This is a genomic window from Paenibacillus marchantiophytorum, from assembly GCF_014640555.1.
GTDB lineage: Bacteria > Bacillota > Bacilli > Paenibacillales > NBRC-103111 > Paenibacillus_E > Paenibacillus_E marchantiophytorum.
Genome location: NZ_BMHE01000014.1, coordinates 1 through 57,671, shown reverse-complemented (window position 1 = coordinate 57,671; position 57,671 = coordinate 1). Strand labels below are relative to the sequence as shown.

Here is a 57,671-nt window from a genome sequence, read left to right as displayed (position 1 = left end):
GAGCATTATGCCTGTTGAATAAATTTTGAAAGTATTTCTCGAAAAGTTATGTGAGCATCAGGTGAAATCCCTTGCATAGTTTGACTCCAAGATTCCAGTGATAATAAGGTGTACGAGGAATTAGAAAAGAAGATTGGCAAGTTTGAAATAACGTGTTGAAATTTAGCTCAGGTAAATTTTCCTTATCCCACTATTATAGCTTCAGTTGGTGGGGGATTAAAACCAATGTGCAACATTTTCCGCAGCCCTTTCGTCAGTGTGTTCGGTGATGATATGTAATCACAAAAACCAAAATTAGGCGGAAAAACCTATGAGGAAAAAAATAAATTATTGCATCGATTTTACTTAGCCTGTCAGCTTCAATGCTATCTATCCCTGTTTTTAGTGCGCTAGTTCTAATCCAGTCCATATAATGCTGGTTCCATCAACAGAGCCTGCCCGTATTCTCCCGGTAAACCCTTTCGATGAAGAAAAACAATATCTGCCTAAAACAATTAGTTCATCTGAATTGGCAAAAATGGAGGTTCTCTTTAATCAGGCTCGGAAGCTACAAGATGAACTTGATAGTGTGGACATACAATATAACGACCTTCTTAACTCGGCCAAGGGGACACTAGACATTGCAATCTACAGCCGCAAGCACAACAAACGATGAAGTTCTTGTTGTGATCCGGGAGGAAGGAGCAGCTAAAACCTTCTTAGATCAATTCGAAAAGATGTGGAACGATACTAAAAATTTCAAGCTGATTGAGAAGAAAATTGCGAAATAAATGACAGAAGCCTCTACCAGTATAAGCCATGAAGTCATTGCTATAGAAGTATGATCGACGAGTGGGAAATTTGAAAAAATTATAGGAACCTCCACACTTAATTAATTCATACAGTGGGCTTTTTAATTAGCATCTTAAGTTGCATAAGCACTTTTAAAGGGCATTCTACTCGGATCGCCTTTTAGGGGGAGAATAGTTAATCGTCAGTTATTTACATAAAAAGTAAAAAAAAGTAAATTCAATGATATTACAACACTATTAATATCATAATCTGCTGCCCTCGAAGGGTGGCAAAGTTTTGCTGACAGGAGGCGAAAGGGTGCAAATCTATTTCAGAGTCAAAGCGGCCGGCAAAAGGCGTCCGGTGCTGGAACTCATTGAGGCGTCGCTGCCTGACGATGTGCAGTGTCTGGGGGATGCGATTCGAGCGATTGTAACGGATCAAGTGCAGCGTTTTAACGCGCGCAGCACCGGGCAATCTATTTTTCCTTACTTAAGTCCCGGTCAATTGGAGGAGCAGGCTGAAGCCGGTAAGGTAGGCTTCGAGGCGGCTTATGACGACCGGAGAGTCAATGTTGCGGCTGCGGCCGAGACGGCTTTTCAAGCATTTGAGGACGGCATTTACAAAGTGCTAATCAATGATACAATCGTGGAGGATCTGCAGGCTCAACTAACGATTGCGCCCGGATCGGTGTTTACCTTTATAAGACTGACCATGCTGACGGGAACGATGCGATAATAGGAGAGAATTTAACATGACAGAACGTATTCATTTTGAGTATAAGGGTGAGCTGCTGGATGCCTTGTCTGAGCACTTGCAGACAAAGAAGGATCATGAGCATTATCCGTTAGCCTCCAGCCTACTGGAGTATTTGACGGCCACATACCATAACAAGGAAAAGCGCGAGCAGCTGTTTATTGCCGAACTGAATTGCGCCTATCCATGTCCGATTAGTGAAATGAACGATTCCGAGCAGCTGTGGGCGGGACCGCTGTCATCGGCGCTGGCGCTGCTGTTTGGAGAGGAGAACGGGGCAGAGCTGTTGGATTTGCTGCGTCGCCGCATTGTGCGTGCCTATTCAACCTCGACCTATTATCGCAAAGGCTATCGTTCCCGCAATCTGGCTCATTATATGGAAGCCATTGTGGACACAATTACATATTACTATAATGCTCTTGCGTATGAGTGCACCTTGCAGGATTATTTGACGAGGCAGGGTATCATTCTGCCGGAAGACTCTATTATGGGCGATCGTATCGCCCGCGAGCTCGACATGGGCAACAAAGCCGTCATTGAGGCGCTTAGAAACATCATGTTTGGCGAAAATCAGACGGCGCTGCTGACAAGGCCTATGATTCGCGGCATTGTGCAGAGCCATCGCGTAGAAGCTTACGAAATGCTAGGACGTCTCCTAATTGCAGCCAGGCTGCAGGAGGGCCTTCGCCAGCATATTATGGAAAGTCTGGACGAGGGAACCGTTGAGGCCGCTATCTACTTGATTCGAATCGTGCTAGAGCATAACTTGGAACGCTTCAGTGCGGTGATCCGGGCGCTCGATACGTGGACAGGGCTTGCCTTTACCGATCAGAAGCCGGCAGTCATCCGCAAATGTCTGGAGCTTGCCCTGCGCGCTCTGACGGATGAGAGCTACCGGGAGGAAGCGGAACATAACGAAGATACGCTGGTCTACTATTTCTCGCTATGGGCGACGGCGACTTATGATATTGGCGAAGCCAAAACGCGCATTCAGCGCGTGCTGAGGGACGGTGCCAGATATAAGAAACTGGCTTCGCTATACTTCCTGGCACAGCTGAACCAGCCGGAATTGCAGCATCGGATTGCAAGCGGACATCTGCCGGCAGCAGTCGATGACCCGGAGCAGATGGCTTGGCTGATGAACAGCATCTATGCCGACTATCGCATCGACTACCATTATGGGGACGAGGCTGTCGATTTGAGCAATTCTCCGATCAGCGAGGATCTTGCAGAGCGGCGCGTACAGTTCAATGCTTTATTGCAGTCGCTGAAGCAGATCAATGAGACGAAAACCTTTAAGGAGAGTGTATTCCCTTGGGCGGTGGCAACGTTAGATGCTGATGAACTATTGCGGCGCATGATGACGCTCGCGGCCTATGATCGCGATGCGGCAATGATTGAGCAGTTGATAGATTGCAGCGATCGGATGAGCTCAAATCTGCGGTACGGTTTGCTGGTTAATTTGATCGGATCTGCCGGCTCCTCCGGAAAACATCGCGAGTATTTGCTGCAAGCGTTGAATGATAAAAGCACAAACAACCGCGAGGCTGCGATTAAGCTGCTCGGGCAATCGGCGCTTGCCGATGCCGAACTGGACAAAATTATTGCTTTATTGAAGCTAAAGACAGGCACCCTGCGCCAAGCCTGCATTACGCTGCTCATGCAGCAGACCGATGAGGAGCTGCTGCTCGCGGCGGATAAGCTCTTGTCAAGCTCGAATGAACAGCAGCGGCTGGCCGGGCTTGCGATAGCCGAATTCTTGCAGCATGATGCGCAGCGGCAAGCGCTTTATCCGCAAGTGCGGGCCCATGTTCAATCACTGCATGAGAAGGGGCTTGCTAGTGCACAGGAGCAGGTGCTGATCGATAAGCTGCTGCATGCTGCAAATACGAACGATGGCGCCGAGAATGGCTTCGGCTTGTATGATGTGAATGAGAGGTTGGCGATACCGCCCAAATTCGATCATCCGGAGCTGGTCGACGCTTCGGATAGGCAACAAGCCGAGCGGGAAGCGGAATATGTGAAGCAGTATGCGGCGTGGCGGCTGGAGGATGTTGCGGCAATTTATCGGCATTTTGAAGCGCTCATTGAGGAGTATTACAATTATGAGTATGAAGGGCAGGATTACGGCCACCACTACGAGAAGGTACTGCTTGGCAATCAGACGTACAGACTAGCCAAAGTAAAAAAAGCCGATGGCGCAGAAGCTGATGAGGATATGCTGGACAGCTACCCGTTGCCGGAGGTATGGCGGCAGGCTACGCGGGATTTGCAGCTGACGCCGATGCGTATGCTGATCTTCATGTTCGGAAGTGAGAACCATACTATCAGCGATACCGCAGAAAAGCAATGGTTCACAGAGCTCTATGCGGATGTGCAGGATAAGCAAAAAACGCAGCAACTGGACAAGGCGCTGAGGACGCTAAATCATAAAGATAAAACCGATCAGTTGATTCAGCTGTTGTTTCATGAAGTCGACTGGACTGAAAGCTTTACCGTTTGTATGGCCATCTACCGTTCATTGCGGGCACGGCTGACGGTTGAGCAGTGTATATTGCCGCGAGAGGAGCTGGATGAAGGAACCTTTTATTGGCAGCAGGATGGAGATGGACCCCTACTTCCGGCTCTGGGATCGGGCCTGCTGGGGCAGTGGCTGACGTGCGCAAAGCAGTGTATGCGAAGCGACGAGCAATTCGCGGAATATTTCTTCACCGCTTATGCCAGCTATAAGTTGTTAAAGGGCGCCGCCGACTCCGCTACTTTATCCGTTGATTCTGATATGCGTGCGCATCATCTGGGGCTGATCAGCGACGGTATCCTGCTGCGTGAAATGACGGTGGGGAACCTGGCCAAAGATTTCATCCGCATGTTAACGCATCCGAATTGGAGCAAGCCGCTGCTGGAGAGCTATCCGCACGTGAGGCCGCTATTGGAGCAGGCGGTATGCCGTATTGTCGAAATCGAATCGCGCCGCGGCGATTTGCCGACAGATGTATCGGGGCTGTCGTCAGTGATTCAGCAATTTGAAGGTATGCGCTACTTTGTCGCGATTTTGACCGGACTGGGGAAGGAAACGTTCCAGCGCGGTTACGTCTACGATAGCAGCCTGACGAAGAAGGCTGTGCTCAGCTCACTGCTGAAATGCTGTTATCCCGTCAAAGGCGAAGAAGCGGCAAAGCTCGCCGCATTGCTGGAAAAGACGGGTCTGACCGAGCAGCGTTTGCTGGAAGCGGCCATGTATGCGCCGCAATGGGTTGATATCGTCCAGCAGCACCTGGGCTGGTCGGGGTTGAAGAGTGCGGCATGGTATTTCCACGCGCATATTAACGAAACCTTTACTGCGCAGAAGGAGACGGAAGTGGCGATCTTTTCGCCGATCAGTCCGCAAAGCTTCAATGACGGCGCCTTCGACGGAGATTGGTTCAGAAGCGCTTATGAAACGCTCGGCGCAGATCGATTTGACCTGCTATATAGCTGCGCCAAATATATTACCGATGGCGGCAATTCACACCGCCGCGCGCAGCTGTTCGCCGATGCCACCTTAGGGAAACTGGATAAGCAGGAGCTGGTGGAGGGTATCCGCTCTGCTCGAAATAAGGATAAGCTGCTCAGCTATGCTTTGCTGCCAATCGCGGCCGGAGACAAGCGGGAAGTGCTGGAGCGGTATGAGTTTATCCAGCAGTTCCTGAAAGCAAGCAAGCATTTCGGCGCTCAGCGTCGCGAAAGCGAAGGAAAGGCCAGCGCCATAGCCCTCGAAAATTTGGCGCGCAATGCGAGATATGGTGATGTCAATCGGATGACCTGGGATCTTGAAACTGAAAAAATCGAAGAAATTGCGGTTTATTTTTACCCGCAAGATAGGAATGGCACGAAGCTTTGGCTGGAAATTGATGATGAAGGTCAAGTGGATCTGAAGGTTGAGAAGGGCGGTAAAGCTCAGAAGAGCGTACCGGGTGCCTTGCTCAAGGATGAGTTTGTATTGGCCATGAAAGAGACGCAAAAGGAGCTCAAGGATCAGTATGCCCGCGCGAAGCTCAGCTTCGAGCAGGCGATGGAAAATGGCACGCGCTTCACCGCGCAAGAGCTTGGGGCGATCATTCGCAATCCGGTCATTGCGCCGCTCGTGCGCCATCTCGTTTGGATGGATGCGGCAGGGGCGGAGACAGGGGAAGGCATTATCGGATATTTGCAGGAGCCGGACCAAGGGGCGGACACATTCACGCTGCGCCAGCCGGACGGCAGCCTGCTGACACTGCAGTCGGATGCCGAGCTTTTGCTTGCCCATCCGGTTCATCTCTATGCGTCCGGGTGTTGGAGCGAATTTCAACGGGACTTGTTTGTGCGGCAAGTCAAGCAGCCATTCAAGCAGGTATTTCGCGAATATTACCGTCTGAATGCCGATGAAACTGCTGCGGTTACGCTATCCCGCCGTTACGCCGGCCATCAGGTACAGCCTCAGCGGACGGTAGCATTACTACGTGGCCGCACGTGGACCGTCGATTACGAGGAAGGGCTGCAAAAGGTGTACTACAAGGAAAACCTGATTGCCCGCATGTATGCGATGGCCGACTGGTTTACGCCGGCCGATATTGAGCCGCCAACCTTAGAGACGGTGCAGTTCTTCAACCGCGAGACGATGGAAGAGGTCAAGCTGGCGGAAGTGCCGCCGGTTATTTTCTCGGAAGTGATGCGCGACATCGACCTCATCGTCAGCGTAGCTCACGCCGGCGGCGTCGATCCGGAAGCCAGCCATTCGACCGTGGAAATGCGCATCGCGATTGCCCAAGAGCTGCTCATGCTGCTGAAGGTCGACAATGTGCGGCTGGAAGGCTCCCATGCGCATGTTGCAGGCAAACTTGGCGAATACACCGTCCATATGGGCTCAGGCATCGTGCATAAAAAAGGGACAGGAGCGCTTACCATTCTGCCTGTTCATTCTCAGAGTCGCGGCCGCCTGTTCCTGCCGTTCGTCGACAGCGATCCGCGCACAGCGGAAATTATGTCCAAGCTGCTGTTGCTGGCAGAAGACAGCAAAATGAAAGATCCAAGCATCCTGGCGATGCTATAGCAAGCAGAAGAGCGCCCGACAAACAAGGAGCGCTCTTTGTGCATACGAGAGAATAGTGATCAGAGACCCTGCTCAATTACACACAACTCAAGTTAAGCTGTGCGGATATACCAATATGGTCTGCCCTTGCGGATGCGATGCAGCTGCTCCATGTGCGGTCGGAGATGCCAACAAAGCCAATCTTCGATGCAACAGAAGGAGACCTGGCTTCGCATCACTGAAACGTCGGGAATCGCTTGTGAATAACGCGAAGGTAAAATCGAGTATGTAGGCTTCTTGGAATTTCCGGAGAAAGGATTCGATTGCTCACTGCGGCAATATATCACGTCATTTACCGTACGATCGACAGGGACGGGCAAGTGTTGTTAATTCCGGTAACAGAAGTTAGCGTCTATTGTACGACATGTGCTTGCGCTCCGTGGCGTGTCATTGAACTGTACCGATCACGGGATCAGCGAGTAATTTCATAATGAGCTTAAAACCAATCGGGATATCGAACGACTTCCCGCAGGCAAAATTACTACAAATGATCTTGTATTGCACGCCGGAATTTTCGCGTATAATGTTCTTCGCCTGATCGGGCAAGAAAGTCTGCGCGAAAGCGACTCGCCGACGTCACGGGTTCAGGTGGTGTACTGGTTACTGTGGTTCATCTGGCTTCGATTAAATCCTTCTCTGTCTCTTATCTTTCTCGAGTTGTTCCAACCTTCCTATCAGACTGGAAAGATCTCCTTATTAATGTACCTCGGTCATGGAAGCGATTCGTATTAGATAGAAACAAGAAGCCATCGATTTTAAAAGAATAGTTGCAACATAATTGTTCATCATGTCGTTAATATTGTGACAAGGAGGAAAAAAATAACCTTTTTAACAAAAAACGATTCGGATATCACGAAGTACAGATTATGCCAGTTTCACAGAAAGAATCAGTTCGTATAACTCCTTGTAAGTCCATTTAATGAGGAAAGACAGTCTTTTTCAAAATCGATCAGCGACTCTGACGTGTTGAAAATGGAAGCATTCTTTTTTAATCAAAGACATAAGTGTTGCAAGATGAAATTTGAAATTCATAAATTATGGAGACAGTATGGAGACAATCTCGGTAAACACGAGGAGTTTCCATCCCTTCAGGAAGTAAAGATAGGCTTGCCTAAGACTATCGATTCTGCTGATTTGAAGAAATTGGAGGGGGCGTATAGTTATTTCAAAGCTAAAAAAGGAGGGGAAAACATCAGAAACTGATCAATTAAGGGAGCAGTATTACAGCATTTGAATATGAAGCAATCAATAATTTCCGAATCACTACAAATTTACAAAATACAAATATGATCTTATCAACAATTTTGCGGCAGACTTGATTAAGAAACAAATCAATTTTGCATAACGATATGCCGAATGTTGTAGGCATTGAGTTAGGCGAAGTTTCGATTAAACTACTTGATAAATAGAGCCATTGTGAGTCTTACGACTTATCGTTGCTCGAAATCGAGATATTAATTTTACTTACAGATGTTGTAGACTCCACCTAGTAGGTGATGTTCTCGACAAACACCATTCTACTAAAGAGTCTAGCCCTTTTTTCTTTTTTAAGTGAGAATACTAGAAATCAAAAAAATGATGGAAACCAATCGGTTTCAGATAATTAATGGGATTGGATATTTGGCTTATGCAGCTTAATTGTTTGAGGAGATCTATGTGGAAAACTTCTTGACAGGATTAGGATTTTCATTAATGCAAGGAAGATTTCTAAAATAATCCAGTAAATCTATCTGGAAGTTCATTCTTGAACAGCTTCGAATGACCATCAAGAATTACACGGGAGTAGCATTGATTATGATTGTTATAAAAAGAAAGTCATATCTATTATGGGCAATGGGGTTAGGAATTCTTTTGCTTATATTCACCTCAACTTATTTAGGAGTAATAAAAAAGGAAAAAGTGTTTTATAGTAACCGTGTAGCTGTTCTAGCATATCACAATATCGACGATCTTTTGCAAAATCCCATTACAATCACCATTGCACAATTTCGTTCGCAATTAGATTACTTAAGAACCCAAGGGTTTACATTTATCAAATACGAACAATTCAAACACTTCCTTGCCGGGGGAGAGGTGCCCCCAAATGCTGTACTCGTTACTTTCGATGACGGGTACAGCAGTTTTGTTAAATCAGCTCAACTTATTTTGACTCAAGAAAAAATTCCTGCCATCAATTTTATAATTACCCATTTTCTCACCAATCCTTCAGAAGGTAAGGCAACTTATTTAACTTCATCCGATATTAGAGGCGTGACGGACCGAAGTTTTGTATTCCAGTGCCATACCGATAACCTGCATCGAAAAGTAGATGGGTATTCTTATCTGACCCAACGATTGGTGATCAACGGGGTCAAAGAGAGCGAGTACGACTACCACTTCCGTATTAAGTCAGATACAGCGGCATGCAGGGAGAAGCTGGGCTCCCTACAGTCTAATGAGGTGGACTCAATGGCATATCCATACGGTGACTATGACGATACCTTGATTCCAATCCTTCGTCAAGAGGGGATTCGCTATGCTTTTACTGTTCAACAAGGTTTAGTTGACCGACAAAATGACAAGATGAAATTACCTCGCATTAATGCAGGTAGCCCATGGGTAACTCCCGAGACTTTAAAAAATAATATTATTAATGCCATACCCTGTTTTGATCCTCCATTTAACGAAATACCTTTACGAGATATTGTACAGCAGTTGGATGGTAAGGTAACTCCAACTCCTGACCATTCGCTTATTCTGGAAATCGACCATCGAAAGTGGCTGATTAGGAATTCGAACCGAGCCGAACTTGTCGAACAACTCGAAGAGCAAACGATTATATTTGATAGATCACTCGTTACTAAGGATCACAAAACTTATATTGATTTAGGTGATCTGCAACGACTCGTTACTCGAAAGATAAAATACGTGAAAGAAACCAGAAGATTTCAATTGAATTAAAAAGTTCCAGTTGGCAATTGTGGGGAAATTGTTGACAAACATAACGGTTTACGATATTTCGACTTCTTTCAGGAATTTAAGGTAGCATTAAGTTTCATTTTAGGGTGAGTAAATGTTCCGTGACAGCTTTTCAGGCTGCCATCCAAATGTAGTATTCGTTGTAAAATTCACGGACGTGTTGAAATGAAGAAGAGGTTGGTGATTTTCATCAAGTATAGGCTCGGTATACTCGCTCGATGACCGGAAACTATGGACTGATGTCACCGAAAGTCAAACGGTTTGAATCACTGTACATATGCTGCGGCACTGAACGTTTTTTCTAATCGGCGAGTCGTTTTCGTGCAGACTTTCTTGCCCAATCAGGCGAAGAAAGTCTGTGCGAAAATTTCAGCGTGAAAGACAAGATCGGTTTTAAGTTCACTATGATATTGCTCGCTGGTCCCGTGATCTCGGTACAGTTTAATGACACGCCACGGAGCGCAAGTGAGGGTCGTCCAGTAAACGCTAACTTCTGTTTCCGGAAGCAACAACACTTGCCTGTCGATCGTATAGTAAATGACGTGAAATGCCTGCTGCAGTGGGCAATCTAATCCTTTCTTCGGAAATTCCATGAAGCCTAAATACACATTTTGCCTTCTCTTTGTTCACGAGCGATCCCCGCCGTTTCGGAGATGCGAAGCTAGGTCTCCTTCGGCGGCTTGCGATAATTGCTTTGATGATGCATTCGACGTTCAGATGGCGACATACTTTCAGATTTTCTGCGCTGTCATTGCCGGCATCCATGCGTACTAGTAGTGGACGGTCGGTGATTCACCGGCATACGATTGGAGGAAATTTTCAACAAAAGTGACATCGATCGGGGTTCTCGAGAGTTTCTCTATTACGATTCAAATGATTAACAGCGCCGTTGAGCATTTTTCCCCGTTACTAGCTATATTCCGTTTCATAAACACTCCGTTTGCAACATGGAACGGTACTGTTTAGGCGTCATGCCAATATGCTTGAGTAGCTTCTTCGTTTTTTCCACTCGTTCCTTCTGTATATAGTTTATCACCGTCTGCCCTGTCTGCTTCTTAATATGAAACGAGATGTTCAAGATTTACTCGCTATGATGACATTCATTGGACGAGCAATATCCGCAAATTTTTGCGGATCTGAATCATACGAAAAGCATTTAATCCACAATTGAGAGAATGCTTGAGCGAAAGCAATCAAAATCATGATGCCGACGGACGGCTTTCAGGTGCTACTGGTTAAGCTGTTGAGCGGGGCTACTGCTGCCTGTCAATCAGAAATTCGCGTAAACAAAGGCTTTTTTGCAAGTGTAAGCTAGAGAATAAGTAAGGAATTCATCAAAGTCAACAACCTGAAAACGATGGACGATAGCTAGTTTGTTGAGAGGATGGAGTCCATTGTATATTATTTGATGTGGTAATTTTTCTATAGACTGATTCTGTTGCTTCGGAAATGTAAAGAGGATATTGACAACTAAAAAAACAGCGCTTACAATGTTTTCAAGCGGCAAAAGTGGCATACATGAAATAGCTGCTTTTTTAATACACCAAAAGTTTAAACGTTTTAACTTTTTGTAATTCATGTATTACATAAACCACAATCGAATGAATTTTAGATGTAAAAATGAGGTGATAATCTTATTTTTTTTTCAAAAAAGTTTAAACGTTTTAATATTTACGGGTAGTTTAATAATTTTAAGGGGGCACGCATGAATCAACCTCAAGCAATCAAACGCTTTCTCAAGCAACTAGACATTCAACTAATGGTGCTGCCGGCACTCGCTTTTATTATTGTGTTCAGCTATATTCCCATATACGGCCTATTGGGAATTACTGTTGTCTCATCCAGCGCAACTGTTTCATTTGCGCTGTCGCCCTTTACTATCTTCGGGCGGAAGCCGCCACTGAGCAGGGATAGTCCCAGATGGCGACGGAAGATTTTGTAGATCTACTCGACCAGTTGGATGCGAAACGGTGGTATGTATTTAAAAGCTGGCGGGAAGATCATGTTATTGCTGCCGAGGGAAAACTGGAGCTGCGACTGGATGACCAACCATGTAAGCAAGATCGGGTGCAATGCTGGGATATCCATATGCTTATGGAGAAATAGTCAGCATAAAGCGTAACGCTACGGAAGGGGCGAAGGACGAATTAAAGCGGTGCTTCACCTTCGTTTCATTGCCGAGAAACTTGGTGCGGGATTAGAATGGGAAGATGCCGGACAGAAGTGGATCGTTCACGCAGCGAGCTCTAATTGCGCAATGATATCATGCAATACAAGTTCAGTAATAAAACATGGAATGGTATAATATTTAGCAAAATGCATTAGAGACTGGGAGAATTATAAATGAAGGTCAATATATTCGATGTAGCCAAAAAATCAGGCATGTCCATTGTAACGGTATCCCGCGTGCTCAACAACGCCCCGACGGTCAGAGAAATAAACCGGCAGAAAGTATTGGACGCGATCAAGGAGCTAAACTATAGTCCGAACTCAGCCGCACGTACGCTAGTGCGAGGCAAAACGGGTATTATCGGGTTGACGGTGACCGCTCTCGGCGATTCCGTTTTTGACTGTATCGTCAAAACGGTGCATGACCGACTGAAGCAGAATGGCTATTTTCTGGCCATCTCCATCTTGGACGAATCCAATGGGGATACGGAGGAGGCGAGTAATTTCCTATTCCAGGAGGATCGCGTGGACGGCATCATCGTGTTGTCTCCGGTTCAGGAAGATCGGTACGTCGCCGAGTTGGAGAGAAAAGGCATTCCGTTTGTTGTCGTAGACAATCAAACGGAAAACGCCGACTTTCCTACGATTAATGTAGACAACTACAAGGGCGGTTACGAAGCGACGAACCATCTGCTTGAACTTGGCCATACCCACATCGCCCACATTAGTGGACAGGTGTTGTTTCTGAGCTCAAGAGAGCGGCAGAAAGGTTTTATCGACGCCTTGGCGGAGGAAGGGCTTACGCCGTATTTGCTCGCGAATAGCCGATTTGGGGTACGCAGCGGATTTCAGGTAATGCAGGACTGGATCCGCAGCGGGCAGGTGCCTACAGCTGTTTTTGCAGGGGACGACGCCATTGCCCTTGGAGTAGTTCAAGCGCTCGAAGCGAACGGATACCGAGTACCTGAGGACGTATCGGTGATCGGATACGACGATCAATACATCTCTGAGGAACTGAATCCCCGATTAACGACGATCCGCCAGCCAGCTGTACAAATGGGTGAGCACGCCGTTTTTGCACTGCTCGATATATTGAACCATGTTAAGCCATCTCAGACGAATCTCCGACTTCAACCACAACTGATCGTAAGGGAATCAACGGCAGTATGTAAGGGGAAAAACGATAGAAATAGGAGAGATTAACATGAACTACTATTTGGGTGTAGATGGCGGTGGAAGTAAGACGAACGCCGTCATTACGGATGAAACGGGATGTATTGCCGGCGTCGGCAGCGGAGGCTGCGGTAATCATCAGACCAGTCGCCATGATGCCGAGAAGAGCATAAGGACGGCTATTGAGGAAGCGATGCAACAAGCAGGACTGGACGCGAGCGATATTGCCAATGCGATGTTCGGCTTGGCAGGAGCCGATCGGGAGGTTGATTTCAGGATATTGAGGCCAATGATCGGCAGCTTAGGTTTCGCGACCTACGATATTGTTTGTGATACGGTGATCGGCTTAAGAGCCGGCACCAGACAGCCTTACGGAGTAGTTTCGATTTGCGGAACGGGAACGAATTGTTTCGGAGTTAATTCGCGGGGGGACACTTTGCAGATTGGCGGCTTTGGTTATACATACGGCGACTTCGGGGGAGGCACGGGGCTGGCTATCGAGGTGTTTCGCACGGTCATTCGTGCATGGGAAGGACGCGGCGAGCCTACGCAGTTGACCGAAACTGTGTTATCTGCGCTTGACTACCCCTCGGTCGAACGTTTGTTCCATGACTTCCTCGACAGGGAGATAAGTATTCCTTACGACTTGACGAAGCTGTTGCAACCTGCCGCCGACGAAGGCGATGCTTGCGCGCAGCGGATTTTGCGGCGGCAAGGTATCGAGCTTGGCAAAGCTGCAGCAGCCGTCATCGAAAGGTTGGGCATGGGGAGCGATTCGTTCGATCTTGTGCTTGTGGGCAGTGTGCTCACACGCGGTAGCGGACGTCATATCTTGCCGCATATCGAGAACCAAGTGTTCCCGTTTGCTGCCGGCTGCCGGCTGCAAACACTGACCATGGAGCCAGTTGCCGGCGCGGTGATTCTGGCGATGGAGAGGAACGGCTTGCAGCCGGAGGCTTCGGTTTACGACCGGCTCGGCAAGCTGCTGGGGATCAAGGAACTGAGCGTTACATGAGAAAGCGATTGAAGGTGGCGGTAGTAGGCGAGGGCTCATCTTATAGGCTCTTCGGAGGCGGCGGTTAAGCTAATGAAATCATCATATAACGATTCTCGGGATATTCAAACGTTGAATGTAGTCAATCTAGGTATACTCGATTTTCTGCTGGATAACTCGGTTATTGAGGCCAACTGTGTCTTACGAAGCGGGTGTAACGGGAAATAGAGGGTCAGCGCTGTAGGCGCTAGCGCATCATCCGCTCGTGCCTTCGGCGCGAACGTGGTTCAGCGATTGCTTGAAGAAATGCTGGAGCAGAATCGGGAATATTTGCCTGGTTTTTGTACGTAAAACATCGTCTTGTTCGATTTTGCCGGTAAACGTATTGCTGATGTCTTGGAATCGGAAGAATAAAGCATGCGGTCAAAATATACAGCAGGCAGATATAGGAACCCGAATGATTGCCGGAGAAGTGGAGGTGGTGCTGCTGGTCCATCCGCAATTTCCGCAAGGTTCATGGCGAGAGGGTGGGCGAGGAATGACGAACGGAGAATAACATGTTATCTTCTAGTCGCGTTGTTTGAATGGCCATTACAAGAAAGAGGTGTTATATCCATGGTAAAGGGAATCAATACGAATCGTAAACAAATAAAGAGGCTATTGGCTTTTTGTATGCTATTTGCTGTTCTAGTATTGCCAAAGCAGTCATATGCCGCTGATGTCGCCTTTTACGAGCCGTTAAACGCAGTAAATAACAATTCGTTCTATGTTTCCGATGGTTGGGGAAACGGAAGTGATTTTGGTGTCGGCTGGAAAGCATCCAATGTCGAGTTCAATAACGGCATCATGGCGCTTCGTCTAGACGATGTAGGTTGTCCTGGCGGTTGTTCCGGCAAAAGCTTTGCCTCCGGCGAATATGCGACGAAAGCAAAATACGGATACGGGCGGGTTGAAGGACGAATCAAAGTGGCAAAAGGGTCTGGGCTAGTTACATCCTTATTCACTTACTCCGGCGAGACAGCTGGAACAGCAAACGACGAAATTGATATTGAAATTCTAGGCAAAGATACGACGAAGCTGGAGGCAAACTATTTCACAAATGGTGTAGGCGATCACAGTACGATCATTAATCTGGGGTTTGATGCTTCACAAGGATTTCATGATTATGCTTTCGAATGGTCGCCAACCTATATCAAATGGTTTGTAGACGGTAACCTCGTTCATACCGAAACCGGTTCGAGGGGACCGTTGCCGACGCATCCAGGGGAAATAGAGGTTAATTTGTGGTCAGGTGCAGGAAATGTTTGGACCGGTCCGTTCACATACCCGGGGACGCCGATCAGAGCCTATTACGACTGGATCAAATATACCCCGGCGAGCGATCTTCCGACAGACGATGGAACGGGATTGACTGCAAAATATTACGATAACATGAATTTTACGTCGCTGAAAGCAACCCGCACGGATGCAACCGTTAATTTTGATTGGGGAATGGGCTCTCCGATGCCATCAATGGGAATGGATGAGTTTTCGGTCCGCTGGACCGGAAAAGTTAAACCTCAGTATACAGGCGCTTATACTTTCTATACGAGTTCTGACGACGGCGCGAGGTTATGGGTTAACAATCAGTTGATCATCGACAAGTGGATCGATCAGGCGGAAACAGAATGGTCGGGGACGATCAACCTGACAGCCGGCCAAAAGTACGACATCAAGCTCGAGTATTATGATAATAATGAGGATGCCATTGCCAAATTATATTGGTCGAGCGCTTCTCAGCCGAAGCAAATCGTTCCTCAAAACCGGTTGTATCCGAACTAGTTTGATATGGAACATAGAAAAACCGTTTGGTGAGGTCATGCCAAACGGTTTTTCTATGGGTACCGAATAAGCAGATGATAGGGAATAACGGATATTGGAAAGTTGGCTTGCGATTACATCTAGTACAGCAGTATCTATTACCATGTTCGATCTCGTGCTGTAATGTGTGTGAGTTTTCTGTGGCTGAGTGTACACTTTTTAGTATGGCGGTATTTGTACCTGTGCTCTATAATGCAGTTGTTTCCTATCACCAAGAGCTTCTTTTCCCCCAGAAAAGGAAACTCGGTGGGGGACCGCTATAAACGCCGTAAATAAGACAGAGGTAGTTTGAGGGGGAATTTTATGTAGGAGAGTGGGATTTTCACCCAAAATGGGATACTAGTTAAAGATGATTAATTGGCCTCACTAAGCTACAAATTAATATTTGCAGCTAGTATGGTATTGCATTCAGAGTTGAGATCATTATTTACTACATTACCAGGTTGTAATCAATGATCGAAAGGCATATTTGTTGGGGTATATATAGTTACTCAACTTTCGCTATTTGCCCTGGTCGTAATGTAGTGCCGATCGGCAATATCTCTTTTGCCGAAATGAAGGTGCACGTCATGAATGTTGTGAAAATCTGCGGAAGCGACATTGGAGAATGCATGCTGAAAAAAATGGGATGAAAGACATTTGTTGATCACCTTCGAGTTTTTTGACTAATCGAACGATATGACATGGATATGTTGGCCAATACAGTGGCCCTCTGTTTTCATCAAGATGTCTTCTGCAACTGCTTACGACTATGAAATTAATTGTTGACGCTTTCATAAAATTTGACTAAGATATAATTAAGTCGGTGACCTTATAAATTGCAAGAAAGGGGCGATGATTAAATGCGGATGTCGATTTGATTGGTTTGTCGGCTAAATTTGTTGTTGGATTCCAAATGACCGTCTATTTAATAAGCTCTATGCACGAATTAAATAATTTTTAAGTAGTTTTGGACATTTATAAAACAAAGGTAAGGTGTCTATATGTTCACAATAATAATGAGAACGTTATTATGCCTTTCGTTGCTCATTTACAGGAATTTTGTCGGCAGCAGTCAGACATCAAGTGAATGCGGCAGCATCTAACTTGGTTATCAATCCGGGTTTTGAGCATGATTTGAATGGTTGGGAAAACTGGTGAGGTGTTAGCGCTGCCACTACTCTGGTAGCGAGTGGAAACAAGGCTGCGCGAATGGGAACGGGTGAAAGTGGAGCCGGACAGATAATATCGGGAATAATAGCCGGAGCAGATTATACGCTGAAGGGCAGTGGACGAGTAAGAGCAGGCGGCGAACAGACTATCATAGGTGTCGATTGTATGGATAGCAGTGGGACTAAACTAAGCGGAGGAAAGTTTGAACTCATTTTCGATAACAACGACGTACACTCAGAAGACGCGCAGCTTCACGACAGTCGCCGGAACTACCGTTGCGATTATGGATTATCGTGATTACGCGGAAGGGGCTGACGGTATTATCGCGAATGCCCAATATGAAATCAACTACGCTACATCCGTTGGAAAAAAAGTGATCATCGGCGTTGAAACGTATGATGTTCCAGGCAGCCCTGGCTTTGTGACCTTCTATCAAGAAGGGGAAAACTATATGAACCAGGAACTGACGAAAGTTCTATCGTATTATTCCGTTCCACTGGATACACAGGTTATGCCATTCATCATTATACATCTTATCGATCCATGACATGGAGACCTAGATCGTAAATAATTGCATCTAGTAGACAATAGAGGAGGAAGTTAAATGGTTTATCAAGCAAGGGCTGATCGTTACGATACGATGAAGTATAACCGCTGCGGGCGTTCGGGGCTGAAACTTCCGGCGATTTCGCTAGGAATGTGGCACAACTTTGGCGGCAGAGACATTTATGAAAATGCGCGGGCGATGATATTACGCAGTTTCGACTTAGGAATCACGCATTATGATTTGGCGAACGGTTACGGATCACCATCGTATTCGGCAGAACAACTGCTCGGTCAGGTGCTGATATCCGATCTGGCTGCCTATCGGGATGAGATCGTCATTTCGACAAAATCTGGATACGACGCGTGGTTAGGGCCTTACGGGGAATGGGGCTCGAAAAAATATATCGTCAGCAGCTTGGATAGAAGCTTGAAGCGCATGGGCTTGGATTATGTCGATATTTACTATTCACATCGACCTGATCCTGAAACGCCATTCGAAGAAACGATGGGCGCGCTCGATATGCTTGTTCGACAAGGCAAAGCATTATATATCGGGATTTCCAATTATGATGCGGAACAAACGGCGGAAGCGATCCGTATTCTGAAAGCTCTCGGTACGCCGCTGCTCATTCATCAGCCTGTTTATTCGATGTTCGAACGATGGATCGAAAATGGTTTGCAAGATGTGCTTGAAATCGGTGGCTCAGGAACGATTGCTTTTTGTCCGCTCGCGCAAGGGCTGTTGACGAATCGGTATTTAGATGGCATTCCTGCCGATTCGCGAGCGGCGAAGCCGGTCGCTCATCTAAGAGAGCACCATGTAACGGATGAGAAGCTGGAGATCATTCGCCAACTGAGCGAAGTGGCTAAGGAACGTGGCCAAAGCTTAGCGCAGATGGCAATTGCCTGGGTATTGCGTGGAGGTAAAGTGACATCTGCTTTAATTGGCGCGAGTCGAGTTGAGCAAATCGAGGAAAATGCCAAGGCACTTGACAATATGGTGTTCTCTCTGGAAGAGCTACAAACGATCGATAACATCTTGGCGAAGTAGCCAGCTTTTTATGAATAAGAGCCTTTAACGATGGATGGCAAATTGGCTCCTTACGCGCTAAAGGCGCTTATGTCTTTACGTTACAAGCGTTTCACTAATCGACTTTAACTTATATGGAGGTCCCAATGGGTAAAATACTGAATTCTAAAATTTCGGTTCTTTTAGTATGCACCTTACTTATATCAACATTACAATTATTTGCAGTAATACAAATACCACAGGCAAAAGCCGCGGACAGTGTAAACAAGCTTGTAAATGGCGGGTTTGAATCCGGTAATAGCGCATGGGAGCTTGACGGTACGGTAATTAATGCAACTTACGCTCACACCGGCAGCAATTCACTTCGATTAGGGAGTGGCGAAACAGGCGTTTACCAAGTGGTTAATGAACCGGAAGGTAGTAAATTGCGTGTATCTGGCTGGGGGAAAGCTGACTCTGGCGAAACTGTACTTCTTGGCGTCAATTGCCTGGATAACGATGGCAGGAGTATAGAGGGGGGGAAATTTGAAATTGGTTTTTCCAACGCTGATTTCAAACAAAAAGAAATTGTTTTCACAACGGTTCCGGGTACGAAAAAAATAAGAGTTTACGGGTATAAGCTGGAAAATGTGCGAGGCTATGCTTATCTGGATGACATTACGCTGACGGCCGAACAAACGCAACAACCTGAGCCAACGACGCAGCCCATCAAGCCAAACGTCAACGTGATTGAAAATGCAGGATTTGAGGAAAACAGCCAGAACTGGAGCTTTGACGGCGCTATGATCGACATGGGAAATAAACGTTCCGGCACGAATGCGGCCAAGATAGGTCCTGGAGAGGGCGGCGCGTACTATAAAGAAATAACAGTGTCAGATAACGTGTATACCATCACGATTGCCGGCTGGGGCAAAGTTTCGAAAGAAGGGGAGAAAGGATTCTTTGGCGTCGATCTCAAGAACGATAAAGGACGCATAGGCAAATATCAAATCGAGTTTACGAACGTAGACGGTTTCGAGTACAAGTCTTTAAAATTTAATATCGTACCCGGCACGACAAAAATGACGATTTACCTCTACAAAATGCCTGAAGTTGGCGGTTTTGCCTACTTTGACGACTTAAGTTTGATTGCCGACAAAGAGGTAGCCGATCCTCCATCCACATTGCGTGAAAAGGTAATTACGAATAGCGTACCGAGTGGGTATAGTTGCACGAACTCGGAAGTCCCAGATGAATATTTTATGACGAAAAATAACAAGGATTACTACTATCGAACTTACAAATGCGTATTACCTGTGAAGCCAATGCCTTCGAGCGCTCTAGGCTCGTATAAGGCAGTTGACGCGCTTGTATCGAACGATAACCACATCCAGTTGTACAAAAGGAGCTACAAGCTGTTGACAGTAGGCATGTGGGTATGGAACTTCGATGTTGTACTTGATCCGGCGGCAAGGGAACAACTGCTTCAATTTAGCGTTGCCAAAGGAATTAACCGATTATATTTGAATACGGGTTCGTATACGCCAGGTAGCGACAAATCTGCTCTGAGTGAACAAGCTGCTCTGTATCGGAAATTTAACAAAATGGCGCACCAACTGGGGATTGCAGTCGAAGCGCTGGATGGCCAAAGCGACTGGGTAAGAGAAAGCAATCACTCGATACCACTTGGGCGAATTAGTGAAGTGATCGCATTTAATGCTTCCGCGAGCGATCCGCAGGAGAAATTTGATGGTGTGCATCATGATAATGAACCGTACACGTTGGCAGATTGGGAAACCAATAAAGGGGTTTTAGCAAAAAACTACTTACAGTTGGTTGAAGCTTCGATGAGCTTATTGCAAGGAAAGGGCCTTACTTTTGCGGTGGACATCCCTTTTTGGTACGATGAAACGCCTATAAACGTCACTTACCATGGGGAAACGAAACCGTTTAACCGCCATATTACCGATATCGTGGATTATATTGGCGTTATGGATTACCGCGATTTCGCGAATGGGGTTGATGGCATCATTTCTCACGGATTTGGCGAAGTGGAGTATGCGGCCAAAGTAGGCAAAGAAGCTGTGATTGGCGTGGAAACGATTAATTTCGACGACGCAACCAATCCTGGGAAAATTACGTTTTGGCAGGAAGGCGAAACCTATATGAATGAGCAAGTTGCGCTTGTAGACAATTACTTCTCAAATTCGTTTGCAAATTATGACTATAAGGCTGGTCCTGGATATAAGGGACATGCGATCCACCATTATCTTTCCTATAAAGAATTAAAGAAGTAAACGAAATAAAACAAGGAAGAAGGAACTGCAATGAAACGGACATCCTCCATTTTGACTCGTATGCTCGTATGTTGCATACTCATATTTTCAGCGTTAGGGGTACCTTTGGCCGAAGCGGATGAGCTTCATGCGACCAATGAGAGTATATCGTTTGTTTATAACCCTTCAAACGGTATGTTGACCGGATACGTGCTTAGTAAAAATCCAGATGAAATTTCTGTATATGCAAACTATGGAACCGGAGACAGCGCTAGGACAGATGTATTCAAACAATCCGACTATATCGAAGTTTTCGGCTATGCGAACCAGAATCAGAAATATTTTAAAGCTGGATTTTCGATCCGCACAGCAGAGCAGCCTACTAAAATGACTGTGAAAAAAGATGGCGAAAACCATGAAATGATGCCTGTTCTTAAAAATGGATACAGTTTCTATAAATATGCACAAGATATTCAACTGGCTGCATTTCGGATCGAAGCTTCGCAATATGTGTCGGCCTATTCGAGCGATCAGTTTATACCTGGGTCAAGTAGACTGTTCAGTTTCGTTCCGGAGGCTGCCGGAATCGATGGACTGCATGTGCAATTCCTGCAAAAACAAACGGTACGGGCTGCTGTATATATGAGCAACCTTGCGGTTACGGATTTTGAATTGATGGATGCGTCAGGTTCCGGAACGATTGGTATTCGATCAGTGAGCAGCGCGCAACAAATCAATGTGGCAAGTGGTGGTTATGAAGATCTTGCAGGTTCTTTGCAACTGCAATTGGCTGAACCTCTCAAACAAGGTCATCGCTATGAATTGCGGATGACTTCGACTGCTGTGGGGAATGAAATCAAATTGCCTACGGCTGGCAATGGTTATAACGCAGCAATTCTTCTAGGTAAGTGGTACTCTTACAACGATCAATTAGCTGGCGGAACGGAGTTTCATTCCATTGCCGTCAGCAACGCAGCTTATTTTGACAATTTGACGTTACAGGCTGTCACTGCGCCTACTCAACAGGATGCGCAACAGTCGAGCACCGCCGGTGGAGAAACCGGCAAATTAATGGTGGACAGCATGCAATTCATAAGCGATCTTCAGCGGTTAAAAACGAGTGGTAGCAATCTATTGCCGTTAAAAGTAAGCAGCAAGGACGGAAAAGCGACTGTCGTCATTCCGGCAGATGCGCTTCGTGAAGGTCAGAAAGTGTTACCGGTAGCTGTACTTGACATCCAATCGGATATGGGCAGTTACCAGCTCCCTCTACGTGTTATAGACCTTGAAAAGCTGCATAAACAATTGGGTAGCGATGTAAGTAAAATGCTGGTTTCGGTCAAGTTTGCCTCGGTGATAGGAAACGAAGCCGCGTTGTTCCATAAAAAAATTAATGAACTGGGCGCAGAATCGATCGGAGAGATTATCGCTTACAGCGTGACAGTCGAAGCGAATGGGCAACTAATTCCCCTTTCGGATTTTCAGGGGAATTATGTGAGCCGTTCCATGAAACTGAATGGCTTTGTTTCGGGAGCGCGGGCGACAGCCGTATTGTTCGATCCGGATACCGGCATAATTTCGTTTGTACCGTCCGTATTTGAGCCGTCCGCAAGTAGTACCGACGTTGTAATGAAGCGCGATGGAAACAGTATCTACAGCGTCGTCCGTTATGACAAAACGTTTGACGACATTCAAGGGAACTCGGCGCAAAACGATATTGAACTGCTAAGCTCTAAATTGATTGTCTTCGGCACTAGCGCGCGCGAATTTATGCCGGAGAAGCAGTTAACGCGCGCAGAATTTACCACAATGCTTGTGAGAGCGATGGGCTGGGCAGGCGAGTCTTCAACCGAACAAGAAACACATTTCGCCGATGTGTCAACAGGGGATTGGTACGCGGAGGCAGTTGCACTTGCAGCTAGGAAAGGATTGATTGGCGGCTATCCAGACGGTACGTTCCATCCGCACGAAATGCTTTCTAAAGAACAAATGGTCGTGATGCTCATACGCGCATGGAAAGCTGCAGGCGGCAAAGCGATTTCGATGGAGGAGAGCGCAAGCGAGATTGCGTACAAATATGCAGATTACAATTCGGTATCGAGTTGGGCAAAACCGTCAATCGCTGCGGCTATAAATGTAAAGCTTATCAGCTCAAGTGATACAATGTTTGATTCGGCTTCCGTGCCAACCCGAGCAGTCGCCGTGACGTATCTGAAGACTTTCTTGCAGCTTGTCGGATTTATCAATTAGTAAAATCGAATGGCCTCGTGCTTTGCCAATCTTCATGGCGGATGTACGGGGCTTGTTTTCTACCATTGCATTTGTCAATGTGAAAGTCTTGTTGATATTATAAAGCAATAGGGGTATTATTAAGGAGTCCTTATTAATTCCGGTGGCTGCAAGAAGCATATCCGTTAATAACAAATTTGAAAGGAATAGTCATAAGATGAAAGTGATAAAAGGCAATTTGCAACTGATGAAAAAAATAAATTGCTCGCTAATCCTCAATATGCTGCTACGTGAAGGAGTCTTGTCCAGAGCGGAGCTCGCCCAACGGTCGAAACTTAGTCCAACGACAGTGTCTTCTTTGGTCGATGAACTGATTCAGAAGGGCCTGATCGATGAAGTTGGCGAGAAATCGTCTCCGGGTGCAGGCCGTAGAGCGATCGCTTTAGAGATTAGCCGAGATAAAGGGTATATCATTTCGATCATGCTTGGAAACAATCGGTTCTGCGGGGCGATTGTGAATTTTAGGAACGAAATCGTTTACGAATTTACACAAGAGGTGTGTAAAGGCAATGACCAAGTGTTGCATTTCATTAAGGAAGCCGTTAATCGGTTGTTGGAATCGAAGGTAGTAAAGGATGCTCAGCATGTGAAAGGGATTGCGGTGTCTACCCCCGGTATTATCGATGAACTTGGGGAGACGATTATCAAGTCAACATGGCTAAGAATCAGCGATTTGGATGTTAGAAAAATGCTCAGACGAGAGTTCGATTATCCAGTCCTCGTAGTTAACGATATGAAGGCGGCGGCTTTCGCCGAATACTATTGTGGCAGTAAAAGATCAGATAACTTAGTGTTCCTTTCTTTAGACGCCGGCATCGGGATGGGGCTGATTATCGACGGTAAAGTGTACAATGGCTATAAGGGCTCGGCGGGTGAAATTGGACACATTTTTGTTGAGCCTGATGGACTGCTTTGCGAATGTGGACAGATCGGCTGCATCGAAACGATTTTAACGGAGACCTCAATTTTGATGAAAGCGCAGAACGTAGCGCGCAAGAATAACGCCGAAAGGATCCCTCAATCGTTTGATGAACTGCTCAAGATGTATGAAGATGGAGAAACTTTCGCTGAAGAAGTGATCGACCGGACATGCTTTCTATTTGTTCATACGCTGTTGTCAGTCGTCGTCGGTTTCATCAGCCCCGAAGTGGTCGTCCTTTATGGTTGGATGAATCGTTCCGAGAAGTTTATGAAAGATTTAAAGAAGAGGCTATTACAATTTCCGTTTCCAGTACCCTTTGACGAAAGCAGAATCTTTTATGCCACTTATGGGGAGAAAAATTTCATTATTGGCGCGTCAACGATGATGCTGCATAAAGTTTTTGAGGATTATATTTAATCATTGCAGATAAGGTGCTATTCCATGTTGGAATGGCATTTTTTTGTTGACAACCTAATAGCAGACAAGTATATAATTATATTAATCCGTACACTGAACTAATGTTTTAGCGTGAGGAAGCTTAAAGAAAGAAGGCGGAACAAGATGACAGTTTTATCGTTAGAAGAAAAAGTAGGACTTATGTGTATCGTTGGTACATCCTTGCCAGAAGCGGACTCCGAATTGATAGAGAGGTTCACGAAATTCACTTACGGGGGAATGGGGGTATTCCCACACAACATCTTCGGCGAAGCGCAAATGAAGAGGTTAATGGAGGATTTGAAGCAGTTTGCCAAATCGCGTCCTAAGTCTGAAGCGCCATTTATGATTTCGATCGATGAAGAAGGCGGTTCTCTTTCCAATTTTTCCGAGTTCTTTCCGACTATTCCGGGAAATCGTGCAATCGGTTTGGCGAATGACCCCCATTTGGCGTATTTGTCAGGGAGACTCGTAGGAAGTCAGCTCCATGAACTTGGGTTTATGCTTAATTGGGCGCCGGTGCTCGATGTGAATTCAAACCCGCTCAATCCCGTCATTGGCGTTCGGTCTTTCGGCGAAGACCCTGTGCAAGTCGCTCGGTACGGGGTTGCTTTCGTGCAAGGGATGAAAGAGTCCGGCGTGATGGCAACGGTGAAACACTTCCCTGGCCATGGGGATGTCGCTACGGACTCGCATGTTGCACTGCCGATATGCGACTTGACGATCAAGCAGTTGGTTGATTGCAGTTTACACCCGTTTCAGGCGGTGATTGAAGCCGGAGTCGGTGCGGTGATGGTCGCTCACATCCTTTTTCCGAACATTCCGGAGTCGAATGGATTGCCTTCTTCGTTATCTACTTTTTTTATTGAAGAGTTATTAAGAGGAAAACTTGGTTATGACGGTCTCGTCTGCACGGACGACATTGAAATGCATGCGATTAAGCATAATTTTGAGCCTGAAGATGTTGGGGTGTTAGCCGTGCTGGCCGGAAATGATCAAATTCTGATGTGCCATACGCCTGATTTCCAACAGCGCGTATATCAAGGCATTTTGCATGCCGTACGAACAGGGGTTATTACTGAGCATCGGATTGATGTATCTGTACGTCGGATTTTATTCTTTCAGGAACGAATGAAGCAGTGCCGCGAGCAGGCGAATGTCATTCCAAGAGCGGAGTGGGAATCGATAGCGGCACATATAGCAGGAGCCTCCATTGTGGTTCATCGCGACCCGTCGCGGCAATTGCCGCTAAGCAAGCAAGCATATGTTATGGTCGTACCGAGAATGCAACGACTTACAAAGGCGGACACTACCTTTGACAAACCGTTTATGCTAGAATCGTATTTGCTGGCAAAAGGCGTTCAACTGGAAACGATCTACACGTCGATGGATCCGACCGAAGATGAGCGTATGGAAGTTGAACAGAAAATAAGAAATGCAGATGCAGTTATCCAGGTGACGAGAAACGCGCATATGTTTCAAGGTCAGCTGGCTGTAGCGCGGCATTGCGCCGACTCAAAGCCGCACATTTGTGTAGTGCTGCGTAATCCCTATGATGCTGAATATTTGCCGGATCAAAGCACGGTTGTGCTCATTTGCTCCTCCAGCAATGAGAGCATGCAAGCTTTTGCCCATACATGTACAAAGAACAAAAATTATTAATAAGGACACTGTTCAAATCAAAATAAAACTGGTATGATAGAAATTATAAAGCTGATAGAATAGATAGGGGGTTGAGCTGGTGATTACGACGAAGGTAACGAGAAAAAAGTCGGGTATCATCGAGTGGAAGAGTGATCTGGTCAAAAACAAATGGCTGTACATCTTGTTCTTGCCGGCACTTGTCTGGTACATCTTGTTCGCGTACTGGCCCATGTTCGGATTAGTCGTTGCTTTTGAGAAATACAATGTGGTCAAAGGGATTATGGGCAGCAAGTGGGTAGGCTTGCAAAATTTTAAAGATATTTTTTCAGACATTTACTTTACGCAACTTTTGAAGAACACCTTTCTACTTAGCTTGAACAGTTTGATTTTCGGATTCCCTATCCCGATCGTTTTGGCGCTTTGTTTCAATGAAGTCAGACATATGATGTTCAAGAAAGTGGCGCAAACGATCAGTTACTTGCCCTACTTCATCTCGACCGTCATTGTGTGTGGACTAGCAATTACGTTTCTTTCTCCGAGTACAGGAATCGTCAATGCGATAATTGGTAAATTTGGTTTTGAAAGCACTTACTTCCTACAAGAACCGAAATATTTCCGAACGATTTATGTCATTGTTGGGGTATGGCAAACGATGGGGTTCTCCGCTATCCTCTATATTGCCGCTTTAGCCGGGATTAGTCCTGAGTTATACGAAGCCGCCAAAATAGACGGCGCAAACCGCTGGAAACAGCTCTGTTATATTACGTTTCCAAGTTTAATTCCGACGATCACGATTATGCTCATTTTAAGTTTAGGAAATATGTTGAATGCGGATTTCGAAAAAATAATACTGCTTTACAATCCGACTATTTACGAAACGGCAGATGTTCTGAACACATATGTGTATCGGAAAGGGTTGTTGGACGCCAATTACAGCTATGCAACTGCAATCGGTCTTTTTCAAGGTGTAGTAGGTTTCGTGCTCGTATTGGGCGCCAATTGGTTAAGTAAAAAAGCGAATGGTACGTCGCTTTGGTAGCACGGGAGGGAGTTAGGCATGAATAGTAAGGTTGATATTAGCGATCGATTTTTTTCGTTAGCCATTTACGCGTGCATCGTATTGATCTGCATCGTAACGCTGTATCCGTTTGTTTATGTGATTAGCTTGTCGATCAGTAATATTGGCAGCGTAATGCGCAACGAAGTGCTGTTATTTCCGAAAGGGCTGAACTTGGCTGCTTACAAAACGGTCTTAACGTACAAAGGCATATTTATCGCTTACGGTAACACGCTGTTCTACACGGTAGGCGGGACGCTGTTGAGTTTATTATTAACAACAACGGCGGCTTATCCGCTCACGAGGAAGGATTGGAAGTTTCGCGGAATCGCTACCGCCTTCTTGGCAGTAACCCTTTGGTTTGGCGGTGGGATGATCCCATTTTATCTAGTCATGAAAAATTTGCACTTGCTCGATTCAAGAATAGGAATCTTGCTATATGCGGCGGTGTCGACGTTTTATATTATTATCGTCCGAACTTACTTTGATAGCATCCCGAATGAGCTCGTTGAATCTGCTAAAATTGATGGCGCTAATGATCTGCGTATTTTTGCCGGTATTATTTTACCGCTGTCGAAGCCGGTTTTAGCCGCAATCGGGCTATACTATGCGATCAGTAAGTGGAACTCTTTCTTTTGGGAGATGATTTTGCTTAATCGTGATTCGCTCTTGCCGGTACAAGCACTCTTGGTACGCATCATTCGTGACAGTTCATTCGATAAAGAAATGCAACTTGCAATTACGAGCGATACGGGGGTTCTGCCGATAACGATCCAATATGCAGCAATTGTGATCACATCCGCTCCAATTATTTTAATCTATCCTTTTCTGCAAAAGCATTTTGTGAAGGGGGTGATGATTGGCGCCATAAAAAGTTAACGGAAACTGCTAGAAGAAGGATAGTAAAAAAAGGGAGGATTTACGTATGAAGAAAATGAAAAAGTGGTTCACATGCGGCGTTTTGATTACGATTACAGCAACATCCATGCTCGGATGCAGCAGCAACAATGCTATAACGGAAACGAAAGCGCCAGTAGCAACGGCTGCGACAAAGCAGAAACCGACTAAACTGAGTGTTTTTATCGCCAGTCGCGCGTCGGATGCATTGTACACTAACGAAACGTTAGTATGGAAGGAGCTTGGCAAACGTTTAAACATCGAATTTGAATTCACGACAGGCGATCAGAAAACGATGAAAGACAAGCTGCCAGTCATGATCGCTTCGGGTGAATATCCGGATATTGTATCCGCGAAAGTTCTCGACTTCAATAAATACGGCCAGTCGGGAGCATTCATACCGTTAAACGAACTTATCACGAAATCGGCGCCTAATATTAAAAAGTATCTTCTCGATAACCCCGAAGCCAAGTCGCAGACGATAGCATTCGACGGCAATCTTTATGGGGTTCCGATGTTATCTGCCGTTCGTACTTCGGAAGGACCGCTCGTTCGTAAAGATTGGCTTGACCGGCTTGGATTGCCGATGCCCGAAACGATCGATGATTGGTACAACATGTTGAAAGCGTTTAAAGAGAAAGATGCCAACGGCAACGGAAGCTCAAATGATGAAATTCCATATTCGTCGGTAGGGTCTGCTGATGATACATATTACTTGGATTTTGCGGATGCTTGGGGGATCGACCTGAATGTCGACAACCGCTGGCTTGCGGAGAACGGGAAGTTGATCTATACACCGATCGATCAACGTGCGAAAGCATATTTAACTACAATGAACAAGTGGTATAGCGAAGGACTTATTGATAAAGAACTTTTATCGAGAAAGGAGCCAGATTATAAAGCAGCTATTTTTAATGATAAAGTAGGGGCGACAACTCATTGGGTCGGTTTCGTAGCCGGGTTTAACGAATTGCCGGAAGCGAAAAAGATACCTGGATTCCACTTTGAAGTGGCGAAGCCTCCTGTACTAAATAAGGGTGACAAAGCGTTAACCAGCCGCCAGCAGCTCATTACAGTTCCGTGGGCTTGGGGAGTCAGTAAGAACAACAAAAATGTGGAAACGACAATGAAACTATTTGATTATGTATACAGCGATGAAGGTCAAATGTTATTAAACTTCGGCGTCGAAGGGGATACATTCACGAAAGGTGCTGACGGTACACTAAGATATACAGATAAAATCACGAAAAATGCAGATGGTTCGGGGAAAGCGCTGAATCGCATCGGCGCACAAGCACTGATCGGGTTCCGTCAGGATGAGCGGTATGAGAAGGCAAATTGCGGAAGTGCGGATAGTTGCAGACAACTGTTCAGCTACGTAGAAAATAAGCAGTTCCGCGATCCTTCGCCGACTTTGAAGTATTCAGATGCAGACTTTGAAGAATATAACAAGATTACAACGCAAATCAACACATATGCCGATGAGATGATGAGCAAGTTTATTATCGGTAAAGAACCGCTTAGCAAGTTCGATGACTTTGTAGCGAAAGTAAAATCGATGAACTTTGACAAGCTAGAGAAAATTCAGGATAAGGCGTATGAGAAATATAAAGAGCTGAGCAAGAAGTAACCTTTGACCTTATATTGTGTTGTTAATTTCTGAAGTCCAATTCATATGATAAAGAAAGGGCAGGTCGAATGAAATCATTCGTCTGTCCTTTCTGCAACTAAAACGAGGAAAGGTTGGGAATTGAGGAAAAGCTACTAGAATGGATGTGGAGGATGTTTTGGTGAGCTGCGTCCTGCCAAATGGTAACATCAGTTGGAGCTGTCGTGTGGGCAATCGCTATCACTACTCTATAAACCGATCAAATCAATTAGTTTAGCGATCCACTGATTTGGATTAAATTGTCGCTCTAAGAAAATGCTTATCCAGTCTGCAAAACCAAGCAAAATGATCGTTACAAATAACCCAATTTCTCTTGCGCTTTTTGCTTTTGAACCATCACGGCGATATTGATACCCAATGCTACGATAATGAAAAATACGAACCAGATCACGATGGTGGACCTACCTTTTGTTTTCCCTTGAATTTGTTTCATCCAAGTTAAGAAAAGAAGCAGTGTAGGGAAAATGACACCGTAAAGTAACATTATTCAAAATAATACCCTCTGTTAAATGCTATATTTTCGATCATTTAACCGAAACAATTGGCATAGTCCCATGACAGCGGAGTGATAAGTAATAGACAGCTTAATAAAAATAGAAACCAGTAAAATAAGAGCAATGGTCGATTCAAGATGTTCGAAAAACGTACCAATGTGAATCTCTTGCACAATCACAAACATAGGGTACAGATCATGAGAAGCACGAGGACTCCTAGCACTCCTATCGTAAAAAAAAATTAAACTAAGTGACAATGTAGCAACGACAACTCCCTGTATAAAGCTTACTATCCCTCTGCTTCGGACATATGAAAACAGCATCATAAAACGATAGATTCCATAAAAGGAAAACCGATTAAGGTCCGGTTCTCTTTCATTGTCTTCCATACGTTCATGTAGAAGCGCAATCAGCCCGCCATTTTTTTTCCGGCTACAATGGTAAATATCTAGACGATCGTGAATCCTGGGTATTGGTTAGCTAATTTTATCCAGATAAGAGAAATGATAAAAGCAGCAAATCCTGCTCACAGTGGAACGATTCAGGCGTCTTGTTTTGCCATGGCGATTAGTCCCCCGGGACGAAAAAAAATGATGCCCCGAGCAAATAAGTGAATATCAAGACAAAAAACTGCCAAGAGCTTATTTGACCCCGCTCCATAATTTAATCCCCTTTATACGGATTGATGATTTCGCCAATATCGGTAGTCTTGCTCTTTATTAACAGTTGAAGTTTCGTTTTATTCCAAGCGTCTTTCTGTTCTTGTATCGCTGTCCACTCTTTGCCACGTTTGTACCTGATCTTTTCCTCAAGCCCAAAAAATCTCATTCTTTTCTTATGGCATCTTGATAATCGTCAAAAGGTAAGTGAAAATGTGGAAAATAAAATGATTGACAATAAATACAGAAAACTGTATTATGTAAACGTAAACACATTATTCAAACTTAATTACAATTAATTGAAAGCGTTCTCGAGATACTCTCTGAATCTCTTGAATCAATGAAAAGGAGCGAGACCATGATAGTAAAAAATGAAAACCATTACCCATCTCTGAACACTCTTGTTGGTCCCAATGCATTTGTTACCGGAGCCGCCCGTGGTACAGGCAGAGCTTGCGTAGAGGCGCTGGTTGCTATGGGGGCGAACGTAATGGCTGCGGATATTATGGACATTGACGACATTCCCGGCGCAAGTACGGTGAAGTTGGATGTGGCCGACGAATCGGCCGTTACTGAGGTGATAAAGAAAGGGCTGGGGGGAAAACCGTTCCAAATCATTGTAAACAATGCGGCTTTATACCGTCGAGCTATCTTTGAGGAGCACAGTACCGAGCTTTTGCTTAAAACGTTCGCAGTCAATGTGAGCGGTCCATTCTACATTATGAGGGCGGCGGCTCAAGCCTTGATCGCTGTCAAATTGCCAGGGGCATTTATCAATATGTCGAGTATTGCTGGTACGCATGCCCATAAAAATTGCGCCGGTTATTGTGCATCAAAATCTGCGATTCTAGGATTGACACGTGCTACTGCATTAGACCTCGCTCCATACGACATCACTGTGAATGCGCTTTGTCCGGGAACGGTCCAGACGGAGATGATCAAACAGGTTGCCGAGGGATTAACCGAGGAACTGAACACAGATATCGATGGAGCTTGGGCATATCTGAACAATAAAATACCGCTTGGACGAATGCAGACTCCTGCAGATATTGCTGCTTCTGTTTGCTTTCTGGCTTCCCAAGGTGCAAGAAGCATAACGGGGACACATCTCACGATCGATGGCGGAGAAAAAGCCGGCTAACTTTTTGTAATCGCATACATTTAATAGTTGGAGGGATCCGTTATGGAAGACAAGGGCTTACAGGCTAAACCTGGAGTGGTGTTGCTTGGCACTTTGGACACTAAGGGGGTGGAATACGGATATATAAGGGATCGATTGGAGGAACAAGGAGTCGATACGATTCTGATCGATGCAGGAGTTATAGGCGAACCTCAAATTATTCCGGATATTACCCGGGAAGAGGTGGCTCAAGCCGCAGGAACAGACATTAAAACTTTGGCCGAATCCGGTGATCGGGGGGCTGCAGTTACAACGATGGCTTGCGGGGCAAGCGTTATTACTAAGCGTTTATACGAAGAAGGGCGACTTGACGGAATTTTGGGCCTGGGGGGCTCCGGCGGTTCGGCGCTGGTGACCCAAGCCATGCGTGATCTGCCTATAGGTGTACCAAAACTTATGCTCTCCACAATGGCTTCAGGGGATACGCGTCCTTACGTTGGAGCGGTGGACATAACGATGATGCATTCAGTCGTGGATATCGCCGGGATCAACCAATTATCGGCCCGTATTTTGACGAATGCTGCAGGTGCAATAGCTGGAATGGTGAAGTCTTCGGTTCCGCAATCCACATGTAAAAAGAATCTTATTGGGGCTACGATGTTTGGTGTGACAACGCCCGCAGTTAATGCGGCTCGCGAGCGACTTGAAGAGCTTGGATATGAGGTTATCGTCTTTCACGCAACCGGCACTGGCGGCCAATCGATGGAATCCTTGATCAGAGATGGGTTTATAACGGCATCACTCGATGTTACGACAACAGAGTTGGCAGACGATTTGGTAGGCGGGGTGCTTTCAGCAGGTCCGAATCGTCTCGAAGCGGCAGGCCATTCTGGCGTTCCACAGGTCGTTTCTCTAGGGGCGCTTGATATGGTCAACTTTGGACCCGTGGAGACGGTGCCGCCTCAGTTCAAGGATAGACTCCTTTATCAACACAATGCAACGATCACCTTGATGCGGACAACACCGGAGGAGTGCGCCGAGTTAGGTCGCAGGATCGCAAGAAAGCTCAATGCTGCGAAAGGTCCGGTAAGCCTTTTTATCCCGCTGAAGGGAGTATCGTTGATAGCAACGGAGGGCGGATTGTTTCATGACGCAGAAGCGGATCAGGCACTCATCGGCGGGCTTCGAGAACATGTTGATCCCAAGGTTGTGGAAGTTAGAGAAATCGATACGGATATCAACGACCCGCTTTTTGCCCAGGCAATGGCAGAACGTTTACATGAGCTTTACCAGGATAGGAGGAGAGATGCATGATTTCCAGAAAAGAAGCCCTTTCCCGACTTCGAAGTGAAATTGCAGCAGGACGCCCCATTATCGGCGCCGGCGCTGGTATTGGGCTATCAGCGAAATGTGCGGAGGAAGGCGGCACGGATCTCATTATTATTTATAATTCCGGCCGATACAGGATGGCTGGCCGTGGTTCGCTTGCGGGACTGTTGCCATACGGCGACGCCAACGCAATCGTTGTGGAGATGGCCGGAGAAGTGCTCCCTGTTGTCAAACATACACCGGTTCTGGCAGGAGTGTGTGGAACGGATCCGTTTCGCGTAATGCCTGTATTCTTGAAGCAGCTCAAAGAGATGGGCTTCTCAGGGGTACAGAACTTTCCAACCGTTGGCCTCATGGACGGGGTTTTCCGGGCGAATTTGGAGGAAACCGGTATGGGGTACGATTTGGAGGTCGAAATGATCCGCCAAGCGCATGAACTTGATCTTCTGACAGCCCCTTATGTATTCGACGAAGAGCAGGCTCGCAAGATGGCTGCAGCCGGTGCGGACGTCCTGGTTCCGCATGTCGGCCTGACCACTTCCGGAACGATCGGAGCGAAGACGGCACTTACACTCGACGAAGCGGTAAAGCGTGTGCAGGCGATGTATGACGCTGCGAAATCCGTGAGCTCCGATATCATTGTACTTTGCCACGGCGGTCCCATAGCGTCGCCTGAAGATGCGGCTTATGTACTCGAAAGAACGCACGGAATCGCCGGCTTCTTCGGAGCATCCAGCATGGAACGCCTGCCGACGGAAGTGGCAATGACCGCCAACATGCATAAATTCAAATCCATTAACGGAGGGAGCTCATATGAAAAACATTGATAAAAACACAATTCCGACGCATTCTTTCGACTGGGGTCTCATTAAGTGGTTCGTCAGTCCGGATCGCATTGACGGTGCGAATGTAACATTCGGGGAAGTAGTCCTGTTGCCTAGCAAAGGCCACGATCGCCATAATCATCCGGATTCCGAGGAGATCCTGTATGTTCTTTCAGGAGAGGGAGTACAAACGATCGGTGACGGAGACCCGTTCCCTGTAAAAGCTGGCGATGTTATCTACATCCCCACAGCTGTTTTCCATTCAACTTACAATACGGGTTGGGATGCTATGCGGCTATTGGCATTCTACAACCCGGGAGGCGCCGAGAAAGGCTTAACCGGACTTCCTGATTTCCGAGAGTTGCCTGCCGGCCAGATTCAAAGCTTTACGCGCTCATAATAATCTCTCAAATAAGTAATACTCAAATTAGCACAAAAACAAAATCAGGGGGGAACACTTATGTCAAAAATGGGAATACTAAGATTGCTGCTCACTTTTACGTTAGTTGCTGCTGTAGTAAGCGGCTGCGGAACCAAGAACAATAATGCAACTCCTTCACAAAGCGATAAAGCTGCTTCCGGACAAGGAAAGAAATCATTCAAGGTCGGTTTGGTTACCGGTATCGGAGGAGTACATGACAACTCCTTTAATCAGGCAGGATGGGAAGCATTGCAAAAAGCGCAAACTATCCTCGGGATTGAAGCGAAATACACAGAATCGAAGTCGGAAGCCGATGCACAACCAGACCTGGTCCGTTTTGCCCGAGATAAATACGATTTAATATGGGGAATGGGTTCTACCATGGGTGATTCTTTGACCAATGCAGCAAAGAGTATGCCGGATTCCAAGTTTGCGATAGTGGATTCGGATTTGGGGGGGAATATCCCTGCAAACGTAGCGGCGCTTACTTTTAAAGATGAGGAAGGGTCTTTCTTGATGGGGGTAATTGCCGGCTTGAGTACGAAAAGTAATAAGGTTGGCTTTATCGGAGGCATGAAGTTTCCGGTTATTGAAAAATTTGAATACGGTTTCAGAGCGGGTGTGAAAACGGTGAACCCTCAAGCCGAAGTTGTCGTGAACTATGTAGGGGCATTTAACAGGCCTGACCAAGGGAAAACATTTGCAGCAACCATGTACGACAGCGGTGTGGATATTATTTATCAAGGTGCAGGCGCAACGGGTGAAGGGGTATTTGCTGAAGCCAAAGAGCGTAAAAACGTTTGGGTCATCGGAACGGACAAAGATCAATCCAACCTGGCTCCCGACCAAACGCTCAGCTCCATGATCAGACGCGTTGACGTCGGGGTATTCAACATTACGAAACAGTTGACAGAAGGAGCTTTTCCTGGCGGAAAAGAAAGTCAGCTCGGAGTCAAGGAGGATGGTGTAGGTCTTGCAGCGAGCTCGGATAAGCATGTGCCTAAAGAGATACTTGATAAAGCAGCAAATTACAGACAGCAGATTATTGACGGAAAAATCAAAGTTCCTGGAACGGAAAAAGAATTTAAGTAACGAGTATTTTAAATAAAGAGGAGAGGGGGAATGAGCATGGCGGAAACGGTAGTGGAGATGCGCGGGATAACAAAAAAATTTCCGGGCATTGTTGCCAATGATGACATATCATTCTCAGTTAAAAAAGGCGAGATTCACGCTTTGTTGGGAGAGAACGGCGCTGGAAAATCGACGCTCATGAACATCCTTTTCGGCTTGTATGAACCGGATGAAGGGCAGATTCTGATTCGCGGCAATCGGGTTAAGATGAAAACTCCGAACGATGCCAGCCGGTTAGGGATCGGCATGGTCCATCAGCACTTTATGCTGATCAAACCGTTCACGGTAACGGAAAATATTATATTGGGAAGCGAGCCGTATACGTTTCCAGCCATAAACAAGAAGGAGGCCAAGCAGAAAGTAAATCAGATTTCGCAAAAGTACGGACTTGCCGTGGATCCCAACGCGAAAATTAGTGATATCACTGTAGGCATGGAGCAACGCGTGGAAATATTGAAAACGTTGTATCGGGGGGCGGACATCCTTATTTTTGACGAACCGACTGCCGTCTTGACTCCGCAAGAAATAGAAGAGTTATTAAAAATCATGAAAAATTTGGTTCGTGAAGGAAAAACGATCATTTTAATCACTCATAAATTGAAAGAAATTATGGCAGTTTGCGATCATGTGACGATCATTCGCCGTGGCAAAGTGGTTGGAAGCGTCCACACATCCGAAACGAGCCCGGCGGAGCTCGCTGCGAAGATGGTTGGCAAGGAAGTTTCGTTCGAGGTCCAAAAAAAGGAAGCCCAGCCCGGGCAGGCGGTCCTAGAAGTAACCCAGGCGACCGCTGTTAACGAAAAGAGGATGAAGGTATTAAATGAGATTAATCTTGAGGTGAAATCAGGGGAAATTGTAGGCATTGCCGGGGTTGATGGAAACGGACAGTCCGAACTGATAGAAGCGATTACCGGACTTCGCAAAATAACTTCTGGGCAGATTATACTGAAAGGTAAAGACATTACGAATAAAAGTGCCAGAGCGATTATCGAAACCGGAATGTCCCACATACCAGAAGATCGCCATCGAAGGGGACTTGTTCTCGATTTCTCCATCGGGGAAAATATGGTTTTGGAAACGTATTACAAAGCTCCGTTTTCGAATCATGGAATGGTGAAAGAGAAGGAAGTTTTTCGATATGCGAATCGACTATTTGAAGAATATGACGTTAGAACGCCGAGCGCACATGTGCATGCGCGCTCTCTTTCGGGTGGAAATCAACAAAAGGCGATTATTGCCAGAGAAATAGACAAGCACCCGGATTTGCTCATTGCAGCCCAACCGACCCGCGGGGTGGATGTTGGCGCGATTGAGTTTATTCATAAACGGTTAGTTGAACAAAGAGATAAGGGCACGGCGGTATTGTTGGTCTCATTTGAATTAGACGAAGTCATGCAGCTTTCTGACCGCATTGCGGTCATCTATGAGGGCAAAATCGTAGCGGTCGTCGATGCTAAACATACTTCGGAAAAAGAATTAGGCTATCTCATGGCTGGCGGTAAAATAGATAAAGCAGGTGATTCTCATGCCACCGGATAAAAAAAAATATTCGATACTCATTCCGGCTATTTCCATCACATTTGGCCTAATCTTCGGAGCAATCTTTATGCTATTGGGAGGATATAACCCATTAGAGGGCTATGAAGCGCTGTTCGTCGGTATTTTCGGCTCTATGTACGATTTTGGTGAAACGTTGCGGCAAATTACCCCTCTCATCTTCACAGGTCTTGCAGTCGCATTCGCTTTTCGGACAGGGTTGTTTAATATTGGGGTGGAAGGGCAGTTTATTTGCGGTTCTTTTGCTGCGGTCGTCGTCGGTATTGTTTTTGATTTACCTTGGTATATTCATGTGCCATTGGCTTTTTTGGCCGGTTGTATGGCCGGAGCATTATGGGCTGCAATTCCAGGGTTCTTAAAAGCGAAGTTTCAAGTGCATGAAGTGATCACGACAATGATGTTAAATTATGTTGCGCTAATCGCTGCCAACTATTTCATTCGTACGAAATTTAAAGCGCTTTCGGAAAGAACGGAGCTAATCCATCCATCCGCTTCGCTTAACTTTGAACCGTTGTCGTCGTTATTCGATTCTTCCAGAATCCATCTTGGAATTATTATTGCTCTGTTGTTTGCGTTTATATTTTATTTCGTTTTATGGAAAACGGTGTGTGGGTATGAATTGCGAGCAGTAGGATCGAATCCATTTGCGGCACAATACGCGGGAATGAGCGTTTCGAAAAATATCATATTGTCCATGATGATCAGCGGATTCATCGCAGGAGCTGCGGGTGCGGGGGAGGTTCTTGGGGTTTACGGATATATGTCAATGGGCGCCGCCCTTCCCGGTTATGGGTTTACCGGAATAGCCGTAGCTTTACTTGGGGCCAATTTGCCGCTCGGGATTATTTTTGCTGCCGTTCTGTTCGGCGCATTGCAATACGGATCCCAAAACATGCAGTTGCAAGCGGGAATTCCTACAGAAATCATTTCCATCGTCATTGCTGTCATTATTCTATTTGTAGCTGCCAACGAGGCGATAAAATGGATGATCAACCTTACACGCAGACGTAAAGAGGAGGCAAAATAATATGGACATCATGACCATCTTAACAACACTCGTCCATAATGCAGTTGTTTATTCTACTCCTCTCATATTTGCTGCACTCGGTGGCGTTTTCTCGGAAAAGTCCGGTGTGATCAATATCGGCCTTGAAGGTCTTATGATTGTTGGAGGTTTCTCAGCGGCAGTGGCAACGATTTTTTGTGACGAATCATTAGGTCTCGGTTCGATGTCGCCATGGATCGGATTAGCAGCAGCCTTATTGGTGGGAATGCTTTTTTCTGTTCAACATGCCGTTGCATCCATTACATTCAAAGCAGATCAAGTCATTAGCGGCGTTGCGCTGAATTTGCTGGCTCTCGGTTTCTCCGTGTTCATGCTGAAGAAATTGTTTAATGGCTCTTCGCAAACCACGACGATCCATCAACCGCTCGGTAAAATACAGATTCCTTATTTATCCGACATTCCTTACCTGGGAAAGGCCGTCTTCACGGCATATCCGACATCCTATATCGCTCTGCTGTTAACGGTTCTATCGGCGTTGGTTTTCTTCAAAACCCCGTTTGGTCTGCGCTTGCGTTCGGTTGGAGAAAATCCGAAAGCGGCAGACACATTAGGAGTCAACGTAACCAAAATAAGATATTTCGCCGTTTTGATTAGCGGAGCGCTAGCCGCTGTTGGCGGCGCGACAATTTCACTTTCCATTACAGATAACTTTACACAAACAACCGTGTCCGGACAAGGTTTTATCGCTATGGCGGCGATGATATTCGGCAGATGGAATCCGATTGGCGCTTTTGCCGCCGCCTTCTTCTATGGAATTGCTCAGGCTCTTGCAGCGATCAGTCAGGTTCTTGGATTAACAAAATACGTACCTGCTGATCTGTTGACGATGCTTCCCTATATCATAACCATTTTGGCTATAGCCGGTCTGGTTGGAAGGAACGAAGCTCCGGCTGCTTTAGGTAAAGTTTATGAAAAGGGGCAACGATAGCAAACCGAAATAGCGATACAATATTTTAGTGGTTATGGTATAATTTTAGTGGGAAATTTCTAGCAGAGCACTGTAACCTGCGTGGTTTCATTGAATATTGAAACTTTTTCCAAACACAAAACTAAGCAGGTACGGTAGGAGATGGAATTTTGACACGGAATGACAATATGTTAACCAAATTTGGCTACGCTGCTCAGGAAATTGCCAAAAGGCTGATTGAAATAGAAATTGGCGAGCAAATACCGAGGATAAAAGATTTGGCTGATGAGTTCAGCATGGGAAGAGGGACGGTGCAAGAAGCTTTTCGCATTCTGGAAAATAACGGTGCTATTAAGCTGGTTTCGCGCGGTAATCTTGGGACGTATGTAGTTGAAAAAAATCAGCGTATTTTATTCAGAATGTCCGGTATTGACAAATTTTTCGGGGCGATGACTTTACCATACTCCAAACGATTTGAAGGACTTGCAACAGGATTGTCCCATTGTTTTGATAAGATTGATTTTTCGTTGAATTTTATGTTTACGAGGGGATCAGAACAACGTATTGAAGCTTTGCTTGAGCGAAAAATTGATTTTGCCATCAGTTCTCGTCTGGTAGCCGATATGTATTTAGGAAAGGATAACGAATTGGAGACTGTTTTCTCCTTCGGATTAAAATCTTTCGTATCCCTTCATACGATATTTTTAGCTGATTCGTCTCTGGATTATGTTCAAAATGGAATGAAGATTGGAATTGATTCCCTGTCCATCAGCCAAAGGGAGTTAACCCTGGCTGAATTTAAAGATGTTGACGTACAATACGTTGAAAACAATTATTCGCATCTCCCCGAGATGCTTCTTCAGAAACAAATTGATGCCCTTGTATGGAATAGGGATGAAATGGCTCAACATATCCCGCTAAAACAAGTCAATCTTCGCACACCTCTAGCTATTGAGAAAGCGAAAAAAATTGGGGAAGCGGTCTGCCTTGTACATTCCCGAAATTTTGCGATCAAGAAGGTACTTCAAATGCTTTCAATCGAGAATATTTTGGAAGTACAACGACTCGTGGAAAACGGCGAAATGTTACCGAGTTATTAAGGGATATGGCGCTCTAATGAGGAGTAATGATTAGCGGAGGGAAACATGTCTTTTATCTTGACTTTGTTTAAAGACAATGAAAGCAAAACTGCCGGTCATGATCGCTTCTGGTGAATATCCAGATATCGTATCCGGTAAAATTGATGGCTTTAATAAATACGGTCAGTCGGGAGCGTTCATTCCGTTAAACGAACCTATCGCGAAATGGGCGCCTAATATTAAGAAGAATCTCATTGATAATCCTGAAGCCAAGTCGCAAACGATTGCATTCGACGGCAATCATTATTCCGTTCCGATGTTATCCGCCATGCGGACGTCGGAAGGGATGCTCGTTCGTAAAGACTGGCTTGACAGACTCGGATTACCGATGCCTGAAACGATCGACGATTGGTACACCATGTTGAAAGCTTTCAAAGAGAAAGATGCAAATGGTAATGGAGATTCGAATGATGAAGTTCCTTTTTCGTCAGTTGGGACACCTGATACATATTACTTGAATTTCGCCGATGCATAGGGCATTGACTTGAATGCCGACAACCGTTGGCGCGCGCAAAACGGGAAGATGAGCTACACCCCGATAGACTTGCGTACGAAAGAGTATCTGACCACAATGAACAAATGGTATAGTGAAGGACTAATCGATAAAGAATTATTATCGAGACAGGAGCCAGACTATAAGGCGGCCATATTTAATGATAAAGTGGGGGCGACAAGCCATTGGATTGGTTTCGTAGCCGGATTTAACGATTTGCCAGAAGCAAAGAAGATTAAGGGATTCCACTTTGAAGTGACGAATCCTCCTGTGCTGAACAAGGGTGACAAAGCGTTAACCAACCTTCAGCAGCTCATCACCGTTCCGTGGGCATGGGGAATTAGCAAGAACAACAAAAATGTGGAAGCAACAATGAAGCTGTTCGATTATGTATACAGCAATGAAGGTCAACTGTTATAAACTTCGGCGTCGAAGGGGATACATTCACGAAAGGCGCTGACGGTGCACCAGGCTATACAGATAAAATTACGAAAAACGCGGACGGCCCGATGAAAGCGCTATATCGCATAGGCGCACAGGCATTGATCGGGTTCCGTCAGGATGAGCGGTACGAGAAAGCAAACTGCGGAAGTGCAGATAGCTGCCGACAGCTGTTCAGCTACGTAGAAAATAAGCAGTTCCGCAATCCTTCGCCGACTTTGAAGTATTCAGATGCAGACTTTGAAGAATATAATAAGATTACAACGCAAATCAACACATATGTCGATGAGATGATGAGTAAGTTTATTATCGGTAAAGAACCGCTTAGTAAATTCGATGACTATGTAGCAAAAGTAAAATCAATGAACTTTGACAAAGTAGAAAAAATTCAGAGTATGGCATATGAGAAATATAAAGAGCAGAACAAGAAATAATCACTAACCCTATAAGGTGGGCGAACTTTTTTTGGTTGTAAATTCATGGAGTTAAAATCATGCATATGATAAGAAAGGGCAGGTCGAATGAAATTATTCGTCTGTCCTTTCTGCAGCTAGAGCCGGGAAAAGTTGGGGATTGGGGAAAAGCTGCTTGGATTGGATGTGAGGTTGTTTTTGGTGAGCTGCGTCCTGCCAAATGGTAACATCAGTTGGAGCTGTCGTGTGGGCAATCGCTATCACTACTCTATAAACCGATCAAATCAATTAGTTTAGCGATCCACTGATTTGGATTAAATTGTCGCTCTAAGAAAATGCTTATCCAGTCTGCAAAACCAAGCAAAATGATCGTTACAAATAACCCAATTTCTCTTGCGCTTTTTTGCTTTTGAACCATCACGGCGATATTGATACCCAATGCTACGATAATGAAAAATATGAACCAGATCACGATGGTGGACCTACCTTTTGTTTTCCCTTGATTTGTTTCATCCAAGTTAAGAAAAGAAGCAGTGTAGGGAAAATGACACCGTAAAGTAACATGTATTCAAAATAATACCCTCTGATAAATGCTATATTTTCGAGAACATTATTGAACCCTAAAGCGAGTCCGGAAATTAACAAAATAAGTGAAATCGCTGTCCATGATCTATCATTTAACCGGAATAATTGGCATAAACCTAGGACAGCGGCGTGATAAGTAAGAGACAACTTAATAAAAATAGAAACCAGTAAAATAAGCGCAATGGTCGATTCAAGATGTTCGAAAAACGTACCAATGTGAATCTCTTGCACAATCACAAACATAGGGTACAGATCATGAGAAGCACGAGTGACACCGAGCACTCCTATCGTAAAAAAAACAATTAAACTAAGTGACAATGTAGCAACGACTACTCCCAGTATAAAACTTACTTTCCCTCTGCTTCGGACATATGGAAACAGCATCATACAAACGATAGATTCCATAAAAGGGAAACCGATTAGGGTCCGGTTCTCTTTCATCGTCTTCCATACGTTCATTCGAAACATTCCCTGAAACCGATCCCAGTTCCATTCGGAAAGCGCAATAAAGAAAATAAAGAGAAATGTCAGAGTAACGACAAGAAACAATAATTCTGTTGCTCTTGCAATCGTTTCAATCCCCTTTATAACAGCATAACAAATAACGAGGAGAAACATGACATGGAATACGGTTATAGGTGTACGTGGCATAAGGGTTTGCTTCATGAAATCGCCAAGATTTCGAATAATTAAGGCAGAAAGATGTACAAAGTACCATATATACAGTAGGGCAATTAGCCCGCCAATTTTTTTTCCGGCTGCAATGGTACATATCTGGACGATCGTGAATCCTGGATATTGGTTAGCTAATTTTATCCAGATAAGAGAAATGATAAGAGCAGCAGCTCCTGCCCACAGTGGAACGATCCAGGCGTCTTGTTTTGCCATGGCGATTAGTCCCCCGGGACGGAAAAAAAATGACGTCCCGAGCAAATAACCGAATATCAAGACAAAAAACTGCCAAGCACTTATTTGACCTCGCTCCATAATTTAATCCCCTTTATACGGATTGATGATTTCGCCAATATCCGTAATCTTGCTCTTTATTAACAGTTGAAGTTTCGTTTGATTCCAAGCGTCTTTCTGTTTTTGTATCGCCGTCCACTCTTTGCCGCGTTTGTACTTGATCTTTTCCTCCAGGCCGAAAAAATCCCATTCTTTTCCTATGGCATCTTGATAAAAATCAGTTATTTTCTTTTGAAACTGTTGGTTAAAAGCTTCTACAATCTCGGCTAAATTTTCCAAGTTTAAATTTTTCCTTTGTTCATTGTGCATGATGACGAGACGGGTACTGATATCGACTTTCCAAACAGGTGCCCCGGAAACGATTTCCAGGTGTTTGCGAACTTTCATTTTGGTTGCCTTAATGTCAACCTTTCGCCCATTTATTTCCAAAGACTCAAAACACACCTCGCTTTCTCCTTTTAATAAAATGAAATAAGCCATCTGCTTTAGTTCCAATTTCCCAATCATTCGGTCATGCTTAAAAACAGCACCGCCGCTCAATATTAGGTTCCCTTGGTTTGCATTGATTTGTTCATATCGGTCTGTCGTTGATAACGGCTTCAATCCGTTAAGGCTTAACATAGGCAATACGGTTAGTCTGGAAGATTCCATATTTTCCACCAGATCTTTGACACGTGAGAGCTTGCTTACTCTCCCAGTTGATTTAGACTGGATCTCAATCAGAGACCGCAGATAACGTCCTGGGAGTCTCTCTAGTGGGGGATATGTCATCATCACGTCCGAAAGAGGCGAATCCGTAATGAATAAGTAGAGATTGGAGCGCCTGTTAATTTGCCTCTCAAAGAAGTTGAGAAATGGCTGCAAGCCTTGTCTAGCGTATTGTTCGGTAACAATTTCCGACTGATACTGATCGGGAAATAGGTTTCGCGGTAAAGTGTTTCCCGTTTTCATCCCTAACTCCGCGATGCTGGATGCCTGGACTCTATAAGTATAAACAGGGGATTTGATGCCGGAACCTTTTTGGGCAGCAATCGCCACTGGATTGACAACTTGATAATAGACAATCTGTTGCCGGGTTTTCGGGTCAAAATCTGCTCCAACCAGTTCTCCGATAGCCAATTGATTAATCTCGACATTATCCCAGCAAGCAGTTAAGCAGCATGAACAAAATCCGATTATAATGAAATTCTTTATGATGAAATTCATGCGCTTCACCTTCGTTTTTTCTTTGTATCATTCATTTGAGGGTAAGTTTTCATCCATGGTCGAGGAACTCTAACAAGGAAATCTTTCCAGTCAGTTAAGAAGGTCGGAGCAACTGGAGAAAGATAAGGGACACCGAACGATTTAATCGAAGCTAGATGCACCACGATAAACAGTGACCCGCATAACACACCAAACAAACCCATAACACTGGCCAAAATCATGTAGAAAAATTGAAGCAGCCGCTGCGTAATACCGAAGCTATAAGACGGCGCCGCAAAATTAGAAATGGCCGTGACCGCTACCACAATAACCATCGCCGCAGAAACGAGCCCTGCTGACACAGCTGCTTCTCCCAATACCAACGCGCCAACGATGGAAATTGCCTGTCCAGCGATCCTAGGCATACGAAGACCTGCTTCACGTAACACTTCAAACGTGGCCATCATTATGACCGCTTCAATAAAAGCAGGAAAAGGAACCCCTTCCCGCTGTGCTGCGAGGCTAATCAATAGAGAATGTGGAAGAAACTCCTGATGATTGGAAACGATGGCTATGTAAAGAGAAGGCACAAATGTGGCTAACATGAAAGATAGTATTCGTAGCCATCGAAGGAGAGTGGCGATGATAGCTCTTTGATAATAATCTTCCGGTGAAATAAACAACTGAAAAAAAGTGACCGGACCGACCAATGCAATTGGACTTCCATCTACGAGCACACCAACTCGTCCTTCCAACAGATGAGACGCTACAATATCAGGACGTTCTGTGTTCAGCAAGGTCGAAAAAGGGGATATTGTTTTATCTTGTATCCACTCTTCTACATAAGCGCTGTCCAAAACGCTGTCGATCTGGATCGAATGGATGCGCTTCCGGAATTCATCGACTACTGCCACTGAGGCAAGATTCCCTAGGTAGAGTAAGTTGACTTTCGTTTCTGTCTCTGAGCCGAGTATGATTTGCTCAATTCGAAAATGGACGTTTTTAATTCGTTTACGTAGGAGAGACAGATTGATAGTAATGTCTTCTGTAAACCCTTCCTGTGGTCCGCGAACGGTCGATTCTGTCAATGGCTCCTTTACATTTCTATGACTTGTCTTAGACACATCAAGCAACAGCACCTGGCTTGTGTTAGAGATTACCAACAAACATTTTCCATTCAGTAAACTTTGGACACAGCAATGCAATTCTGTAGTTACCGAAATAGTACTAAAAGGAATTCGGCTTTGTAATGTGTTTATGATGTTATCGGATGGATTCAACTCGTTGTAGATGGGTTCTTTGGATAAGAATTGAAGTAATTCATGCTCAATTTTATTTTTATCAACTAATGTTTCAATAAAAACGCAAGAAATATAAAGATCTGGTGATAATGTAAACGTACGGTTCAGAAGATCAGGTGGATTGTCTAATATGCCAATTATTTGGTTAACAAAAGCTTTGGAATTGTAGCCATCATGAATAGTAGAATTCTTCTGACTTAAATCGTTTTTTTGCATACACAAGATCCTCACTTTTTGTATCACATATTTCCCAGTATTACCAATATGATATCGAATATGCACACATGAGGAATTCGTATGTTCTGTATATCCATGATTCTCCAACGCACTCTTTTTATACAGATGTCCTTATTAATAGGAGGAGCGCAGCAAATCACGTGCACAAGTAGACAATCGTAGTGGTGATGCGAAAGAAAGTCACAATGAGGCAAAATGGCTAAGAAAGTGCGGCGTAGTGTACAGAATAAGTAAGAAGATAACATCTTAAGCGCGAGTTTTTCAATTGCATGGTGTGACTAATAGCCCGCCAAAACGGGATCACACTCAAAGCTATCCTTGAAGTTACTTCCTTTTCGCCATTAAAGTAGCAGAAGCGATGAATTATCGGGAAGTTTTCAAGTATTGGAAAAAAATTAAGAGACTTTCCTTCAATACGAGCGACTTGCCTTCTTTTAAATTAAAGTACTTTCGGTTTGCAGCTATAGAAAAACCGGGAATGTTACTTTTCCGTATATGCTGTTGCATTTAAGAGCGAATCTAGTAATACAAACGGATATTCTACCATAACGATTCCCGCACATACTTGGGCAATTTTCCGCTCAGACCCATTCACATGGGATAAAAAAGTGCCTCAAACAACTTAGACATTGTATAAGGGGGAAGAGGTAGAACTGTTTTAACTGTGGTGAGGGGGCATTAGGGCTATCACATTATGACGCCATCGCCATCATAAAACGATCAGAAAAAAGGTCAACTGGTAATACTGGTTGACCTTAAAGTACGATAGGGCTATCGCCACTAATAGAAAAAAACTAACTCTTTAGAGATAGGGATATAAGATTATTTTACTTCTACTGAATACTCAATTGTTTTTATAGCAGGATTATCATTCTCCCAAAGTCGAACATAAGAAAATTGGAGTTTATAAATTCCCTTCTGTTTGGCTTTGAAAGTCCACTTTTCTTGTGATGGTGCTCTCAACATACCTTTTCCTGGTTTCAAAATCTTGGTATCAATCAACTGTAAAGCATCTCTATTTACTTTGTAATCCCATGTGTAACCAGTAGTAGCGTTTTCCACCAAAATAATGCTGAATTCTTGACCTTCCTCAGGCATGTTTACCTTGTCTTCAAATCTCCACAGCACCATATACTTGGATGATTCATGAATTTCTTTCCCAGAGCTTGTTATCGTGAAATGAGCTATACCGTTTTCGCGAGCCTGATTTTCTCCACCGATTTCTACCTCAACGCTCTCCAATAATAGATTCGTCAGCCCCTCATTAATAAATTCTAGAAGATCACCGAGTGCGACTCAGCGGAAGTCAACTGCCCTAGCAACGTGAGCCACTGGAGCAATGTCTACACCTTTGGCAATAGAGGAGTCCCATATTCCCAATGTTACCGAAGTGATTTCTGGCTATTTAAATTCTTCATCCATGGAGTAGATGAAACTAATTCATCTCCAAAGCAGCCCTTAAATTTTGAAGAGTAAGGGGAGTTATTAACAAAGAAGTTAAAGATATCTGTGTATTACGGTCATGTAACTTATGAGATCCCATATTCCCGAAAGGTACAGATTATTTGGTCTCGTGTATTGGGTGACTGCAGCAGTTTCATTCCTAGGCTGTCAAGGTTGGAATGGCTATGAAAGGGAAGCAAAAATAAAGAGAATAAAGTGAAAACCTATCTTTTAGCTTCTCTATAATCATTGCATCCACTTAAAGAACAAGAGGTTGAATAACCGGTTGGTCCAGTGGATATGTCCCAGACCAGCTTAGAGTCAGGAAAAATGCCAATTTTGATATGATATAAGCCATTGATCAAAGGTACCTTTTCACCCTTATATGCTGCCTACACGGGGGACGTGAGCAGTTACGAGTATTTAATACAGAGGGAGTCTTATGCCGTCCTATCCGAAAATACTAGCATTATTTTAATGTTTATGTATATAATAAATACAGTGACCGAATAAATGGGGGGAAGGGAGTGAAATTTAAGAATTATAAGGTATGATTGTTAACAAGGTCACTGTACGAAATAAAAAGAAATGAAAGTAGTTGCTTTTTTGGCATTGATAAAATCTAAGGCGAGGTGTTCCTATGTTCACAAAATTCGTGAGATTGTTACTATGCTTTTCATTAATTTATGCCGGATTATTGTCGGAAGCGGCTTTTCATCATGCGTATGCAGAACCGTCTAACCTTGTTGTCAACCAGAGTTTTGAGCAGAATTTGATTGGTTGGCAAGATTGGGGAGGCGTCAGCATCGTCACGACTCCTGTAGCGGGCGGCGGCAAGGCGGCGCGAATGGGAACAGGGGAAAGCGGAGCTGGCCAAATTGTGACGGGGATAACAGCCGGAACCGTGTACACGCTAAGCGGAAGTGGACGAGTGAGCGTAGGCGGAGAACATGCTATTATCGGTGTCGATTGCATGAACAGCAGCGGAACGAAACTGGCCAGCGGGAAGTTTGAACTCAACTACGATTCAACCTCGTACAACCAGAAGTCGCTCGGTTTCAAGACGGTTGCAGGCACCTCGCAGATTCAGGTTTACATCTATAAAAATCCTAACGTTGGAGGATATGCATACGTAGACAATATCAGTCTTACGAAACAGGATGGTTCAAGCGGAGATCCGGGTGACATTGGAACAGCCCGTAAAGCAATGTGGGTATGGAATTTGAATGATATTGCAACCGCTTCCAGTCGCAGTGATATAATTAATTTCGCACTTTCAAAAGGCACCAACCTCTTTTATCTCAATACCGGATATTATGAGGGAGACAACTATCTTGTGGCGCATCCGCAGTATTACCGTGCTCTTATCGCCAGCGCTCATCTGAACGGTATCCGGGTAGAGTCATTGGATGGGGCATCGGAGTGGGTGCGTGCCGCTAATCACAGCATTCCGCTTTCCCGGATCCAGGATGTATTGAATTACAATGCGGCATCTGCGTTAAATGAAAGATTTGATGGCATCCATCACGATAACGAGCCTTATACGCTTTCCGATTGGGGCACGAATAAACAGATGTTAGGTGCAGATTATTTGGAGCTTGCCCGAAAGTCCAAACAAAAGTTAATTGACGCTGGAACTAATATGACATACTCAGGCGACATACCGTTCTGGTATGAGACAGTTTCTGTCACTTACAACGGCGTAAACAAAGAGATGTACAAACATATTCTCGATGAAATGGACTATGTCGCAATCATGGATTATCGCGATTACGCCGAAGGCTCGGACGGCATTATCGCTAACGCTCAGAACGAAATCAATTATGCGGCATCCGTTGGAAAAAAAGTCATCATTGGCGTTGAAACATACGATGTTCCGGGGGACCCTTCGTTTGTCACCTTCTACCAGGAAGGGGAAAATTATATGAACCAGGAGCTGGCGAAAGTTCAGTCTTATTACTCCGGTTCGACAGGATACGCTGGTTATGCAATTCATTACTATACAACTTATCGAACGATGACGTGGGGGCCTAGACAGTAAGTAAGCGGTAACAACTATAGTGTAGCGACCAAGGAGTCATTCCTGTAATGAAGTAATTTGCGCTTTGAACAAAAAGCACCTCTAGTATACTGGATAACGTTCCGACAAAAGAACGATACCCAGATACGAAAAGAGACAATCATGAAGCACAAGCTAAAACAAAAGCCGGACAGTAATGTTCGCTGCCGACGGCGAAGGCATGATCATCGCGACGTACCGACCAGACGAGTTGGTCATTCAAGTAAAATGTGCATATTAGCGAGTGGTGTTTGGGAGCGTACCGCAAAGGTGGTTATGACGACCGTACGAGTCCTTGTCTACGATAAGCAAGATCATTCTGAAACACGCACTATAATTTAAAATTTGCTCAAGGGATCAACATTGATCACTTGAGTTTTTTTGCATAATTTTTAAAGGCCATTTTATGGGTTCTGGTGCAAGGATTTAAAAAAGTTCGCAGTCGCCCGATAAACTAACTTTGTCTATGCCACTAAACCAAATATTTTATTTAGCCAATCAACAGCAGTGAGGACAGTCTAATTACTATCGGCCTGCCCTTTCCTTATCATATGTAAAGCCTCAATTCCCTTTAACGTCTGGTACGCTGTAAGAAACGATTTGAAACCGAGATTTGGTTTTGTGATTTTCTTTATGGACCGGTGATCTTGCTCCACAATGTTGTTTAGATACTTTGTCTGTCTAATCAAGGTTTCTTTTGTTAAGGACTTCTCATTTATTAATTCTTGTATGGCTGGTGGATATGCTGGATTTTTATCCGAGGTGATTACACGTGGGATTTGAGTATGTGGAGAGGACAAAGCCTTTGTAAAGAATCGCTTAGCTGCCTGCATATCCCGATTTTCAGATAACATGAAATCAATGGTTTTTCCCATAGAATCAACGACTCTGTATAAATACTTCCACTGACCTTTAACTTTGATGTAGGTTTCGTCCGTCCTCCACGAGTCGTTTGTAGGTTTCAAAAAGGGAAGGATTCGTTTGTCGATTTCGGGTCCAAATTCATGTACCCATCTCATGATCGTCGTATGGGAAATCTTTGATCCTCGCTCGCTCATCATTTCAACTATATCTCGATAGCTTAAGCTATATTTCAAATACCATCTCACCGTTAGTAAAATCATTGCCGATTCATATTGCTTCCATTTAAATAAATCCACTTTCGTTTCCAAAGCAAGTTGCTCCATCCCATGACTTCATTATCAAAGGTTGTGGACACGATACGATGCAGTTCTTCTGGACAAGCTAAGCTGTTTACACATACGACACATGTGCTGTGCGTTGCTTACCAGAAACTAATGAATTGGGGCACATTTACCTGTATGCAAATCAGTCTCTAAACATTGTAATAACGCTTAGGGACTGATTTGTTATTTGAGTATTTATAGTTTGAACTTTACTTAATCCATTAATATTACTGGCCCGATAGTGCCAACAATATTCTGCAGCAAGTATTAATTTCCGGTACATCGGATGTACTTCCTTTCAATAAAATCCTTCGCAACCTATCAAAAGGAACTTTCTCGAATAACGGATGAACAGAGTTCAAAATATCTCTTGCCTTGAAATATCTTTTATTTTCCAGATTCCTATGTTCTCTCATTGGTTCTTCTATAAATAGAGATGAAAGTGCGATCAAGAAAAGCCTTTCTGTCTCTGAGTCTATATTTTCTACTAAGTAAATAACAGCTAAGGAAAACAACCATTTTGCAATGCTATTTCTATTTGAAGAAAATCTATCCGCTGAAGAATTTAATGATAATACAGCCTTTTTCAACTCATTTATTACGAAAACTTTTTGGTCTTCTTTAATTTTGTATGCAAAATAATCTGAAAGCCAAGCCGCAAGGTTAATATTTAGTTTATAAGGATTAGAAACTAGTTCTTCTAGTACTAAAGGAAGTAATGAAATTGTGAAATCTTGCTGATATTCAAGTAATTCTTCAAAAAGTAGAATGATATTCTCATGGTTATTTGTCTCTATTGTTTTTTCAATTGCTTTAAAATATGCATTGCTTTCTTTGGAGTCAGTTGAAATAACTAACCTAATAATTTCTAATGAATTGACCACTATATTAGCGCTTCTATTTTGATTTGTCCTTGTAAACTCTAAACTAATTGAATGAATTAGTGAGTCATAATTGTCTAGACTGCCACGACAAAACCAAATTATTGACGCAAAAATCCCACCAAATCTAGATTTAGTTGCAACCTGTTCTAAATCTTCATCTTTAAAATTATTTGTGGTTAGGATACTTTCAATGTATTTTGCGAAATTATCATGTATTTCTTCAGCATCACGCGTTATTTCTACTAATTCTTCAAAACTTAGAACAAGCTTCACTTCTTTTTTTAAATTAGTGAGTAAATAGTCACGATCTCTCTTTATACGAAGCTTTTGTGGTATGTATCGCAACCTTGCAATAAGCACGCAAACAATTTCTTGTCCAATTGGTTCATAGTTAATGATAATATACTCAAGTTTGTCAGAGGGCAATTCACCAAATTCATGCGCTAAGAAGGCTAGCCAAGGAACAGCAGTGTTATACATTTTATTCGCAATAATGCTCGGATGTTCAAGGAACTCTAAAGCTGATGAACCGATGGTTTTACCAATTAATTCATTGTGCATCCCTTTATTTAACAACCATAGAAACGCATGTTCAATTTGTTGATGATCGTATCCACTTGTTGTAAACATGCTTGACCATAAAATATCTCTCCATGCCGATACATCAGTGTATGAACGAATGAATTGTCCGACAAGTGTTTCACGATTAGTTTCTTTTTCAATTTTTTGAATAACTGTCTTGATAAATTCTTTATTATTTAAAAATTTATTACTCCAATCCTCGATAGTTGTTATTGTCCAAAAATTCATTTTTGTGTTAATTAACACCCAACAAGTGATTAGTTGTTCTGAATCTAGTGTTTCTTGGTGATGATTCCATAAAGCGTTCGCAGCTGCTTTGACTAATTCTTTATCCTCACTTTGCAGTTGTTTAATTAAAATATCCTTGACTACTGTAAGAGATAACACTTTATCTACTGTATCTTCATTATCACGGATTCCTTTATTATCGAAACTCGATGCATTTCTAGTTAACAATCCGACTACTAAATCTTTAAATTCATCCTCAGATAATTTGTAATTGTTATGATAAAGTAGCATTAAAGCAAATACTTTGGGAACAGGCAAATATTCTTCCAATTTGTTATAAATATAAATCAGAACTTCAGGGCCTAATGAGAGTCGCATACAAAACCTGTTCCACTCATTCTTCTCAAAACTGTGTAGTGTTGATCTTATTACAACGTCTGCTGCTTCGCTTTCGGTTTCAGGAGAACATGTCAGCAAGATACAGGCAATATTATACCGTAGTTTATTGTCCAAGCTTTTTAAGCCTTTGTTATAAAGTTCTTCTCTGTACTCTGGCTTATATGCGAGTAACTTTGCCAGACTTCTTCGTATATCTGGGTATCGAGGCAAGATAAACTCTCCCAAATGTCGGCTTGCAAAGTATAAATAGTTGGTAAACGAATCCTGTGAATTATTTAGTTCTTCAATAAGGATTCGCCAATACGCTGAATGGGCGCCACTAAAATCATCTGCTTTTGGAAATTGTTGAACTAGCCATTCTATTCCTTGTTTCCCTCTGTTCTTTATCAGTTCATGAAGGACTTCTTCTGCTCCCTGTACTTTACCTCCATCATGTAGTCCTTGTAATAACCCACTACCTAAAAAGGACAGGTTACGTTCTCCAAAAGCATAAAGAATTAAAGCAGAGTAAGTAGCAATTTTATCTTTTTGCAAAGCATACCAACGTAGGATACTTGTTAATTCTTTCCTTCCTATTCTTTCCTCAATAGTTTCAAGTATTTTTTTGTTACTTGACCAATAATTAATCGCATTTCGAATTATAGAACTATGAGGAACTGCATCACACAATTCAAGCCATAGTTGAGTGGCGTTGCTACTTTCAGTATTTTGTAATGCATTAAAAACTTCTTCTTTGCCCCCGCGGTGGAAAAGTTCTTTTAGTAGCACTATAGCTCGTTCTCTTAATAAGCTTGAAGATAGTTTTTTTACATTCAGTGCAGCCAGTAGTTGAATATCGTTATTAAAATAAGTTGGTAATACCATTGAAATTGTGGGTAATAAGGAATTGCATTGCCAAGATTTAGCCGATAAACTTGGTTTAATAATTTCGGATAATTTTTGACTCTGTTCGGTGGTAATTTCGAAATTGCAATAAAGTAACCAGGTTTGCAAAATCGAGTCAGCGATATCATTAAGTGTATGCGAATATGGGTACTTGGGGTCTAAATAATTTTTATAAAACCAGTTAAAACCTTCATCCTGCGCAAGATGTATACAAAGCCCATATGCACTTGAAGATAATGATTTAAATCCTGAATAATAATAGATAGGTCTAAACTCGCAATTACTAAGGTGATTAATATAGGAAGCGGCAAGTTGATGGTCACCTGATTCGGCAATAATTATCGCTACTGGTGCGCGCGCTCCAGCGTCACCCAAGAGACCTTTAATGTATTCCTGTAAACTATAACGGAAATCATCAATTACGTTTTTTCTTTTTGCTACAGCAGCTGCAAATGAATATTCTCTCCAAAGAGCAGGAAGCTCTGATTTGAGAGATGGTTTTTTATTCTGTAATAATTCATTTAATATGAAAACTCCTAATGCGCATTGGTATAATGGTTGAGATGGAAACACATATCCATCTCCTTCTTCTTGTAAGACACTGTTTATGAAATAATCACAAGCTTGAGACACAGTTTGATGAGTATCGTTGATATTATTCACTTCAGATTTTATCAAGGTATATAACGCTTCTTTGGTAATATATCCATTATTTGAATTAAATATTGAAGCAGCTATTCTACCCAGAAGTGCTTCTCGAGAATAACTATTGGGAAACCAAGTTTTAAACGCTATTAAATTTTCGTCTTTCCCTTCTTTCTCAGACCAATTTCCAAGACGCTCTAATAAAACATTATACAGTAACTCGCCCAGGCTTTTTTTGCTCTGATGTTGATTTAGATAAGGACGAAGCAAACGAACAACCAGTGGTGAAGTAGAGATGGTCAAGAGTTCATTATTTTCCTGAAGTAATTTAAATCTGTCATTCGCATCAATTTTAGCGACTTGTTCGTCCATACCTGAAGCTAATGCGTCATTATATAAGAGCAATTCTTGTTCAACATTAGATAAAGACGTTAATTCTAGGCACTGCCAATTTGAGTAATTAATTTCTTGTAATTCAATTGGACGTCCAGTGGCAAGTACTCTAATATGTGGCCAATGCTCAACCATTTCTTCTAAGCGATAAGTTATCTGTTGAGAATTATTTCGGTCAAGTTCATCAAAACCGTCGATAATCAACGTTATTTCAATTCTATTTTTTAGAGCCTTTAACAAGTCGAAATCTACTTGATGATCAAGATAAATGTTTTCATTGACATAACTCGAAATGTGGGAAGAGAAATTGACAATGTTATCTATTTTTTTATTCAAAAAGAATTTGGCTGATGTTAAAATGCAAATATTTTCTTTATTTTGCTCGTATAGCTCAGCGCAATATTGTCCAACAAGAGTGCTTTTTCCACTACCAATCTCACCGAATAAGAAAGTGGGACGTCCGGCATATACAACCTCAGAAAGTGGTGCAAAATTATTAATAGTATTTAAATGCAAGCGTTCATCATTAGATAACTTGATTCGTTCTTCTTTATTATGAACTGCTACTTTTCTGGTTATTAATTTGGGTAAAGTGCTTGACTTTGTTATAGACCTGGATTTTTGTGAAACATAACGCAAAGCATGTTCAGTAGCTTTACGGGAAAGTGTAAGATATTCATTAAAAGCCGGATCTTCATTATTGTGTGGTAATTCAGGTGGCAGAGTTACTTTTTTTTTTAATATAACCTCGTCTCTTCTGAAGTGTTCAACCCATTTTTCGTAAGTTGAGTCAAACTCAAAGGAACGCCTAGTAACAGTCCTACTAATTTTATTTACTTTTAATATTCCAAAGTTATTTTTATAATCATCTCCCTGATAACCAGCACCACCAATAAATAAATGTGAAGCATCAAATTCTTTACTTGGAGGGATTACTCGTCCATGAACATGACCGGATAATATCATATGAGAACGAGAGCCTAAATAAAAATAGGCACCAGGTCTTTCATAAGCATGAAGTTCGTCTCCAGCGAACCATTCTCGGGTATGGTGTATAACAGCGGTTGTTAAGGGGGCCTCGTCATACATGTCGGTTAATACCAATTGGTTCAAGGAATTCATCAATTGTAATAATGGCAAACCAATCCAAAGATTCCCCCTATCATTATTATCTCGACAAAACCATGATGAATTCATGACTACAAATCTCAGTCCATAAATTTCCCTCACACCAGTTAGATAAGAAGTTATGCTGCCTAGAGACAATTCTGGGATTTTCATTTCCTTGCAAAAAGAAATAAAATTATCAAATGGACGCACAAAATTCTCAAGAGTTTCGATTGTCAGCCATTTATCGGCGCTCTGTGCTGAAGTAGGAGGTAAGGTACCTACAGTTTTGGAACGATCAATGTCGTGATTTCCTGCACAAACCACTAATTCATTTGGTGATAAATTTAAAATAGTTAATAGCTCTCTAAGCCAGTCCTTTGCTATATCGTAATCCTTTTCTGCACCTCTCCATCCAATGTCTCCTGAAACCACAACTATATCCGGTTTCCAGTCAGACTCCATCTCTCTTAATTTATTAAATAAGGGTTTTAATGTATTGTTACGTTTGGCTATTAATGTTGAAGTAGTTTTACTTGAAGGTTCAGCACCGAAATGAAGATCGGATAAATGTAATATATTAATGGTATTATTCATGAAGTCAACTCCATATTAGAAAATATTACTAAATGATTTCGACAATATGCGAGGTAAATCCTCTTTACTTATTCGGGAAGATGATATCGATTATATGAGTTCAGACTTATAATACCAACATTAGAATTTGAAGATGATTAACAGCACATTTTGATCTTGCATGAACTCTCTTCCCAAGTTAACTTCAACAAATTTGTTCCTTGGGAGAAACCCTTCAACATCCAAATCGGCAATCTGACCCGCCAGAATACGCTGGCTTAAAGTGCTGTTATTTTGTGATCTCAAGGATTTTATCAGAATACGACGAAAACAAGTTAAAATAGGGGGCTCAATTTGAAGGAAAGCATAGGATGAATATAGAAATAAATTTAGATTAATGTTTGAGGCATTCTATACATTAGAATGGCTTATTCGAAGAATCGCTGGTAATCTAAAACTACGTCACCTGAAAGCTCCTTGGTCTGCTTGAAGATTATTCGGGAAATTGGAATCGGTCAGACAAGTCTGTGAGGCTAAGTCTTCGACCTAGCGCTATGTCTCTTAAGCCACTCATCATCACCATCATCTCACACATGATATATGATAGGGCTTCCAAGATCATTAGCTGAAAATAACATCTGTACAAAACACCTGATTTTGTGCATAAGAAGCCCCGCGGCTAAAGTCGCAGGGGCTTTAATTGTTGAAAGTCGAGGAACAATAGCAGTACTCTAAACACGTGATTCCTTCCTTGATTATGAAACTAAGATATGACACCGATAAATGCCTGGATTCTACGTTGCTGTTCAACGGGTGTCATAACTTTTAAGATAATGATTATACTAAAATTGCTACGAAGGACTATTCGATTCGTGGTTCGTCCGAAGTAGTGCATGTAAGAAGTTTTATTCCTTCTTTCAACTGAGAGCGAACTATAAATGTAACTGGGATGCTAAAAAAATAACAAGGCGCTTTATTATTAACTCAAACTTCGCAGAGCGAAATTAGTCTTAAATCCTTGATACATATAGCAGAACCAGGATAATGATTGACCTCTTGCTAAAATAGAAAAACACCGCTTCGGTTTGGTATAGTGATTGTGACGAGCAATCCACTACCACACAGAAGAGGTGTCCTCTATATGATAGAGCAAAAGCAGTCCTGCAATCAACTCCCCCAAAGAAATTAAGCCCGCATTCGAAGAACTTCGTGTGCTAAAGCACTTAAAAGACGCGAAAATCAACAAGAAATTCGGTTATACGGCTGCCTATCTGTTTCAGCTTGTATTCGTGCTTTTGTTTCATCAGAAAAATTGGTTTCGTCTGCTCGAA

The 57,671-nt window shown here is 43.7% G+C and carries 41 protein-coding genes and 4 pseudogenes (1 of these 45 running past the window's edge); 36 read left to right on the top strand and 9 right to left on the bottom strand.

Features of this window, described 5'->3' with window-relative positions; translation table 11 throughout:
- From IEY34_RS15355 to IEY34_RS15255, 22 genes and pseudogenes are all read left to right on the top strand, one after another.
- Positions 1-2: a 2-nt sliver of a hypothetical protein gene (locus IEY34_RS15355; protein WP_189012760.1), read on the top strand. It extends 262 nt beyond the left edge of the window; only 2 of the gene's 264 nt are visible here; its start codon lies beyond the left edge, outside the window; the stop codon is cut by the window's left edge — 2 of its three bases fall inside, at positions 1-2.
- A 618-nt stretch (positions 3-620) separates the two neighbouring features.
- Positions 621-770 (top strand): phospholipase D-like domain-containing protein, encoded by a 150-nt coding sequence (locus IEY34_RS15350; protein ID WP_229757661.1) that lies wholly within the window; start codon positions 621-623, stop codon positions 768-770.
- 319 nt (positions 771-1,089) lie between these two features.
- The gene (locus tag IEY34_RS15345; protein WP_229757660.1) at positions 1,090-1,509 is read left to right on the top strand and encodes a hypothetical protein; all 420 of its coding nucleotides are present in this window, start codon (positions 1,090-1,092) and stop codon (positions 1,507-1,509) included.
- A gap of 16 nt (positions 1,510-1,525) precedes the next feature.
- On the top strand, positions 1,526-6,595 hold the full coding sequence (locus IEY34_RS15340) for a DUF4132 domain-containing protein (RefSeq protein WP_189012758.1): 5,070 nt from the start codon (positions 1,526-1,528) through the stop codon (positions 6,593-6,595).
- 644 nt (positions 6,596-7,239) lie between these two features.
- On the top strand, positions 7,240-7,401 hold the full coding sequence (locus IEY34_RS15335; RefSeq protein ID WP_229757659.1) for a spore germination protein: 162 nt from the start codon (positions 7,240-7,242) through the stop codon (positions 7,399-7,401).
- Between the two features lie 1,027 nt (positions 7,402-8,428).
- A complete protein-coding gene (locus IEY34_RS15330; RefSeq protein ID WP_189012757.1) occupies positions 8,429-9,574 on the top strand; it encodes a polysaccharide deacetylase family protein in 1,146 nt (381 codons plus the stop codon).
- A gap of 1,723 nt (positions 9,575-11,297) precedes the next feature.
- Positions 11,298-11,414 (top strand): annotated as a pseudogene (locus IEY34_RS36795) (sugar ABC transporter permease); the annotation flags it as partial.
- 98 nt (positions 11,415-11,512) lie between these two features.
- Complete coding sequence (locus IEY34_RS15325; RefSeq protein ID WP_189012756.1) at positions 11,513-11,698, top strand: LamG domain-containing protein; 186 nt, start codon at positions 11,513-11,515, stop codon at positions 11,696-11,698.
- Between the two features lie 237 nt (positions 11,699-11,935).
- On the top strand, positions 11,936-12,964 hold the full coding sequence (locus IEY34_RS15320) for a LacI family DNA-binding transcriptional regulator (RefSeq protein ID WP_189012755.1): 1,029 nt from the start codon (positions 11,936-11,938) through the stop codon (positions 12,962-12,964).
- A gap of 1 nt (position 12,965) precedes the next feature.
- The gene (locus IEY34_RS15315; RefSeq protein ID WP_189012754.1) at positions 12,966-13,949 is read left to right on the top strand and encodes an N-acetylglucosamine kinase; all 984 of its coding nucleotides are present in this window, start codon (positions 12,966-12,968) and stop codon (positions 13,947-13,949) included.
- Between the two features lie 51 nt (positions 13,950-14,000).
- Positions 14,001-14,279: pseudogene (locus tag IEY34_RS38130) on the top strand (family 4 glycosyl hydrolase); the annotation flags it as partial.
- Entirely contained in the window at positions 14,227-14,484 is a 258-nt protein-coding gene (locus tag IEY34_RS15305; protein WP_189012822.1) for a hypothetical protein, read from the top strand. The pseudogene IEY34_RS38130 and the gene IEY34_RS15305, both read left to right, overlap by 53 nt.
- 59 nt (positions 14,485-14,543) lie before the next feature.
- Positions 14,544-15,749 (top strand): beta-glucanase, encoded by a 1,206-nt coding sequence (bglS, locus tag IEY34_RS15300; RefSeq protein ID WP_189012753.1) that lies wholly within the window; start codon positions 14,544-14,546, stop codon positions 15,747-15,749.
- 1,393 nt (positions 15,750-17,142) lie between these two features.
- Entirely contained in the window at positions 17,143-17,487 is a 345-nt protein-coding gene (locus IEY34_RS15295) for a hypothetical protein (RefSeq protein ID WP_189012752.1), read from the top strand.
- 57 nt (positions 17,488-17,544) lie between these two features.
- A complete protein-coding gene (locus IEY34_RS15290) occupies positions 17,545-18,537 on the top strand; it encodes an aldo/keto reductase (RefSeq protein WP_189012751.1) in 993 nt (330 codons plus the stop codon).
- Between the two features lie 125 nt (positions 18,538-18,662).
- Complete coding sequence (locus tag IEY34_RS15285; protein WP_189012750.1) at positions 18,663-20,792, top strand: hypothetical protein; 2,130 nt, start codon at positions 18,663-18,665, stop codon at positions 20,790-20,792.
- Between the two features lie 30 nt (positions 20,793-20,822).
- Complete coding sequence (locus tag IEY34_RS15280) at positions 20,823-23,021, top strand: S-layer homology domain-containing protein (protein ID WP_189012749.1); 2,199 nt, start codon at positions 20,823-20,825, stop codon at positions 23,019-23,021.
- A gap of 196 nt (positions 23,022-23,217) precedes the next feature.
- Positions 23,218-24,399, top strand: coding sequence for an ROK family transcriptional regulator (locus IEY34_RS15275; protein WP_189012748.1), 1,182 nt, complete (start codon positions 23,218-23,220; stop codon positions 24,397-24,399).
- 144 nt (positions 24,400-24,543) lie between these two features.
- Positions 24,544-26,079 carry a glycoside hydrolase family 3 protein gene (locus IEY34_RS15270; protein ID WP_189012747.1) on the top strand — a complete coding sequence of 512 codons (1,536 nt, stop codon included), beginning with the start codon at positions 24,544-24,546 and terminating at the stop codon, positions 26,077-26,079.
- 79 nt (positions 26,080-26,158) lie between these two features.
- Positions 26,159-27,100 (top strand): ABC transporter permease, encoded by a 942-nt coding sequence (locus IEY34_RS15265; RefSeq protein ID WP_229757658.1) that lies wholly within the window; start codon positions 26,159-26,161, stop codon positions 27,098-27,100.
- Positions 27,101-27,118: 18 nt separating this feature from the next.
- Positions 27,119-27,997 (top strand): carbohydrate ABC transporter permease, encoded by an 879-nt coding sequence (locus IEY34_RS15260; protein ID WP_189012746.1) that lies wholly within the window; start codon positions 27,119-27,121, stop codon positions 27,995-27,997.
- A gap of 46 nt (positions 27,998-28,043) precedes the next feature.
- A complete protein-coding gene (locus tag IEY34_RS15255; RefSeq protein WP_189012745.1) occupies positions 28,044-29,645 on the top strand; it encodes an extracellular solute-binding protein in 1,602 nt (533 codons plus the stop codon).
- Positions 29,646-29,976: 331 nt separating this feature from the next.
- Here IEY34_RS15255 and IEY34_RS15250 read toward each other — a convergent pair whose 3' ends face one another.
- Positions 29,977-30,168 (bottom strand): hypothetical protein, encoded by a 192-nt coding sequence (locus tag IEY34_RS15250; protein WP_189012744.1) that lies wholly within the window; start codon positions 30,166-30,168, stop codon positions 29,977-29,979.
- 21 nt (positions 30,169-30,189) lie between these two features.
- Positions 30,190-30,501: a GerAB/ArcD/ProY family transporter gene (locus IEY34_RS37870; protein ID WP_373291256.1), complete on the bottom strand. Its 312-nt coding sequence runs from the start codon at positions 30,499-30,501 to the stop codon at positions 30,190-30,192.
- Between the two features lie 694 nt (positions 30,502-31,195).
- Here IEY34_RS37870 and IEY34_RS15240 point away from each other — a divergent pair.
- The 12 genes and pseudogenes from IEY34_RS15240 to IEY34_RS15180 all read left to right on the top strand — a co-directional run bounded on the left by IEY34_RS15240 (position 31,196) and on the right by IEY34_RS15180 (position 41,905).
- Entirely contained in the window at positions 31,196-31,978 is a 783-nt protein-coding gene (locus IEY34_RS15240) for an SDR family NAD(P)-dependent oxidoreductase (protein ID WP_189012742.1), read from the top strand.
- Between the two features lie 42 nt (positions 31,979-32,020).
- A complete protein-coding gene (locus IEY34_RS15235) occupies positions 32,021-33,271 on the top strand; it encodes a Tm-1-like ATP-binding domain-containing protein (RefSeq protein WP_189012741.1) in 1,251 nt (416 codons plus the stop codon).
- Entirely contained in the window at positions 33,268-34,113 is an 846-nt protein-coding gene (locus tag IEY34_RS15230; RefSeq protein ID WP_189012740.1) for a phosphoenolpyruvate hydrolase family protein, read from the top strand. Before IEY34_RS15235 ends, IEY34_RS15230 begins: the two co-directional genes overlap by 4 nt.
- A complete protein-coding gene (locus IEY34_RS15225) occupies positions 34,100-34,510 on the top strand; it encodes a cupin domain-containing protein (protein WP_189012739.1) in 411 nt (136 codons plus the stop codon). Before IEY34_RS15230 ends, IEY34_RS15225 begins: the two co-directional genes overlap by 14 nt.
- Positions 34,511-34,570: 60 nt before the next feature.
- Positions 34,571-35,623 (top strand): BMP family lipoprotein, encoded by a 1,053-nt coding sequence (locus tag IEY34_RS15220; RefSeq protein ID WP_189012738.1) that lies wholly within the window; start codon positions 34,571-34,573, stop codon positions 35,621-35,623.
- A 30-nt stretch (positions 35,624-35,653) separates the two neighbouring features.
- The gene (locus tag IEY34_RS15215) at positions 35,654-37,201 is read left to right on the top strand and encodes an ABC transporter ATP-binding protein (protein WP_189012737.1); all 1,548 of its coding nucleotides are present in this window, start codon (positions 35,654-35,656) and stop codon (positions 37,199-37,201) included.
- Positions 37,188-38,246, top strand: coding sequence for an ABC transporter permease (locus IEY34_RS15210; RefSeq protein WP_189012736.1), 1,059 nt, complete (start codon positions 37,188-37,190; stop codon positions 38,244-38,246). The genes IEY34_RS15215 and IEY34_RS15210 overlap by 14 nt, the downstream gene beginning before the upstream one ends.
- Position 38,247: 1 nt before the next feature.
- On the top strand, positions 38,248-39,213 hold the full coding sequence (locus tag IEY34_RS15205) for an ABC transporter permease (RefSeq protein ID WP_189012735.1): 966 nt from the start codon (positions 38,248-38,250) through the stop codon (positions 39,211-39,213).
- A gap of 149 nt (positions 39,214-39,362) precedes the next feature.
- Positions 39,363-40,292: a GntR family transcriptional regulator YhfZ gene (gene yhfZ / locus IEY34_RS15200; RefSeq protein ID WP_189012734.1), complete on the top strand. Its 930-nt coding sequence runs from the start codon at positions 39,363-39,365 to the stop codon at positions 40,290-40,292.
- A gap of 76 nt (positions 40,293-40,368) precedes the next feature.
- Positions 40,369-41,244, top strand: a pseudogene (locus IEY34_RS36790) (extracellular solute-binding protein).
- A gap of 89 nt (positions 41,245-41,333) precedes the next feature.
- Positions 41,334-41,699: a type 2 periplasmic-binding domain-containing protein gene (locus IEY34_RS15185; RefSeq protein ID WP_189012731.1), complete on the top strand. Its 366-nt coding sequence runs from the start codon at positions 41,334-41,336 to the stop codon at positions 41,697-41,699.
- A 59-nt stretch (positions 41,700-41,758) separates the two neighbouring features.
- Positions 41,759-41,905, top strand: a complete 147-nt coding sequence (locus tag IEY34_RS15180; protein WP_189012730.1) for a hypothetical protein — start codon at positions 41,759-41,761, stop codon at positions 41,903-41,905.
- A 41-nt stretch (positions 41,906-41,946) separates the two neighbouring features.
- Here the strand turns inward: IEY34_RS15180 and IEY34_RS15175 are convergent, their stop codons facing one another.
- The 5 genes from IEY34_RS15175 to IEY34_RS15155 form a co-directional block, all read right to left on the bottom strand.
- Positions 41,947-42,150 (bottom strand): hypothetical protein, encoded by a 204-nt coding sequence (locus IEY34_RS15175; protein ID WP_189012729.1) that lies wholly within the window; start codon positions 42,148-42,150, stop codon positions 41,947-41,949.
- The gene (locus tag IEY34_RS15170; protein ID WP_189012728.1) at positions 42,147-43,250 is read right to left on the bottom strand and encodes a GerAB/ArcD/ProY family transporter; all 1,104 of its coding nucleotides are present in this window, start codon (positions 43,248-43,250) and stop codon (positions 42,147-42,149) included. Before IEY34_RS15170 ends, IEY34_RS15175 begins: the two co-directional genes overlap by 4 nt.
- A gap of 3 nt (positions 43,251-43,253) precedes the next feature.
- Positions 43,254-44,435, bottom strand: coding sequence for a Ger(x)C family spore germination protein (locus IEY34_RS15165; RefSeq protein WP_189012727.1), 1,182 nt, complete (start codon positions 44,433-44,435; stop codon positions 43,254-43,256).
- 5 nt (positions 44,436-44,440) lie between these two features.
- Entirely contained in the window at positions 44,441-45,931 is a 1,491-nt protein-coding gene (locus IEY34_RS15160; RefSeq protein WP_189012726.1) for a spore germination protein, read from the bottom strand.
- Between the two features lie 843 nt (positions 45,932-46,774).
- Positions 46,775-47,194 carry a protease inhibitor I42 family protein gene (locus IEY34_RS15155; RefSeq protein ID WP_189012725.1) on the bottom strand — a complete coding sequence of 140 codons (420 nt, stop codon included), beginning with the start codon at positions 47,192-47,194 and terminating at the stop codon, positions 46,775-46,777.
- Between the two features lie 841 nt (positions 47,195-48,035).
- On the opposite strand from IEY34_RS15155, the gene IEY34_RS15150 reads away from it, so the two are divergent.
- Positions 48,036-49,436 (top strand): carbohydrate-binding protein, encoded by a 1,401-nt coding sequence (locus tag IEY34_RS15150; protein WP_189012724.1) that lies wholly within the window; start codon positions 48,036-48,038, stop codon positions 49,434-49,436.
- Positions 49,437-49,972: 536 nt separating this feature from the next.
- Here the strand turns inward: IEY34_RS15150 and IEY34_RS15145 are convergent.
- Positions 49,973-50,626, bottom strand: coding sequence for an IS6 family transposase (locus IEY34_RS15145; protein ID WP_268240134.1), 654 nt, complete (start codon positions 50,624-50,626; stop codon positions 49,973-49,975).
- Between the two features lie 242 nt (positions 50,627-50,868).
- On the bottom strand, positions 50,869-56,361 hold the full coding sequence (locus IEY34_RS15140) for a metallophosphoesterase (protein ID WP_189012722.1): 5,493 nt from the start codon (positions 56,359-56,361) through the stop codon (positions 50,869-50,871).
- Positions 56,362-57,481: 1,120 nt separating this feature from the next.
- Between IEY34_RS15140 and IEY34_RS37865 the strand changes: the two are divergent.
- A pseudogene (locus IEY34_RS37865) lies at positions 57,482-57,671 on the top strand (IS4 family transposase); the annotation flags it as partial.

Coding starts and splice junctions, on each gene's coding strand:
- IEY34_RS15340 (WP_189012758.1), top strand. CDS start 1,526: ATGACAGAACGTATTCATTTTGAGTATAAGGGTGAGCTGCTGGATGCC.
- IEY34_RS15330 (WP_189012757.1), top strand. CDS start 8,429: ATGATTGTTATAAAAAGAAAGTCATATCTATTATGGGCAATGGGGTTA.
- IEY34_RS15325 (WP_189012756.1), top strand. CDS start 11,513: ATGGCGACGGAAGATTTTGTAGATCTACTCGACCAGTTGGATGCGAAA.
- IEY34_RS15320 (WP_189012755.1), top strand. CDS start 11,936: ATGAAGGTCAATATATTCGATGTAGCCAAAAAATCAGGCATGTCCATT.
- IEY34_RS15315 (WP_189012754.1), top strand. CDS start 12,966: ATGAACTACTATTTGGGTGTAGATGGCGGTGGAAGTAAGACGAACGCC.
- bglS (WP_189012753.1), top strand. CDS start 14,544: ATGGTAAAGGGAATCAATACGAATCGTAAACAAATAAAGAGGCTATTG.
- IEY34_RS15290 (WP_189012751.1), top strand. CDS start 17,545: ATGGTTTATCAAGCAAGGGCTGATCGTTACGATACGATGAAGTATAAC.
- IEY34_RS15285 (WP_189012750.1), top strand. CDS start 18,663: ATGGGTAAAATACTGAATTCTAAAATTTCGGTTCTTTTAGTATGCACC.
- IEY34_RS15280 (WP_189012749.1), top strand. CDS start 20,823: ATGAAACGGACATCCTCCATTTTGACTCGTATGCTCGTATGTTGCATA.
- IEY34_RS15275 (WP_189012748.1), top strand. CDS start 23,218: ATGAAAGTGATAAAAGGCAATTTGCAACTGATGAAAAAAATAAATTGC.
- IEY34_RS15270 (WP_189012747.1), top strand. CDS start 24,544: ATGACAGTTTTATCGTTAGAAGAAAAAGTAGGACTTATGTGTATCGTT.
- IEY34_RS15260 (WP_189012746.1), top strand. CDS start 27,119: ATGAATAGTAAGGTTGATATTAGCGATCGATTTTTTTCGTTAGCCATT.
- IEY34_RS15255 (WP_189012745.1), top strand. CDS start 28,044: ATGAAGAAAATGAAAAAGTGGTTCACATGCGGCGTTTTGATTACGATT.
- IEY34_RS15250 (WP_189012744.1), bottom strand. CDS start 30,168: ATGTTACTTTACGGTGTCATTTTCCCTACACTGCTTCTTTTCTTAACT.
- IEY34_RS37870 (WP_373291256.1), bottom strand. CDS start 30,501: ATGCTGTTTTCATATGTCCGAAGCAGAGGGATAGTAAGCTTTATACAG.
- IEY34_RS15240 (WP_189012742.1), top strand. CDS start 31,196: ATGATAGTAAAAAATGAAAACCATTACCCATCTCTGAACACTCTTGTT.
- IEY34_RS15235 (WP_189012741.1), top strand. CDS start 32,021: ATGGAAGACAAGGGCTTACAGGCTAAACCTGGAGTGGTGTTGCTTGGC.
- IEY34_RS15230 (WP_189012740.1), top strand. CDS start 33,268: ATGATTTCCAGAAAAGAAGCCCTTTCCCGACTTCGAAGTGAAATTGCA.
- IEY34_RS15225 (WP_189012739.1), top strand. CDS start 34,100: ATGAAAAACATTGATAAAAACACAATTCCGACGCATTCTTTCGACTGG.
- IEY34_RS15220 (WP_189012738.1), top strand. CDS start 34,571: ATGTCAAAAATGGGAATACTAAGATTGCTGCTCACTTTTACGTTAGTT.
- IEY34_RS15215 (WP_189012737.1), top strand. CDS start 35,654: ATGAGCATGGCGGAAACGGTAGTGGAGATGCGCGGGATAACAAAAAAA.
- IEY34_RS15210 (WP_189012736.1), top strand. CDS start 37,188: ATGCCACCGGATAAAAAAAAATATTCGATACTCATTCCGGCTATTTCC.
- IEY34_RS15205 (WP_189012735.1), top strand. CDS start 38,248: ATGGACATCATGACCATCTTAACAACACTCGTCCATAATGCAGTTGTT.
- IEY34_RS15185 (WP_189012731.1), top strand. CDS start 41,334: ATGAAAGCGCTATATCGCATAGGCGCACAGGCATTGATCGGGTTCCGT.
- IEY34_RS15180 (WP_189012730.1), top strand. CDS start 41,759: ATGCATATGATAAGAAAGGGCAGGTCGAATGAAATTATTCGTCTGTCC.
- IEY34_RS15170 (WP_189012728.1), bottom strand. CDS start 43,250: ATGGAGCGAGGTCAAATAAGTGCTTGGCAGTTTTTTGTCTTGATATTC.
- IEY34_RS15165 (WP_189012727.1), bottom strand. CDS start 44,435: ATGAATTTCATCATAAAGAATTTCATTATAATCGGATTTTGTTCATGC.
- IEY34_RS15160 (WP_189012726.1), bottom strand. CDS start 45,931: ATGCAAAAAAACGATTTAAGTCAGAAGAATTCTACTATTCATGATGGC.
- IEY34_RS15150 (WP_189012724.1), top strand. CDS start 48,036: ATGTTCACAAAATTCGTGAGATTGTTACTATGCTTTTCATTAATTTAT.
- IEY34_RS15140 (WP_189012722.1), bottom strand. CDS start 56,361: ATGAATAATACCATTAATATATTACATTTATCCGATCTTCATTTCGGT.